Origin of the sequence: Streptomyces sp. NPDC090021 (genome assembly GCF_044748225.1) — a bacterium.
Classification (GTDB): domain Bacteria; phylum Actinomycetota; class Actinomycetes; order Streptomycetales; family Streptomycetaceae; genus Streptomyces.
In genome coordinates this window covers 119,163-176,833 of the sequence record NZ_JBIVFO010000012.1, presented here as the reverse complement: position 1 = coordinate 176,833, position 57,671 = coordinate 119,163, and the positions used below count along the sequence as shown (strand labels likewise).

Below are 57,671 nucleotides of genomic sequence, written 5' to 3'. Positions count from 1 at the left end.
AGGGAGCCGGGGCGACGGTCCGTCAAAACCCGGTTCCCCAGAAGCTGCACGAGCCTCCAGATGGAGTACAGCCAGACTATCTGGCCGTGCTGACAGATTCGGGGCCCGCGGCGGTACGGTCGCGCACTGCGCAGACACGCCGAAGAACCGGGATCCGGCGCCTGGCTCATCCGTGTGTGAGGTCTTGAGCCCGGCCCGACCTGCTGAAATCCCCTGGCACGGCGGACCGTCCACCAGTACCTCGCACAGACGCGGAACGTGTCTTCGAGCTTCACCTTCTTCGCCTCGGATGGTGACCCATTCCGGCGTAGGCGTCACGGTCACCAGGCGCCCGACGTGCGTGAACAGGTCCCGTTCAACAGCGGAAGGCCGTTTCAGCGATCTGCTCGCAGGACGCGCGCGCCATGCACCTGCTCGGTGATGTTCGCGCAGCAGACCCCGCCACCCACGAGGACCTCGGACTTCTTGTAGATCGCCCACGGCGGCTGGGCACGCAGCCCGCGATGTTCAGGTGGGTTGCGCCCCTGCCTGGTACGGCAGGCCGTCGAGCTGGAGAAGAGGCGACGTGACTACTGTTCCGACACCGCGTCCACCGGGCAAGGTCGGCCGGGACGCTGACCGACCTCGATGTTCTCGGTCATGAAGCCACGGGCGTACGCGACGCCGCCCACCTTCTTGCCGGACTCGATGATCTCCCCGGCGTGCTGCGCCTTCCCGGCCGCCGTGGACGCTGCGACGCAGGTGTCGCCCTCGTCCTTCGGCGACAACTTCCGGAACATGAACACCCGTCGACCTTTCCGTCCGGGAGGAGGGTCGCGCAAGCGTGCTGCATTCGTCCTTGGCGAATGAACCGCCTTGGGTTCTAGCCGAGCCAGACGATGTCCAGGACGGACAGGTGCCGCAGCATGCGGTTGCCGAAGTAGACGACGGACAGCTGGCCGGCGGACGCGATGCGGACGTCCTCGCCCTCGGGGTCGGAGGCGTCCCACTGGCGGTACCCCCACGGGTCGGCCGCGGCAGCGTCGAGCAGGTCCCAGACCGTGTCTTCAGCGTGCTCGGGGAGTTCGGCGAGGACCTTCGCGGCCGGCGTCGAGAGGCGGGACCGCGTACGGCTGCAGGTTCACCGGCGCCGCCGGCCGCGGAGCTCGGCCATGTCCACGAACCCGGCGTCATCGCGACCGGAGGCCACGAACGCATCCACCGCCGGGGCAGACACGAGACGGGCCTGCCACACGTGCACGACCTCGTAGAGAGTGGTCAGGGAGAACGTCCGGCGCGACTCCTCCAAAGCCGCCGCCCACTCCGCCTCGAACGCCGGCACCCACCGCTCCGCCCGCCGATCAGCCCGCAACTGCGCGAGGAATTCGGCCGGCGCCCCCGGCGCAGGCGCATACGGGGTGGCGGGGGTGTGGTCGGGCTGGGCGCTCATCGGCTCCTCCTCGGCGGGGTGCTATCCGCCACGCTAGAACGCGGTGGCCCGGGCCGGGGAGGTTCGGACGAATGCCGCAGCCCGCCCGCCTGCTGACGTGCCGCGGGCGCAGCAGCGGGCGGAAGGAAAAGGTGAGCACTCCTCCGGCCTGGCCATTCACGTACTGGCTTGGCATACGGTGCCCTACTCGCGTAGCGGCCCTGTCACGTTCAGGTCCGCCCGCATCGTCGCACGCACCTGGAACAGCACGTCCCAACAATGGTTGATGCTGTCCTGTGCTGTGCCGATGCCGTCGCCATCCTCCGCGGTGCCACGGGACAGGCGAGAGAGTATGGCGTATGCCTGGGCCGTGCCCAGGTGGACCTGCCGCAATTCCGTCAGCACCGTATCCGGCACGATCAACTGGGCCTCAGCATAGATTTGCCGAAACTCCTTGCGTGCAGTCTCCAGCGCGCCGAATCCATCGTCCGTTTCGACCCCACCGCGTTGCAGTGCATGAACGTGATCGTTGAGGTACGCGAGATAGTTCCGGGTCGTGGCATTGAATGCCGTGTACGCAGCAGTTCGAACTGCCAGGCGCTCCTGGGCGCGCTGGTCGGCACGATCGGCAAGACGGGACCGCTCCAGCCGGTCCCACTCCTCGCGTCGGGCAGCGTCGTTGCGACGCTGTGTCAGCCAAGCCGATCCCAGCGTGCCGCCGACGCCGACCGTCGCCGCAAGCAGGCCCACCCAAGCCGCGTCCATCACATCTCCCCTCACTCCAGTGACCACCTCGCTCGGACCCGAAGGCCAACCATCATGCCCGCGCCTCCGTCACGGCACGCCGAGAAGGACCCACCCCCACGATCCACGCTCAGCCCGCCGCCACGACCATGCATGAGGGGTGCAGACCAAAGGCTGTGCAGCTACCTGTTCTGCGCGGTCAGGAGCAACATCAAGGCCTTGGAGCGGGTGGTCCCGAGCACGGCGGCCACCGTCTCGGCGGACACCCCGTCGTCCGCCAGAGCGCCCGCCGCCTCCCGCCCGACACGGGCGGTGATCCGCTCCAGCATCCCGACAGCGCGCAGCGCGGCCAGTGGTGCGTCCGCGGTCGTGGTGGTCAGCTGCTCGGTGAGCTGGACCAGGAGCTCGGCGAGGGGCTCGGGCAGCGGTTCGGCGGTGTCGCGGACGAGGGACAGGTGGGCATTCCAGTCCGCGAGCGGTCCGACCAGGTCGATGTCCGCCTCGTACAGGGGCCGGTCGCCGACCGTGTCCCAGTCCAGCGGGTACTCGGCGGCGCCTCGCCATCCGCATGCGCACCCCGCCCGGAGCGCCTCGGCCCGCGGGCGGCCGCCCTGGCCGTCGTAGGCCGACCAGTGCGTCGTGGAGGGCACGTCCGAGCCGCTCCCGACGTCGAAGTACGCCGGCCCCGGCTCGTCGCCACCGACGAGGACACCGACCGCACCCGCGTGTGCGTCCCCGAACTCCACCGTCCACCAGTCCCACTCCACCAGCACACCGCCCTCCGGCACGTTCCCGCCCGTCACCCTGCCCCTCCCGCGCCACCGCCTACACCCGGGCGGGCCCAACAGCGCACCCCGTTGGGCCCGCCCGGGCACCCGGCGGTCGCGAGCGGCTGTGGGGCACGGCGAAGGGCCGCCACCTGTCGAGGTGGCGGCCCTGGCCTACGGGGGTGTTCTACGGGGCGGGGGGTGAACTCCACGTCCGTGCCGCCGCAGCCGGCCGCGATGTCGAACAGCCGGTCCTTCTCGGCCTCGTCGACCGCGAGGCCCCAGCGGGGTTTCGTCGCGGTCCACTCGGCGCCGTACCGGCACAGCGCGTCCGGCGCCGGCGAACGGCCTCCCCCCCTCTGGCTTCGTGCCGAGGTGCCCGCGGCGAGGCGGCGCCCGCAGGCGGCTATCGGTGGATCACTGCATGGGGAGCTGTGGTCTCGCGGGGTGGGGTGGGGGTGGTTCCGCCGACGAGGAGGGCCAGGAGGACGGCGATGGCTTCGTTGCGCAGGACGCGGGCGGCCTGCTGGAGCTTGTGGGGGTCGGGGGTGGGCAGGGAGAGAGCCACGCATTCCGGCTCGGTGCCCGTCGGGATGGGGACGGCGGCGCACACGGTGCCGAGTGCGTACTCCTGCAGGTCCAGGAGCGGTTCACCCGGGGGGCGGGTGTCGAGTTCGGTGAAGAGGACCTGGGGGTTGGTGATCGTGTGGGGGGTGAAGGCCTCCATGCGGTGGCGGTCGAGGTGTTCGCGGCGATCGTCGGGGTGGAGCTGGGCGAGGAGGGCTTTGCCGACGGCGGAGGCGTGGGCGGCTTCGCGGAAGTCGACCCATTCGTGGACGGCGGGGGCGGTGGGGCTGTCGGCGTACTGGGTGATGGAGACCTCGCCGTCGGTGTAGCTGGCCACGTAGACGGCGGCGCCGACCGCGTCGCGCAGGAACGCGAGTGTCTCGCGCAGCAGGGCGCCGCCGCTGCGGCCGTTCTCGGCGAGCTTGAGGGAGGTGCCGGCGGCGTAGACGCGCGGGGCGATGGGGGTGGCGAGCTGGGTGCGGACCAGGTGTTCGATGGCGTGGGCGAGGTAGAGCTGGGGCAGTCCGGTCTCCCGGGCGATCTGTGTCCGGGACACCCCTTCGGGGTGGCGGTGGATGACCTCCAGGACGCGCAGGGCCCGCTGCGCGGATTCCAGGTGGGTGTTGACGGGCTGCTGCCGCTTGGAGCGCCTGGCCAGGCGGGCGCCGGGCTTGGCTTCCGCGGCAAGGCCTGCGGGGTCCAGGCGTGCGCAGCGGGCCAGGGCGGAGGCCAGGCGGGGGGTGGGGGTGTAGATGTCGCCGAGTTCTTCGTGGTCCTCAGGTGCGGTGGCGTCGAGGGCGTGGCGGATGGGGGTGGGGAGGTTGCGCAGGAGGGGTTCGGCGGGCGGGGTGGGGGTGATCTCGGTGGTGGAGACGGGTGGGGAGGCCCAGATGATGGAGGCGTGAAGGGTGTCCTCGACGGTATCGAGGGACGGCAGGGGCGGCAGTTCTTCGCGCGCGTCGGGGCCGGTGCCTTGGGGCTGGTTGCGCCAGTGGTGAGCGGTGGTGATCTCCGCTCGGGAGAGGTGCAGGAGGTAGAGGGCGCGGGCGGCGGTGTCGGATCCGGCGCCGGCGGCGTACTGGAACCAGAACTGGGCGGCCTCCATCCGCCCGGACAGGTGCAGGAGGCTCGCATAGAGGAGTGCGGAGGGCTGGCTGTGGGGCCAGGCTTCGGCGTCGAGGGCGATGCGGGTGAAGGAGGGGCTGTCGACCAAGGCGCGGGCCATGGTGTCCAGGGTGCGCGCGGCCCTGACGTTGGAGGCCGCGTCCAGGACGTGCTTGCGGTCGGCCGGGCTGCCGGGCCGGGCCGCGGCCGGCAGCGCCAAGGTGGCGTCCGAGGCCCTCGGGGCGGTCAGGGCGCGGCTGGTGCGGGCGGCGGCGATGCGGTGGGCGATGCGGCGGCGGGCGGCGTCCTCGTCGTAGAAGGCGTACTCGTCGGTGAAGACTTGGGTGTCCTGGAGAGCCTCGTCCAGTTCGCTGCCGGCGTCCGCATCGTTGCGGATCATGTCATTCACAGGTCTTTCTCCTCTCCGGGATTCAAGTCGATTCCGATCTTCTTTGCGAGCATGCGGCGGGCCGTATGCAGGTGGGAGCGGACCGTCCCCACAGCGATACCCATCCGCTGCGCCACCTGCGGGGTCTCCAGCCCCATCAGGTAGGTCAGCAGCACCACGTCGTAGTGCCGGTCGGGCAGCTCCGCGATCGCCTCGTACACACCCGAGCGGGACTCGATGAGCTCCAGCCTCCGGCGTGAGCCGCGGCGCAGGGCCGCGTAGCGGGCGGTGTCCACCAGGGCGACGGGGACGACTTGGCGGGCGCGGTAGCGCTCGACGTGCTCGCGCAGCTGGGCCCAGGCGAACGCCTGGAGGTTGGCTTCCTGCAGGGCGTCGGGCCACACTGCGAGGAGGAAGGTGAACACGTCCTCCACCACCACCGGGGCGGCTTCACCGCCGAGTTCCAGGTGGGCGTACTCGAGGTAGGCCACATGGTTCTGCGAGTGGAAGGCGACGAAGTCCACCGGCATGACTCCGGCGAGCTCGCTGGAGACGGCCTGTTCCCCGAAGGGGTCGTACTCGGCGTCGGTCATGAGCTCCCCCACGGCTGTTCCCCAGGCCCGTCCAGGCCGGCGGACGGGATCTCCTGCTGACGGGCCGCGGGGCCGTACACGGGGCGGCTCGCGGACAGCTCCGCCGCGCCGACCCGGACACCGGCGCCCAGCAGGCGCCGCAGACCTCTCACCACGTCGGGCGCGAACACCCGCACAGCAGTCGCGGCTATCAGCGCGAGGACGAGGGGCTCGGTGCTGTTCACGTCGAACGGAGTCCTTCCAAGCAAATGAAGTAGACAGACAGCCGTGCCACCCCCCGGGTCCGGCAGCCAGGACCCGGCCCGAAAACCGGCTCCTACTCATCAGCCAAGCGAAAACAACCCCCAAACGTTCAGGGCACTTTCGAAAACTTTCCGGAGCGGTCAAGTCCGCTTCCCTGCGCGGCCCACGCACCGGCGCACGCCCGGCGGAAACCCTCCTGGCCAGAGCACCTCCCGGCCCGGATCACGGCACGCCCGCAACCGGCAGGAGAGCGGAAAGAATCAGGGCGCAGGGCGGGCCCGGCAGGTCACAAGGAGAAGCCCGGCCACACCCCGGCACCGGCCCGCACCGCACACCCCAGGCCATCAGGACCCGCCCAGGGCATGACGCCAGACGGGGGCATCAACCGACGAAGGGCCCCCACCCCGGACGGGTGAGAGCCCTGCACGCGTGCCGCACACCGCCTACGGGGCGGGGGTGAACTCCACGTCGGTGCCGCCGCAGCCGGCCGCGATGTCCAGCAGCCGGTCCCGCTCCGCCTCGTCCACCGCCAGGCCCCAGCGGAGCTTCGTCGCAGTCCACTCCGCGCCGTACCGGCACAGCGCATCCGCCGACGGAGGCAGCCACTCGGCCGGGTCCTGATCCGCCTTGCTCCTGTTCGAGCGGGCCGTCACCGCCACCAGCGAGGCGGGCTGACCCTGGTCGTTCGCGTACGCCTCCCACCGCGCGGGCGTCCATTCCGCCGCTCCAGCTGGCGGAGAGCGCTACTCGAACCGAGCGGCATTCCGGGCGGGCCCCAGTACCTGTTCCCTCGAGCAAGAACCGGTGCAGCAGCAGCTCGGTGTGGGCGTTGCCGTCGGCAACGCCCAAGACAGCGAAGGCAGCTCGGCAGATACGGCGATCGCGCCGTGAGCGTGGAGCCAGGCCGCCACCTCGGCCTTCGTGCCGCCGTCGAGTCGGAGAAGTCGTCGCGCCGGCGGCGCCAGTGCGAGGCCCCGCAGGAGAGGCGGCGCCTGGCCCTGAAGGCGCTCCTCAGCCCGCAGGCTGCCGTTGGATCTCGTCGCGCGTGTCGGGGGCGGCCACGATGATCCGCGAGGTTTTGGGCTGGCCGGGGACCTGCCCGACGGCGGTCTGCCCGCGGCTCTGCCCGGGTCCTCCGGCTTGGCCCGCAGAGTACTCGATCACCATGGCGTTCTTGCCGCACAGCAGGGACGCCCAGGTGTTTGTGCCGCCTGCACCGGAGGCGCTGTTGTAGGGGCCCGCAGGGAGGGTGTTGCTGCCCTCGTCACCTCGAGGCCACTCCGATGAGAGCACGATTTTCTCCTCCTGGGCGTCGTGCGTCGATGTGGCGACGATTCCGCAGGATTCGCTTTTCACGTATGCGATAAGGCGGCCGCGCTCATACTTTACTTCGGAGAGGATCCTTACGGCTCCGCCGCTGTCGGCCAGCGGGTCATCCGCGATCGAGATTGATTCCAGATCTGACAGCGGTACACGCCGGGAATCGCTCGAAGGGGAGTCAGCTCGGGAGTCTGCCCCGTCGCAGGCCGTGAGCAGTAACAGGAATGCAGCCCCAACGACTAGAGTTTTCGCAATTCGAGCCATCGGGGCTGCACCTCACTCATGTAGTAATGCCAGGAATTTCTTTACGACGTCCACTGATTGAAGCAGACGCCTACGGGCTTGTACGCCCAGACCCTCTTACCCGTGGGCAGGCCGCCGCCCACGCCGTGGTGGGCGTCACCCTCGAACACGTCGTAGAGGGGGAAGGCCTGCACGGTCCCCCACTTGCCTGCCGGCACCTCGTAGCGCGTCTCGTTCTTGACTCCGAAGCTGCTGGTGACGCTCCAGCCCATGCCGGCCGAGATGTACTTCAGGTCGACGTTGATCTCCTTGGTGACAGTGGCGGCGACGCTCTTGTCGACCGAGAGAACCAGGGTGGTCTTGCCCTGACCGCTCGTCTGCTGGATCAGCTCGGTCCCGCAGGACTGGGCGATCCAGTGCGCGTTCTTGATCGTGTAGTAGTCCGACGTACCTGCCGGCCCCGGGGTGACAGGAGATACGGACTCGACCGACATCGTGCCGCCGTCGGCGGGAGCCGCGTTCCTCTTCACCACCGTGTTCGGGCCCGGCGTGAAGAACTTGCCGTCCGCCGAGACAGCGCTGGCGGGAACTCCTAACGGGGCCCCACTGGCGGCGTAGGAGACTCCCGACCCCAGCGTCGCAGCCAGCGTGCCGGCCATCGCCACACCGGCGATGAGCGTGCCGATTTGGCGCCGATTCGACCCGTCAACCGAATACTTCATGACGTTCCCCCTGTATCGGGACTGAAGAATGCAGATCCTGGACTGGTCAGTTCCACGACCCGCATTCGATGACCCACAGATCTTGTTCATCGCGTCACACAGCCGTCAACGAAGACCAATTGACTGTGCCTCAGGTCACACAGAAACCTCATAGGCACCTCAATTCACAGGTCGAATCCAAGCCAGAATGTCCACTTCTTGACGAAACATAATGACCGTTTCAAAATTCGGAACCTTGATAAGTTCACAGGGTGGCGCAAATTCACCCAGAGAGATTTCCGGCCCCTTGCCGCCTCCGGGCCCGCGCAGCGTCAGGTCAGGCCGGCGGAGGCGTTGTCGTCCCAGCCGTCGTCGCGCTGCATGTAGCCGAGCAGGGAGCGGGAGTGGCGGGCCCAGCCGCCCTGGTCGGCGATGGCGATGGCGTCCTTACCCTTCTGGCGTCCGGTGGAGGCGAGTCCGATGCGCAGCGAGTGGCCGGTCCAGGAGATCGGAACGCCGGCGCGGGCGGAGATGCGCTTGACGGCGCGGGTGACGGAGTCGGGGACTAGGCCGCCGGTGATGTGGCCGTGCCGGTCGATGCCGACGAAGGCCGGGGTGGAGGGGTCGGTCCAGCGCGGTCCGTGCTCGGCGACCAGGCGTTCGCGGTAGTCGGAGTAGGTGCGGACCGGGCAGATCTCCGGGTCCGTCGCGTAGCCGATCTTGGCGTTGCGGACAGAGTGTTTGGTCTTGCCGGTGAGAACGGCGACGACCAGGCCGCGCGGGTGCAGGGTGACGTCGCCGCTCTGGAGGCCGGCGGGGTCCTGGGCGCGGGAGGCGTAGTGGAAGCCGGTGAGGACGAGGGCCTTGTCCCGGTCGCCGGTGAGAGTGTCGGGGCAGGAGCGGGCGACGGCGTACAACCCGTCGATGTCGGCGCCGACCGCTTGGCCACGGCCTCGCCGCTGGCCGGCCTGCAGGAGTTTGACCTCCAGCCCGGCCAGCGCCTTGCGGGCCGCGGCCTGATCGTCGCCGCTCACGGCGCAGCCGCGCTGGCGCAGGCCGATGACGACGGCGGCGAGATGGGTGTCGGCCGAGGCAGGTGCGTAGCCGGCCCCGTTCTGCCGGCCCTCGCGCAGCATCCAGGCCACGAAGGCCACCAGCGCGCCGCGGGACCCCTCCCGCTCGGGCAGGGCGGCCTCGGCGCAGAACCGGGTCCATACCCGCCACGACTTCGCGTACGTGTCCACGGTGTTCTCCGGGACGATAGCCGCGGCGATCGCGTCGGCGAGGTCCTCGGCCTTGGCCAGCCGCCGGGCGGCGTCGACGCCGTGGCGCCGTGCCCACTGCTCGATGAGCAGCAGGCGATCGGCGGCCGGTAGCAGCTCGTCGGCCCCGCCGCCTGGGGCAGCCGTTGGCTCCCCCGTCACTGATCAGGCCGGATGTCGTCAGCGATCCGGACGGCTGCGTTGGGGTCGCGCCGGCCCCCCTCCTCGTCCGCGGGCATGGAACCGCGAACCCGGCTGGTCGCCGCGTGCAGTGCGGCCCGGGCTTCGGCCACGTCGGCCGTGGCCTCCTCCAGACGGTCCATGGCCTCGTCCAGCGCCGATTGGGCCTGGGCCATTTCGATGAACGCTGCCATGCGTTCCGGGTCGGACACCAAGGACCTGAGTAGGCGGATGTTCTGTGCGCCGGGGGTGCCTGTCGGCGTCTGCTTGGCCTCGAAGACCCACACCTTGCCGTCCTGGACCACGGTCAGGTCGGTATTCGGGGCACCCACCGGATGGCTGGGCGGGGGTGGAGGAGCTACAACACGCCCTTCGGCCACGGCCGCCCGATGCCACAGATCCATGAACTTCTGCCGCGCCTCGGGGTTCAGTTCGACCGTCTCGACGAGTCGCTCGACGGTTTCCCTGGTCGGAAGACGATGCCCGCTGAGCGCGTGAGAGAGCGTCGACTTACCGAGGCCGGACAGCTGCGCCACCCGCTCGAGCGACAATGGGTGGGACCCGAGCAGCTGCCTGAGTGCATAGATCAGTTCGGCGCGGGCCGCGGGCGTGTCGGCGGGAACGGGTTTCTGCGGCCGTCCGGCCATCTGTTGCCTCCTTGAGCTGGATGTTCGCATTGTCTCTCCATTGTCTCTACACTTAGAGACAATGAGGCGTCCTCAGACGTGCCGTCACCCTGCCGCCATGCCTGGGGAGTTCCGATGCTCATCGCCGCCGGGTCCGCCGACACCGCCTGGGTCCTGTTCGCGCTCACCGCCTGCCTGCTCGTGGCGTTCGTGACGTACCACGTCTCCCGCTCCGCCCCGGTCTCGATGGCGTCCGGGCCAGCCTTCTTGGCCGCGGGCGCGGCGGGCGGGCTCGCGGTGCCGATCGCCTTCCAAATCCTGGAGAAGCTGCACCTGCTCGCCTGAACCGGGCACGGCCGCCGGCCGGACGAGGAACACCAGGGCGTCGGACCGCAGAGTCCGGCGCCCTTCGCCGTGTCCTCGCATGCGCGCCAACCTCCTTGCCGGTGTCCGGGTTTGTCGCGTCGGATAAGGAGAGCTTATCCGATGCGACCCCTGCTCCGGCACCCATACAGGCGCTCCCGTCGGCCACGCTGCCCGAAGGATGGCCGGAAGTGCTGTGTTTCCAACCGCTTCTGATGATGCATAAAGAATGCATCGGACTGCTGCACAAGATGTGCAGCGCTTGACGCGAGATGAGGAATCAGGTTGATGCACATCCATCCGCTCGCCAACGGCGTGCGCACCGACCACCCGGTGCCCGGACTGCCGTTCGTCGACGACTCGCACATCCCGCTCGACGAGGGGCCCGCGGCCATCGAAGCCGTCGGCCGCAACAAGGCCGACGGCATGTGGGGCCGCTACGACACCAACCGGCAGAACGGGTCCTGGTATGCCTTCACCACCGACCCGCTCGACCACTCCCTGGGCTGGTCGGTGCGCTACCACCCCGAACACGGCCGGACCGTGCTGCTGATGCGCGACGGCGACACCTCTCCCCTGCACAGCACCTGGAGCGGCGACCAGCTGCTCTTCCGGGCCGGCGGCTACTGGTGGGACGGCACCACCTGGTACCGGCCCGGACAGGTCTGGGACCCCGTCACCCAGGACTACGAGCGCCGCCGGGCCCGGGCCGCCGTCACGGTCAGCGCCTCCGATATGCTCGACGGCCGCGCCGAACCCGCCCGCGCCCACATCGCCAAGATCCGCACCTTCGAGCCCAAGGAGCCGGCGCCGGAGAACTGGGGCGACCACCTCGCCCTGTGGGCGCAGCTGCACCAGGAACGAGAGGGCGCGCTGCCGCTGGACTGGTGCGTGGTCGACCTCGCCAGCCCCGAACTGACCGGCGCCCAGCTGCTGGGCGTCCCGGAGATGGCGGAGCTCGGCGGCATCACCGCCTCCACCCTGCGGGCCTACATCTCGCGCGGCAACAGCGAGGTGCCGCAGCCGCAGGCGACGGTCGGCGGGCGCGACCAGTGGGCGCGGGCGGTGGCCGACGACTGGGTGGAGGCGCGCCAACGCTCCTACGAGGGCGTGCGCAGCGTCATGTCGGCCGGTGACCGCGACGAGCTCTCCCGCGGCGCCGCCGAGGTCCGCGACCACTTCGCCGCCGACTTCCACGGCACCCTGTGGGAGCGGCCGGACGTCCGCAAGCGCTGGATCCTGCGCGCCCGCAACGAGGACGCCGTCCGCGAAGTCTCGGACGCGCTGGCCTGGACCGTCGCCGCCAGCCTGGGCCGCATCCTGCCCACGGACCTCCTGGGCCACACGGTGGTGGACGCGGTGCTCCACAGCTTCGCCGACGCCGTCGAGATGGACAGCAACGGCGACAACCGCACGGAGAGCTCACCCGGCGAAGCGAAGCTCTGGATGCTCTACGTCTCGCGGCCGGTCGCGGAGATGCTCGACTGGTTCATCCGCCACCACCCCGAGTCCGCCCACCACTACATCGGCGACATCATGCGCGAGGCCCACCGGAAGTGGGAGATCCCCGCCGAGGAGACCATCCGCACCCTCCGCACGGCCGTCTCCATGGACGGCAAGATGAGCGACGAGGACCGCAAGACCTTCTTCGGGCTCCTCACCCCGCCGGCGACGACCGCCTGAGCCGTCCCGCACGTACAGCGAGCCCGGAGCTACCTTCAATAGCTCCGGGCCCCGCCCGCGACTGTAGCAACGACCCGGCACCCCTTGACTCCCAGCCGTTACCTCGCGGTCTCTGGCTACACAATCCTGGGCGCGTAAGGAACGTATAGCCAAGAATCAACGGACCCCTCAAGTCCATCTTCCGGAATCTGCATAAACCTTGAACTGTCAATGAAGTCCATCAAGTTATCAGATTCCGTCGACCGAGCCAGGCCAGACACTAGGCACACGGACGTGGAATCAACTTCCCCCTCGCGAAGTCCAGGCCGTATACGCTGCGCCCATTCCGCCAGTCGACTAGCGGTTACAAAAGAGTCGTCATCTTCGGCGATCACATCTCGTACCGTATGAATTCCAGCATCCATGCGCACGATCATGGAATTTCGCCGCCCAAGAACCGCAAGTCGCCTTGTCATTTGAGGCAGAAGACACCCGACCAAAAAAGTGGCTGGCCGCTCCGCAAACACCCCGACAAAAACCCCATCTTGCGCCCACTTCCCCACCTCCAAGGTCGGTTCTGCCCACCCCGGCGGAGGCCCCTCCTTGACCCCTTCCAAGAAGGACGACATCTCGGAAGCTACCCCCCTGCATCGATCGACGTCAGGATCATCGCTCGAGAATCTGGCAATGAGGAGGCACTTAGGCGTCGCCGCGGGAGGCGTCTTCCGCACCCATATCCTCATCGGCGATTGGGAATCCGCGTGGCTGACGAAGCTGGCCCAGCCACTCGTGGCATCACGCACAGGGTCCACCACCCCCGGGAAAGCGGCATCACTCACGAGAGGCACAACACCGACAGGATCCCCATTCACCACATCCGGGAAAGCGGGATCATCCCTTTGTGCCTGAATTTCATCGAAAAGCCTGCCCGTGAAATTCCCACCTCGAACCTGACAGAACCCGACATGCATGAAAATCCTGAGCTGCGGACGAATTTTCGAATTCCCTCCAAGAATCCGCTCTCGCCGAATCGCGGCGTCACAATTCTCTATCAGCATCCGAACGAGAGGCGCCACGCTTTCGCCATCGGCGCGAAACACAAGAAGTGTCTCGCCACCGACACCGCCCCGCCTCCAGGGTGCACCCCAGCCTCGTAGATTGCTTAGAATCGAAGTTACGACGCCATCGAGACTCCGCTCGGACGAAAGAGGTGACCGAGCGTCTACCCACTCGATTATGCACGCAAGCACTTCGACAGCATTCGAGAAATTTACATCGGACCCCGAGACACCTATTCCGCCCTCGGCGAGTGTTACGTCGGATTGAGCAAGGTTGCCTGCGGGTATCCCCGGGTTTCGCTCTCTCGCCGCCTTCTCCCGCAGATCCATCCACCATTTGATGTCCCTCAGGGGGGCGTCGGTCTTGCGCCGACGCACTCGGAGGTTGAGAAACTGGATCAAGAGGCGAAAGGGAAGGTCGGCTTCGGGGACTGATGTACCAGTGAGCCACCCGCTCAGCTTGGACCTACCCAGCTTCACTGGGCGGGGCTGCTGCTTCCTACCGTGTTCCTCGATCTGCGCCAGCGAGGCCATGGCCAAGTCCTTGAGGGCGCTTAGCTCTTCGGCCAGCTGCCTCCGCGCTGATGTGGCCCCCATGGGTCTCCTCGTTCAGTCTGAACCCTCTGTGAACAGCAATTTCACCAGGTGTGACCTGGACTGACGCACTGTTCAGTGGAACAGGCCCTCGCTGAACGCGACTCCTACCGGGCTTCCTTGCTCCTGCTGGCTCACAACCACGTAAAGGAGAAGGACATGAAGATCTACCCGACTCAGAGGCCACGACCGCGGATGAGCAGCGCTCGTCAGGACTTCGAGCGTCCGGCACGGGTCTGCGCATCGCACCTTCCTGGCAGGCCCCGCCGGAGGTTGCGGTCCGTGGCCCGCACCGCCGGGAGCGGAATCGTCCGCGGAGCGGCGACCACTCTGGGAACCTTCGCGATGGGGTGGGTGCTCTGGTGGATGCAGCAGCGCTGACGACACCGCAGTGCAGCGGCTCGGCGCGATCCTCGCCTTCGTCCTCACTCGGCACCTCGGTGCGACCGAGCTCGTCGCGATCGGCTCGGCCGGCGCCGCCTTCCTCGGCGTCTCCGGCACGGTGAAGTACATCAAGGAGAAGCTCGGCCTCCTGTAACCGCTCCTCCGCAGGCCATCAGCTCCCCGGCCTGCGGAGGCGGCCCGGAGGAACGGCCGGACCAGAGCGTGGCGGTCATCCCTTCGGTGGATCCCCGTACGTGGCCGGGCGACGCAGGGCAGCCTGGACGTCGCGGTTCGGCTGACGGGCGGCCGACCGGACTGCCGGGAGCAGGTGATCGTGGTGGACAGGGTCCTCAACACGCTGAAGGCCGCGCACGAGGGGTCGGTGGGGGTGCTGCTCGATGACGGCACCGAGCCCGGCCCCGTCTACTACGACGTGGGCAGCGGCGCGCACATGCCGTCGACGAAGGAGTGGCACGCCTACGACGGCCGGTTCAGCCGGCCCCGCGCCGCCGCCCTGCGGGGCAGCTGCACGTGCGGGTGGCGGGGGATGGCCGAGTACCCGCTCGACTGGACCGCCCTGCCCGCGGACCGGCCGCTGTACGAGGCGGACATCGACCTCTCCGGGCCGATCGCGGACTACGAAGCGCACCTGTCGGTAATCCGGGACGCCGCCGTCCCACTCCCCGCAGAACTCACCGGGATCCTGACCGAGCTCGTCGGCCGGCTCGACGGCCTCGCCGCCGAGGAACCGCTGGTGGCATTGAAGGCGCTCGCGGACCTGCGGCACGTCATCGCCGAGGTCGGCCAGGACGCCGCCTACGAGATCGCCGCCCAGCAGGTACCGATCGAGGAGATCGCGACCGGGCTCGGCACCAGCGAGACCGCGGCCCGCACCTACCTCAACAGCTACCACCGCTCCTGAGCCCTGGCCACCACCGGCAACCTGGGTCATCGGCCGCGACACCGTCCCCGCCGCACCGAGGATGCGCTGGTCTATGCGGGCAGGGCCAGGCGGGAACCGAGGCGGAAACGCATTTCGCCGGCCGCGTAGCGGATCTCCTCGGACTGCGTGTCCTCTTCCAGCACCCCGAGGATCACCATCATCGCCCGGGCCTCGTCCCGGCTGATCAGCTTCAGGCGCGGCTCGGTCACCCAGTCAAGGAGCACATCCAGCATCTCGTCCATGCAGACACCAACGCCCGGCTACGTTCCGGAGTCACCCGGCCGGGAGCCGGGACTCGGTTTCCTGGCGGGTGTCACCCCGGCGAGGACGCTCGTGTGACGGGGCCGACGGGGCGGCTGGCCCGGTGCATGTCTGGCCCTTCGGTGGTGAGGTGTCAGCCGCTGCTGTTCTTGCAGCGGGCCGACGGGCTCGGCGCGGGGGTCGGCGTCGGGGTGGCGGCCGGGCTCGGCGTCGGCGACGCCTGCGGTGTCGGGGATGTGTCCGGTGTCGGTGACGTACCAGGCGTTGAGGGGGTGGATGGCGTGGGGAAACTGCGGCGCACCGTGTAACCCGGGGGAAAGGTGATGAGGACGGCCGGTTCGGCGGCGAACGCCACGGGCCGGACGTTCCCGTGGTCGTGGAACGAGACGGGGTCGGCGTGCAGCTCGGCGGCCTGGGTACCGCCGTCCCGGCAGCCGCCGGGTGTGCCGGTGAAGGAGTCGCCCACCAGAACCGTGGCCACCGCCACGACGGCAACCCCCAGCCCCGCGGCCGCGGGGCGTAACCCGGACACCCTGCCCAGGCCCGCCGGCAAGCCGACACGTACGGCCCTGCTCCCGGTTCGTTGGGTTTCCGTTCTGTCCGGCACCGGGGCGGCCGTCGTCTTCCGGGCCCGGTCGAGGAGTTCGCCGGCCTCGCGGCGGGCTCGTGCGCGAATGTCGTCCGCGTCGGTGTGCGCGTTCGTACGGATCCGTTCGGCTTCCGCGTGCGCGGCCCCGTGCGCAGGGCCTCGGCGTCGCTTACGGCGTCGTCGTGCACTTGGCGGGCCGTGGCCCGGACCCGTTTGTTCGCGGTCTGGGCCCGGCGCTGGAGCAGCTTGGCGTCCTGCCAGTGCCCGCGCCACTCCCCCACGAGGGCGGCCTCGGCCCGGAACTTCGCGGCGGCCGGCTTGTCCAGGCCGCTGGGAGTGGTGACGACCCGGAGGTATTCCAGGAGAGCCTCGAGGGTTGGCAGGCGCTTGCCGGAGAGCATCTCGTTCAGGCCGGTCGTGGTCAGGCGCGGCCGCACCGACGCGGCGGCGACCGTGCTGTAGGAGGGAGAGCCGCCAGATATGTGGACCAGGTTCAGCTTCTCGGCGAAGGCCTCCAGCGCGGCCTCGTAGGCGTCGATCGCCTCACAGTCCTGCGGCTCGACGCCGGGTGCTTCGGCTGCCATCAAACCCCCCTGCTTGTGCGGAAAAGCCACGCTAGAGGGCGGTGAGGCCGTACGTATGCGGATTGCGCCGAACGCTCCCGGCCACTCCGCGCCGTCCGGAACCAGCCCGCTTCCCGACGGCCGAAGCGGAGGATCATCCGGGTCCGGGCGGGCCCGTACGGATCACTCGGAACCAGGGCCGCGGGGCGCTCTCCTGGAGTCATGACCAACACCGGAACCACCCCGCAGACACCCAACCCCGACCCCGATCCCGCCCAGCCCCCGGCCACCCGCGACCCGGCTGCCGGGGAGCGGCGCGTCCCCGACGCCGTGGTCCTGGTCGCGCTCCTCGCCACCTGCGCCGGCATCTACCTCACCGTCGGCGACGCCGGCTTCGCCGGCGTCATCAGCGCCGTCGCCGCCCTCTACGGCACCTGGCGCGCCCGCCGATGAACCCGCCCAACAACCTCGGCACAGTCCTGAGGTCAGAAGCCGACGGCAACGCGCTCACCGACCGCGACAGCAGCACGCCGACACCCCGCCCGCACGGCAGCCAGATCCGCCCGTACATCCGACCCCCGCCGCTCGCCGGCCGCTGCGGACGCCCGAGCGGCTGCCGCCCGCAGTTCGGCCCGGGCGGCCGCACCGTCACCGGGGAGCACCGTGACCTCGGCGGCCTCCGCGACCGCAGCGAGCAGGCGTGCCAGTTCGGCCGGGCCGGACGCCGTCTGGTGGATGTGAACGCCGAGCAGCCGGGGCGCCCACCCTGCAAGGGCACCCCGGATCTGCTCACACAACCCGTCGATCCCCGCGTGCGGGCCGTCAGGCGCGATACCGGCGCTCATCTCCCCATGGTCACCGCCACCACCGACAACACCCCTCGGCCCGGGCTCGACCGCCTACGGGGCGGGGGTGAACTCGACGGCGGTGCCGCCGCAGCCGGCTGCGATGTCCAGCAGCCGGTCCCGCTCCATCTCGTCGACCGCGAGGCCCCAGCGGAGTTTCGTCGCGGTCCACTCGGCGCCGTACCGACACAGCGCATCCGCGGACGGCGGCAGCCACTCCGCCGGGTCCTGGTCCGCCTTGCTCCTGTTCGAGCGGGCCGTCACCGCCACCAGCGAGGCGGGCTGACCCTGGTCGTTCGCGTACGCCTCACGCCGCGCGGGCGTCCATTCCGCCGCCCCCGAATCCCACGCTTCGGCCAGCGGGACCATGTGGTCGATGTCGAGTGCGCCGGCCGGGGTGACCTCGCGGTCGTCGTAGTACGACCACCACACGCCCCCGGTCAGGGTGCAGCCCGGCCCGATCTCCGGATACACGACCGCCTCGGCCAGGAGCACCTCGGCACGGGTGTTGCAGCCGTCGGCCGGAACATCGCCCGCGTTCCAGTGCCGGAAGGAGGTCCGCTGGTAGCCGGTCCGGTCCTCCACCGCGAGCGGGAGCGCGGACACCGCGACCCCGATCGGCAGCACCTGCGGCACGACGGCCGAAGCCGGGGCCGCGGGTTCTGCGGCCGCGTGCACGGCCGGGGGCAGAGACAGGGTCAGGGCAAGGGCGGCGGCCGCCACGGCGAACTGCTTCATGATCATCATGGGCTGTTTCTACTGGCCCGCCTGCCATCAGCAATAGTCCCTGCAAGCCGGGTTCACCCGCTCGAGCCAGCCGGTTCACCGGCGAAACGCCACTGCACTCTGCGGATGTGCACCGCAACAGGTCTGGCCGAAGGGCACCTTGACGCTGTCCGCACCCAGCGAAATCGTCGTGCAAAAGTCCGCAACTGGCTCGACAGGGGAGATCGTCATGACGCTACGGTTCATCGGGATAGACCCCAACACCACCGGAGGCGGTTCGCCCACGGTGTGGGTGGACGCGGAGAAGCAGGAGATCGTCATCCAGGGCTGGAAGCTGGGCGAGGCGCAGACCGCCGAGGTTGCAAGCACTGTCTGGGTAGAGGGACACGATGCCGGTATCCCCGCTCACGAGACCGTCGTCCGTGTCCCGGTCCGGATGGTGCCGTTGCTGAGGGAGGCGTGTGATGTCGCAGAACGTTCCGGACTTCGCTGAGCTGCTGCGAGGGGCCGAGCGCACGGCCGTCCACCTGGAGATGCGCGATCTCTACAGTGTGGGTGACGAGGCCGCGACGTTCGAGCACTTCCTGCGGACCGGGGAAGCCGACCTCGATCCGGTGTCCAGGCAGTGGATCGCCTGGACTCCCATCGCCCGCGAGGCGGTCGGCCGCGGCGTCGAGCTGCGGCGGGCCCGGATCGTCTCCGAGCCGGTGACGGACTACATCCGATACGAGCACGCCATGACGGCCGTCAATGTCGCTGTGGGTGAGAAGGTCCGGTGGCTTCCCCGCCGTCTCGCATCCGATATCGCATTGCCGGGCAACGACCTGTGGCTGATCGACGACCGCTTGGTTCTCTTCCACTGGTTCACCGGTGACGGCGACTGGGCCGGCCACCAGTTCAACGAGGATCCGGATGTCGTCAAGATGGTCTCGGCGGCGTTCGAGACGGTGTGGGAGCGAGCCATCCCGCATGATCAGTACACCGTCTGACGCCGGGCAGACAGCTCATGCCGTCTTCACCGTCGTCCAGCGCCCAGGCGGCACGTGAGGCTCTCGCCGTACGCCTGACGCATCTTCGCAAGGACGCCGGTCTCACTGGGCGGGAGCTGTCCGCCCGGTGTGGATGGCACCCCGCCAAGACAACCCGTATCCAGAAGGGCGAGGCTCCCCCCTCGGACTCGGATATCAGGGCCTGGTGTGTGGCCTGTGGCGCCGAGGAGCAGGCGGGCGACCTGATCGCCGCGTCCCGCGCGGTCGAGTCCATGTACCTCGAGTGGCGCCGGCTCCATCGCAACGGGATGCGCAGGGCTCAGGAGAGCTGGACGACCCGGCACGAGCAGACTGCCCTGTGTCGCTCTTACGTCTCCAACGCCGTGCCTGGCTTCCTGCAGACCCCCGCCTATGCCACAGCTCTGATGCAGTCGATCACCGATTTCCAGGGCACCCCTAATGACATCGCCGTGGCTGTCGCTGCTCGCGTTGCACGCAGCCGGTTCCTGTACGAGGGCGGACACCGCTTCGTCGTCCTCATTGAGGAGTGGGTGCTGCGTGCCCGTATCGGCGGTGCGGAAGCGATGAGGGGGCAGCTGCGGCACCTGCTGACGGTGATGCCGCTGCCGTCGGTCTCTCTCGGCGTAATCCCCTTTTCCGCCGAGCGCATCATCTGGCCGTTGGAGGGCTTCTACGTCTTTGACGACCGGCATGCCGCAGTGGAGACGCTGACGGCCGAGATCAACGTCACCCAGCCCCGTGAAGTCGCCGACTACCTGAAGGCGTTCACCGGCCTGTCGAAGATGGCCGTTCACGGCGACCACGCCCGCACCCTGATCAACGCGGCGGTCGACGCACTGGGGTAGGCGAGCGCAATATCGCGCAACTTTGTTGAGCCCGGCTATCCCCCGTTCCTAGGTTGATACCGCACCTCGGGCCACGAAGCCCGAGCAGTGCTCCCCCTTACGCAGCGGGCCGCAGTCCCTCGTCCCCACGTCGCACCTGCGGCCCGCTGCTGCCGTCGGAGAGGAGCAACGGCATGAGCACCTTCGAAGTGCGCTGCAACGCCCCTGCTGCATACGAGCGCGCCTGCACGCTGCCGGAGCCGCAGCCCGGGCACCCGAGCTTGTCCATTCGGATGAGGGGGGCCGCCGACGAGTGGGGGCGGTTCATGCGCCGCGGCGAAATCAGCATCCGGCAGGAGGCCGAAGAGTGACCCCCGTACCGCGCTCCGCCTCTCGCCGGGGTCTCCCCGGCTGGCTCTACGAGGGCGCCCGCGTTTTCGACCCCGGCCGTGACTGCGAGGCCATTGTGCAGTTCATCGGACCGTTCGAAGACCCCCAGACCCGTCGTGTCATGCCTTGCGCCGTGTTCCTCCGGCCCGAGGGCGGTGGCGTGGAGTGGATCGTCGCCCCCGAAGTGCCACGCCAGGCAGATGCCCGCTGACCTTCAAGGAGACCGAAGTGCTGAACCACCGCTTAGCCGTTCGGAACTACCTCGAAGGCCCCGCCCTGACGCCGGCCGACCTGACCATGGTGCTGCTGATGCGGGAGGACGCCGACGACGCCCCGCGTCCCATGCCGACGTTCGTCGTGAGCGAGATCGCCGGCGTCGTCGCCGCGCTGGACGACGTGGGCGTGCGGAGCGTGAAGATCTTCGCCGGATCCCGGATGCGCGATGCCCGTGCTTCCCAGAGCGCTTCTCCGACGGGGCTCATGGCCCGCTCTATTCGCGCCGCGAAGAAGGCCCGGCCGGACATGGCGGTCATGACCGAGACGTGCGTGTGCCCGCACAACGACTCCGGGGAGTGCTGGCTCGCGGATACACGGGGCCGGATGGACCTGTCGGAGACCATGGAGGTCCTGGCCGACCAGGCCGTCGTGCAGGCGGAGGCCGGAGCGGACATCGTGGGCCCCGCGGCGATGATCCCCGGCTCCGTCCGGGCGGTACGGGAGGCGCTGAACGCGGGCGGCTTCGCAGACGTGGCGATCATGCCGCACCTCATCTTCGAGTCGTCCCTGTACGAGGGCTACCGGGCGACGATGGGGGCGGTCCCGCGTTCAGGAACCCGCGCTTTCCAGATCAGCCCCCGCCGGCCGGAGCAGGCCGTGCACGCCGCCCGGGGGATGGTGGACGAGGGTGCGGACATGATCCTCACCGAACCGGCGCTGCACACAGTCGACACCCTGCTGCACCTCAAAGACAAGGTGCCGGTGCCGGTGGTCCCGTTCTCCGTGTCGGGCGAGTACCTGCGGCTGACCGATCCGGCCCCCGACGGCGGCCGGGAGGTGAAGGGCCTCATGGAGGCGTACACGGTCCTCAAGCGGTCCGGCGCCGACCGGATCATCACCTATGGCGCCTTGGACATCGCCCGCGTCCTCAAGGCTTCCTGATCTCCGCGAGGATGCCCGCCGCGCCCTGCTCGAGTAGTTCGGCGGCCAGGCACGCCCCGAGCTTCTCAGGGTCGTCCGCCGGCCCCGCTCCGGCCGCAGTCACCTGCTGGGAACCATCAAGCGAGGTGACTGCCGCCGACAGGTGCAGCAGTCCGCCCTCATCCATCCGGCCCCACGCCCCGACCGGGACGGAGCATCCGCCGTGCAGCTCGGCCAGAAGGGCGCGTTCGGCCCGCACGCACGCGTCCACCTGTACGTCGCCGGTTCCGGCGAGGAGCCGGGCGGCCTCGGAGTCGGTGCGGACCTGGATGCCGAGGGCGCCCTGCCCGGGCGAAGGGGGGAAGACGGCGGGGTCGAATACCTCGTGGACCTCGGGCATCATGCCGAGCCGGCTCAGGCCGGCCGCCGCCAGAACCACGGCGTCCAGGCGGTCCCTGCCCTTGACCCGGGCCAGGCGCCCGGGGACGTTGCCGCGGATCGGCAGGACCTCCAGGTCTGGCCGCAGCGCGAGGAGCTGCGCGACCCGGCGCGGTGCCCCGGTACCGACACGGGCCCCCCGGGGTAGTCCCGCCAGCGTCGCGCCGCACAGTACGTCCCGTACGTCCTCGCGGGGGCCGGGTGTGGTGAGCAGCATCGTGCCCTCATGGACGGTGGTTGGGAGGTCTTTGAGCGAGTGCACGATGACGTCCACCCGGCCCGTCACCAGGGCGGCCTCCTGGTTGGTGGAGAAAGCCGAGCCGCCGGCCGTCTTCGCGACCTCGGCGAGGGTCGGTGTGATCCGGTCCTGGTCCCCGCCTTCCAGGATGACCTCCCGCTTGAACCGCACGTCCGGGAACAGCGCCGCAAGGGGTGTCAGCCACTCCGTGACCTGCGTCCTCGCCAGCTTGCTCGCTCTCGAACCGATCGTCACGACAGTACTCATCGGATCAACTCCTCTCGTCTTTAGGCGGGTTGGCACGGGATCCTACTTGCACCAGAACAATGCAGATTCCGACAAATTGTCACTATGGAAGGGCCGGATGATGTCCCGTCTCCGAATCGGCGCCCGCGCCTCGGTCATGTCCCTCACCCAGACCGCTCCCCTGCTGTCCGCCCTCGCCCCGACGAAGACCGTCCTGGTCCCGTTCTACGACGCTGGCGGAGATCGTGAAGGCGGTGCGCGGACCGCCCTCGCATCCGACGGAGTGTTCACGGACGAGATCGAGAAGGCATTGTTGGCCGGTGACGTCGACATCGCGGTGCACTGCCTGAAAGACACCCCGACCCACGACACCCCGGGCCTGGTTCTCGGCGGCTTCCGGCCGCGGGGAGACCTCCGCGACGCCCTCGTGCACCGCGACCCCGGCATGACCCTCGAAACGCTCCCCGAGGGCGCCCGCATCGGCACCGCTTCCGTCCGACGCAGGGCCTACCTCCGCCGCCTGCGGCCGGACCTGGAGATCACGCCCCTTCGCGGCCCCGTAGACGAAAGGCTTGCCGCCCTGGACGCGGGGAAGATCGACGGCCTGATCGTCGCCTCCTCCGGCATGGACCGCCTCGGCCTCGCCCACCGCATCAGCCACCGCATCCCGCCAGAGCTGGTCTGCCCTCCCCTCGGAGCCGCCGCCGTCGTCCTGCAGTGCCGCGAGGACGACGAGATCCCGCTGAACATCGCCACCAGCCTCAGCGACCCCACGGCCGAGAGGCTGGCCGCCGCCGAGCGCACCGTGCTGCGCGAGATGGGCGGCTTCTGCAACGCCCCGCTGGCCGGCTACGCCACCACCGACGGAGAACGGATCACCGTCCGCGCCGCCGCCTTCACCCCCGACGGCAACGTCCTGATCGAAGCCCACCACACCGGCTCCCACGCCGAGGAAACCGCCATGACCGTCTGCCAGCGCCTGACCCGCCACGGCGCCCGCAGCCTCGGCAAAGCCGCCGCCTGACCCGCCAGCCTGACTTCATGGCCGTCCGGCAGCGCAAACGGCACCCTGAAATCTAGGCTCTACGCCAGCTGCCTCGACCACCACCCCGGGAGCCCACCCGTGCCCGTCCGACCCCCGATCCTGGTCGTGGTCAGCGGCCCTCCGGCAACCGGCAAGACCACCCTTGCCCGAGAACTCGCCCGGCATCTGGGCTGCCCCGCGATCCTGCGTGACGAGATCAAGCAGGGTCTGGCCATGAACCATCCCGGTCACGACCCCGACGGCGACGACCCACTCAACATCCCGGCCCTGGAGGCGTTCTTCGCGACGATCACCGTCCTCCTGCGGGCCGGCACCACCGTCGTCGCCGAAGCCGCCTTCCAGGACCGCCTCTGGCGCCCCGGGCTGGAGCCACTCGCCGGTGTCGCCGACCTACGGATCATCCGGTGCACCACCCCCGCGTCCACCATCGCCCGACGCATCACTGACCGCGCCCGCATCGACAGCCACCGGGGCGCCCACGGAGACAAGGCCCTGCTCGCCGACATGGAGGCTGGTGTGTACGACCCCGATCAGTTCGTCCCCATCAGCCTGAACGCCCCGAACCTGCTGGTTGACACCTCCGACGGCTACACGCCCGGCATGCCGGAGATCCAGAAATTCTGCTGCGGCAGGCACACGAAGGGGGTGCAGGAAGAGGCGTGAACTCCACGCTGCCGTCCGGATTCATGGAGAGGTCCGACCCGCCGGTCGCCCAACAGGTCTCCAGTCGTAGGGAGTCAGCTCCGGAGATAGTACGGATGGGACCGGGCCCCATTCCTTGCCGCGGTCGCTCCGTAAGTCGGTAACGAATGACCGGGGCACGAGGGCAGGAGGGGTGCATGAGTTCGGGGGTCGCGAATTAGAAACCGGCTTGGTGCCCTGTCGTTGTAAGGAGCGGGACGCACACCACCCCGGGAGCTCTATCCGTTCCCCCCGGGGCTCTCCGGGGCGGGCCCGGGCCCTGCCCCCTGTCTGCGTTCCGCGTTGGCGTCAGGTGGTCAGGGCCGTCCACCGAAGCGCCTTGGCGGGTCGGCCGGGCCGCACCAACACTTCCGGCACAACCCATCTGCTTGTCGGCTTCATATCCGCGTAGCGCATCAGCTTCAAGCCCCGGCTCATGGAGAAGTGCTCCGCATGCCGGCCCAGCGCGCACAGAGCCTGACCCAGGCGCACCAGGGCGTCCAGTTCCAGCGCCCAGACATCGGTCACGTACATGGTCCGCGTCAGTACCCGCAGGACGGCCTCGGCCTCTGCCTCGGCAGGCCGCCTCTGATCGATCAGTACCCCTGCGCGGACGGTGCGGGCCCGCAGCTGCAGCAGCCGGTCCTCGCCAGTCAGGTGTTCCAGCTCGGCGATCAGGCTTTCGAGCTCAGCGAGCACCGACGCTCCACGGCCGTGATCGACCGCTGCCAAAGCGGCGTAGTACCTGCCCTCCCAGCGGGTCCACAGCCGCCCGTCGCGCCGCCACACACTCTCACGAGTCCTGACGACAGCCCGCGCCGGCGCCTCCTCGTACGACCCCACCATAAACAGACGGTACGCATCCTCGAGAGCAGCCAGGTGCCACGGCGCCGCGGCACCCATCGCCCACGCCATCCACGAGGACACACCCCACACCCGACTCCGCACCCTCATGAACAGCGAGAATACGGTCCCGCCAGGACCGGTTGCCGCCGGGTGGCGGCGCCTCGGGACGGCCGAACGCGGGGCGCGGTCAGTTGAAGTCATGCCGGGGCCGGTAGGTCCCCGGCATCCCCGTGACCGCCACCCGTCCGGTCCCGAACTGTTCGACGATCCGGTCCCTTCATTCGACTTCACCGCCGCTGTGGGCGAGGAGTCCGACACGGACCGGATGACCGCCCGCCGCCACCTGCAGCTTTCACCGCGGCAACGGGCTGCCAAGTGTCTCCGTCACCCGGTCCGCTGCCAGCCGCGCCCCACCGGCGCGCAAGGGCCCTGAGGGGGTATCCCTCGCTACGCCGTCTCTAACCACCCGTCATGGGCTCGACACTTCAAACGTATGAACTTGTGGCCATTCGGGCAACCAGTCCGTTTCGATATTTCCAGAGAAAACACCGAGCAGCCATTCATCCACACGGAGGTCGGTTTCGTACCAGTCCCCCCAGTTTCGCCGGAAGGCGCTAACGGCCCATTCTCCACCCCCCCTGGGCGTCAAGAAGAGCTTGTCTCCTTCAATCGTGTGCCCCCAGTGCAACATCCCGCCCTCACTCGGAAGGACTGGATGCTTTATTTTCCTAGACTCCCCCCGGGCCACATAATCGCTCATCCATTCAGACTTTTCTGCGATCTTTAGTGGGCCGTAGACGTACAGGAAGCCGTCAATCAGCGCATCACCGTAGCACGCCGAAATTTCCTTGTACTCATCGGGAAAGCACACACCCCAAGCCTCCTCGATGGCATGAAAGTCGCGACCTCCCAGCCATGGAGACGGACCGAGGATGCTCCTCAATTCCTGAAAGACTCTCGCCACCCTAATCACCAACATTCATAATCGGCGGCAGCCGTGTTTTTGAAATTGCAACGGACTTCGACCGTACCCCAGGAGAGGAAGTTTATCTCCGTTGGCACAGGGGACCCTGAATCCCCATAGACGGGCGTGACTTGCACGTATTGACGCCCGCCCCCCTTGATCGATTCGACAACGACATCTTCCGCATGGTCATACATCCTCTGATTTGCCGTTTGATACAGGGGAACAAAATTCCTCGTATCCTTATTAGATCCCCCCATGGCAAATCCGATCAAATGACCGCGCGCACGATTGTCGTCAGGCAGGTCGGTGAGCCCGGGCAGCTTGAAGCCCAACCCCGGTCTCGGCGGCGGAGTGTAGTCCTTATTCGACAAGTCTGCGTAGGCACCGGTGGCCACACAGGTCCCAGCGTGGCGCTTGCGCGGCAGGTACACATGATTCAGCGTCGCATTGAAGCCAGGCCCTGTGTCACACGCATCGTCATCGCTTCCGGCGGCGCCGTCCCCGCCGCCAGGAACGGGCCCATATCCCTCAAGCGGCAACTCGGCCTGATCGGGGGCAAAGTCCTGGCCCGTCACCATGTTGAGGATGTTGACGGCTCCGATGAGCATGTCCCAGCCGTCCTTGGGGTTCCATCCGCCGCCCTTCCGGGGGTCCCAGTTGAAGCGGGGGAGGTGTTCGGGGGCCGGGCGGTTGGGGTTCTGGCGGGGCATCGGGGGGCGCGGGGGCTGGGTGCTGACCCTGGGGGCAGTCGTTCCGCGACCCCGGGGTCCACGAGGAGCCCTCGGTGAATTGGGCGAGTCGGTTCGGGGGCTCCTGTCGGTGCGCCCCTTGCGCATCTGCTCCATCTCCCAGCGCAGGTCGCTGTTCGAGGAATAGCTGTAGGTGGACGTGGTGGTGTGCGAGCTCGAGCTCGATTCGGACCAGTTCCGGGACCACTGGTCCACAGCCACGATGGTGACGCCCGCTGTCGCGGTGATTGCAGTTCCTGCGATAACGGCCTCCCAGATCGCGGCGCCGCCGATGAGCACGAGGGGGAAAAAGTGTCCGCTCGGGTCGGTACCGTTCAGCGGTCCGCCGAAGCCGTAGGAGTAGCGGTTCGCGCGCAGGCCTGACAGCGTGGGGTCCAACTGCAGGGTGTCGCGGCTGGTGAAGCTGCCGATGCCGGGCTGGTACCAGCGGGAGGCCATGTTGACCTCGCCCGTGGAGGCGTCCGTCCAGCCCGACTGGAAGCCGAGGGAGGGACTCGTACCCGAGGATGCCGACACGTTGCCGAAGGCGTCGTAGGCGCGGGAGGAGGAGACTGTGGTGCCGTCCGGGGTAAGGCCGGCGATCAGGTCGGTGTGGCGGTCGGTGACCGCCAGTTGGGCGCTGGCCTGTGTGCCGGTGACGGCTGAGGCCAGCAGGGTGCCACCCGGGGTTCGGGTGTAGGTGGATGTGGCGTCCTTGACCAGGTTGTTGGAGCCGCCGTCGTAGTTGAAGGCGGAGCTGTTGTGCGTCATGACCCGGTCGAGGGAGTCGTAGGTGAAGGTGCTGGTGCCGTTGGTGATGGTGCGTTCGAAGGCGTCGGAGTTGATCTGGCGGCTGGTCCCGCCTTCGGTGACCGTTTTCTCGGTTCCGCGGGCGCTGTAGGCGATGGTCTGGCCGCCCCAGGTTTCCAGGCGGTTGCGGGAGTCGTAGGTCCCTGTGGTGTTCCCCTTCTGGGTCAGGTTCCCGGCCTTGTCCCACTCGTATGGGGTGGTCGTGCTCCCTGCGGTGGTGGAGGTCATCCGGCCGGCCAGGTCATAGGTGTAGGACTGGGCTCCGGCACCGGCTGTGCCTGTGGCCGTCTTTTTCACCAGGCGGTCGTCGAGGTCGTACTCGTATGCCGTGCCCTGGACCTCGGTCCCGCCGGTCGTGCGGGTGACCGCGTCCTTGGCCAGGCGGCCCAGACCGTCGTAGGTGTACGAGCGCTTCGCACTGACTGTGTACTGGTCCCCTGTTCCGGGGCGGGCGAACTCGTCGGCGAGCGGACGTCCGGCCGCGTCGTAGGCGCTGCGGAGACGGGTTCCGGTCAGCGGGTCTGTGGTGGTGTCGAGGCGGCCGGCTCCGTCGTAGGTGAAGGCCGTCGCACCCGCCGCGTCGGTGCGGGAGGTCATCATGCCGTCCGCGTCGTAGGTGTAGGACGAGGCGCCGCCCGGACCGGAGGTGGAGAGAAGCTGGCCGCGGTCGTTGTAGGTGTAGGTGTTCCCGGCGAGGATTCCGTCGCCGCCGACGCCGGTCATGCGGCCGGCCAGGTCGTAGGACAGGGTGCGCGGCCGGGTGGCTACGGCGGTCCCGGTGCCGGTCTCGCTGGTGAGGCGGCCGAGGGCGTCATAGCTCTTGGTCCGCTTGACGTTGCCCGGCAGCAGTTCGGTCGTGAGCTGACCGGCTGCGTCGTAGATGTTGGTCCAGGTGCGGACGTCGGGGTTCCAGTGTGCGGTGGTGGCCGGCTCGATGGTCGATTCCGGTAGGCCCCAGGTGTTGAAGGTGTAGTGGGTGGTCTTTCCGCGGCCGTCGGTGAGGCGCGTGCGGTGGCCCGCCGCGTCGTAGCCGAAGGTCGTCGTGATCGAGTCGGAGGCTGTGACCGGTTCGGTCTGTATGGTCATGCGGCCGAGGGCGTCGTAGGTGTAGGTGCGGCGGGTGCCGGTGGCCGATACCGATGCGGTGGCGTTTCCGTCCGCGTCGTACTCGGCCGTCACCGACCTCAGTGGGTTTGCGCCCGTGCCGTAGTCGGTGACGGTGGTGGGACGGTTCAGGACGTCGTACGCGGTGACCGTGCGGCGGCCGGTGGCGTCCTTGGACTCGGTCTGGCGGCCGAGGCCGTCGTAGGCCGCTCGGGTGGCACCGCCGAGCGGGTCGGTGATCTTCAGCGCCTGGCCGGCCATGTTGTACTCGGCCGTGGTTCGGCGGCCGGCCGGCGTGGTAGAGGCTGTCTGGTTGCCGGCGTCGTCCCAGGTGTAGCGGGTGACGAGGTTCTGCAGGGCGGGCTTGCGTTCGATCGTGGTGGTGGTGAGGTTGCGGCCCAGTTCGTCGTAGGTCGCCTCGGTGCGTGCTCCGGTCGGGTCGGTCGTCGAGAGCGGCAGACCGGTCGGTGTCCAGGTGTGGGTGGTGACGCCGCCGCCGGACAGGTCCGTCGACGTGCCGCTGAAGGTGGTGGCGCCGGGGGCTGCCAGCCCCTGCGCGCCGGCCACGGCCGGCTCCGTCGTGCGTATCAGGTTGCCCAGTTGGTCGTAGGCGTAGTAGGTGGCGCGTCCCAGCGGGTCGGTCATGGAGGCGGGGTTGCCCCGCTTGTCGTACGTCGTACGTGCGACGGCCGTGACGGCGGTGGTCGAGCCGGGCGGCGTGTAAGAGGGCAGCGTGACCGTGACCGGGCGGCCCAGCTTGTCGGTCTCGGTACGGGTTACCAGTCCGCGTGTGTCACGCGCTCCGGTGGCTTCGCCGAAGGTGTTGTAGCCGTTGAGGGTCTTGGGGTTGACCGCGGTGGCCGTGCCGCCGTTCTCCTCGGCCAGGACCTGCGGGGCGATGGTTTCGACCAGGCGGCCGAGGACGTCGTACCGGTGGGTGGTGGTGTGGCCTCGCGGGGTGACCTTGGTCAGTGGGAGGTTGCGCTGGTCGTAGGTGGTGGACGTGACCCGGGTGTCGGTTCCGTCGGTGATGGTCTGCCTGACCGGGTTGCCTGCCACGTCGTACTGGGTGGTGGTGGTCAGCTTTCTGCCGGCGCCGTCGATGGACTGGGCGGTCTCGGTGGCGCGGTCGTCATTGTCGTAGGTGAAGTCCGCGATGCGGTTCAGGCCGTTGGGGTCGAGGACGGTACGGGTCGTCCGACCTGTGGCATCCACGGTGTGCACGCTGGTCCGGCCGCCGGGCTCTGTCCGGCGGGTGAGGTGCCCGGCGCCGTCATAGGTGTTGGCCTCCAGGATGATGTCGCGCTTGGAGCCGTCCGCCTGGGTGACGTTCAGGGCCGTAGCGGTGGCGGGGAGGCCGTCGTCGTAGTAGGTCCGGGCAGTGGTGGCGCCCATCGCGTCGGTGCTAGAGGCGAGCCGACCTGCGGGGTCGTACGCGTGGGAGACGAGGACCAGGTCGCGCGGCTGGCCCGACGGGTCGCCCGTCCAGCCCTTCAGGACCGATTCGGCCAACTGGCCGCGCGGAGTGAAGGTGTGCGTGGTGACATTGCCCTCGGGGTCGGTCTCACGGGTGACCCGGCCCAGTGCGTCGTGGCCGAACGTCGTCTCGTTGCCCGCTGCATCCGTCACGCTCTCGTTCAGACCCAGCGCGTTGTAGCGGTAGGCCGTGGTGCGGGCTGCGTCGCCGCCGGTGGTGTCCTCCGTGGCTTCGGTGAGGAGGTTGCTGTCCTCGTCGAAGGTGCGGTTGATGCGGGCGGTGTGAGTGGTGCCGGTGATCTCGTTCTTCACGCCCGGGCCGGTTTCGGAGCTGATCCGGGACAGGCCGTTGTAGGTGTAAGTGGTGGTGGCACCGCCCGGGTGGGTGGCGGAGACCTGGGTCTCGGTCACCTTCCTGCCCACACCGTCGTAGGTGTAGTTCGTGACCAGGCCGGAGGGAGCGGTGGTCTGGGCGATGTCACCGCTGGCGTAGTACGCGTACTTGGTGGTGGCACCGCCGGGTGTCTTCTGGGTGGCGACAAGGCGGGGCGGGACGGTGCCGCCTCCGACCGCCGGCTCGGTTCCGGTGGTGTAGGTGGTGAGTGTCTGGCGGCCGTCCGCGAGCTGGACGGCGAAGGGCAGTCCGCTGGAGGTGTAGCTGGTTACGGTCCTGTAGCCATTGTCGCTGGGGCCGGTGGAGCGGGCGTCCCGCGCTGCGGTGCGCTTACCGTTACGCGGGTCCAGCAGGTTGTCCTCGTTGAAGAAGTAGCTCGCGTAAGCCGTCCAGCAGGAGTCGGCGTCACGGCAGGTGGTCGTCGAGACGGTGTTGCCGCGCTTGTCGTGGCCGGTGACAGTGGAGTGGCCGTTGGGGTCCGTCACAGTGCGGAGGAAACCGCCCGTGTCGTAGGCGTACGTCGTCACCCCGCCCGCGGCATCCGTTGCGGCCACCTTCCGCTGTCCGCGTACGGCATCGTAGGTGGTGCTGGTCCTGGCACCCGTCGGGTCGGTGACGGTCACCGTCGCCCCGAGGGTGGATCCCCCTGCCCGGCTACGGGCGTTGTAGTGCCCGGCGACCTGCTCTGCGGTCAGCGGGCGCTGGTAGACGGCGACCTCGTCGATCTGCCCGGTGAAGTAGCTGATGCCGTCACCGGGTGATGAGGGCCAGTGCTTGGTGAAGCCGGCACCGATGAAGGTGTGCTGCTCCGACTGGTAGCTGTGCGGGGCACCGGTCCTTGACGCAATCTGCGTGCCGTCGAGGTAGAGGCTCTGGGTGCCGCCGTTGGCATTGAGGACGACGTGGTGCCACTGGCCGTCCGTCACCGGCTCGGGCGAGGTGTTCAGAGCGGCTACGCCGGGAGAGAAGTACTCGCCGCGGAGTCTGCCGTCGGCGCCGACGTACAGAGCCGGTGTGTAGGTACCAGTGCCCGCCGTGGGGTCGGACAGCTTCTTCTGCGTCGAACTGAACAGGACACCGGGCTTGGTGGTGTTGAACCACAGTTCGATGGACATGCCCGGGGCCGCGCGGTGGGCAGAAGGCAGTTCGGCGTATCCGTCGCCGTTGAATTGCAGGGCTGAGCCGTCCCCTACCCCGAAGACTCCGTTCGTGCCGGGGGTGGCCTTGGTGGAGGTTCCGGTTCCCCCGGTGACCGCGACCTTGTTCGCGATCTGGGTGCCGCTCGTCTCGTCCAGGCGCCAGAATCCGGCCGGTGCGTCGGCCAGAACCGCACCGCGGTAGCGGTCTCCGTCACCGGTGACCAGGCGGGTGCGGGCCTTGTAGTGGTCGGCGACGGTCTGGGCGTTGAGTTCCTTGGTGTAGAAGGCGGCTTCGTCGAGCTGCCCGGAGAAGTGCTTGGTGCCGTCGGGCTGGCCGTCCCAGGTGGAACTGGAGTAGCCGGCGCCGAGGTAGGCGTGAGCGAGGGTTTCGGGCGTGACCGCCCCGGCAAGGGATCCGACCTTGGCCCCGTCGAGGTACAGGGTCTGGCCGGTGGGGCCGCCGGTGATGACGACGTGGTGCCAGGCGTTGTCTGTCACCGCGCGGGCGCTGGTGATCGGCGAGTCGTACGAGCCGTGCCACAGGTGGCCGCGCAGTTTGCCCTCGCCGTCGATAAGAAGGCTCGGGTTCCAGTTCTGGGGCTGTATGCCGAGCTCGGTGTTCTGCAGGCCGAGCAGGACGCTGTTCGACTTGTCGGTGCGGAACCACAGCTCCACGGACAGGGACGTCGCCCCGGTGAGCGATTCACCTGGCACAGAGATCGCGCCGCGCTTGCCGTCGAGGGTGATCGAGCCGTCGTCACCGTCCATGAAGGCTCCGACGCCGCCGAGGGTGACACCGTCGCGGTAGGAACCGTCACCACCGCTGGATATGTCGTTTGCCGCCATGGCCCCGCTGGTGTCGCCCAGGCGCCAGTAGTTGACGGCCCCGCTCGCCCGCACGGCGTCGGCGTACGCCTGCGAGCCGGCGGTGTAGGTGGGGGCGGAGATCTGCCAGGTGCCGCCGGTGATCTCCTTGACCTGGGTGACGCGCTCGGTGTTGCCGTCGTAGACGACCTCCGCTCCGGTCCGGCCTGACGGCAGTGTGCTCTTGGTCAGCTTCGCTGTTCCGGTGCGGGCCTCGTAGTGGGACCGGATGGTGCCGGCGTCAAGGGCCCGGTGGTAGATGGCGACCTCGTCCATGAGGCCGGAGTAGTGGCGCACACCCCAAACGTTGGTCCCGTCCCACTCCACGGAGGACTGGCCGGCACCGAGATACGCGAAGGTCTTGTTCGCGTGGTCGACAGGGCCGGTCCGGGTGCCGACCGGCTGGCCGTCCAGGTAGAGCGTCTGGCTGGTGCCAGTGCTGGTGAGGACCGCATGGTGCCAGGCGTTGTCGGTGACCGGTCCTGCCGAGGACAACGGATCGTGCCAGCCGTCGGACTGTTCGAAGGCGCCCCTGAGCTTGCCCTGGGAGTCGATGGCCAGCACCGGGCTGTAGCGGTAGGTCGGCTCGCCGAGACGGTTGTTCTGGAAGCCGACCAGCACACCACCGGACGTAGTGGTCTTGAACCATGCCTCGACGGTGAGCAGCTTGGAGGGCGCCAATGCGGCCTCGGGAAGTTCGATGTAGGAGTTGGTGCCGTTAAAGGAGGAGGCCTTGTTGTTGGTGGCCGTCAGCGCACCGGTGGCGCTGAAGCCGACGTCCCTGTAGCGGCCGGCGTTGAGGCCGGTGCGGGAGACTGCCTCGCTGGTCGCGGTCTCACCCTCGGACTCGTTCAGTCGCCAGTAGCCGATCGGAGCGGCGTCGAGCACCAGGCTCCGGTACTGGGAGCCGGGCGTATAGGCGTACGTCGTGCAAGCGGTGGCCGAGGTCGGCGGACAGACCTTCACCAAGCGGCCCGCCGTGTAGGAGTAGGTCCAGCTCAATGCGGGGGCCCCGGGGCTGACCGAGTCGGTGGACACCGCGCTGACGTGGTTGCCGCTCCAGGCGAAGGACAGGGAACGGCCCGAGAGGGAATCGGTGGCCTTGGTGACCTTGCCGTTGGTGTAGGTCAGTTGCTGTTCACGGCCATAGCCGTCCTTGATCTTCGTCAGCAGGCCGGTCGTGTCGAAGGAGTAGAGGGCGCCGCTCGCGTCACGCAGCGTCCAGCCCCCGCCGTCCACCGCAGCGAGGACGCCCATTGAACCGGAAGGCGCGCTGAAGGAACCGTCGGAGTTGCGCCCGAAGCGGACCTGGCTGCCGTCGGCGAGGGTGATCACGACGCTGCTATCGGGCTCGGGCTTGGCCCGCATGTCCCAGCGGGTGGCCCAGCCTGCGCCGAAGGCATTGTCGGTCCTGGGGTCCTGCGAGTTATAGGTGCGTACGACGGCAAGCTCCGGTCCCACGACCGACACCGACGCATCAGTGGCCGCTGTGACGTAGTTACCGGCCCGTTCCCCGAACCCGCGCCCGCTGTCTGCGCCGCCGAGGTGCGAGGTGATCACGGGCTGTGGCACCTGGGTGGTCAGCAGCGAGGGCCCCGGGCGTGCCGAGGTGCCTTGTCCGTCGTGGGCGTAGGCGTACCAGGCGTACGTCTTGGACCAGCTCAGCCATTCGGCCGGCACCGTCCAGCTCTGTGCGGACGCAAGCTCGGACTGACGGCAGTTCCTTCGCGTTTCCCGGCCCTCCACCTCGCAGACCTCGAACCGGTAGGTCAGAGCGCTGGGGAAGAGATCCTGGTCGGCTGCGGCGGCCCACAGTGTCGGTGTGAGGGTGTCGCTGACCGTGCCACTGGGAGGGTTGGCGCCGGTCAGGTGGGGTGGGATGTTGACCGCATGGACCTTGACGGCGGCCGACGGCACCCCCTGTGCGGCGAAGGAGCTGACACCGTATTCGTCCATGGTCCAGGCGATGGTGTATGTCCCCGGCGACAGCGGGGCGATCCTGGCGTCGAGGGTTGCTGAACCGCCCGGCTGGACGTCGTGGGGCATGTCCGTCCAGCGGATCTTGCTCCAGTAGTCGCCGCCGACTTTGTTACCTGCTGCGTCGTAGAGGTCGTACCTCAGTTTGAAGCTGCTGTTCTTGGCCCAGGTCTGCTGGCCCTTGTTGGTGACCTTGACCTTGAAGGTGCCCTCGGTCGTCGCCGTCATCGGGGTGGCGAACCCGCCGAGCTCGTAGGTGGCGCCGTACTTGGTCCAGATGACGTCGAGGCTCGGCTTGCCGGTGGTGGTGTCGTCGGAGTCGAAGTGCTTCCATGCTCTGGAGTCCGTGGTGGATGCCTTGACGGCGAGGCCGTAGTTCGGCTTGCGTCCGTGGGTCCAGTCATCCACCAGTTGGCGGCCTTCCGCGCCGAGCGGGATGGATTCCCAGGCAGGGCCGCACGACCACGTATTTGTCCCAAGCGGACGCCAGCCATGCGCGAACGACTTGGATGCCAGCGCCGGGCCGGTGGCAGGCCCCGGCCAGCTCGACGTCGTGCTCTCCGACCAGTTCGAGGTGATGGGATGCACAGTCACCGGGCGTGCGTCGCAGGAGTACGACCAGGAGTTGTAGAGCGCCAGGTTCGCCTCGACGATCCATGCATTGCTCAGGCTGCTCTGAACGTTGTCGAAGCGGAGGAAGGAAGCCGCCTTGTTGCCGCCGCCGCTGTGGGTACCGACTTTGAGGTCCGGGCTGTTAGCGAAGTTGGTGTTGTGCTTGGCGTCCACGTACGTGGACGAGGTCGCACGCGCGGACATCGGCGGGTCGACCTTGACAGGGAAGACGCGTTCCGGGGCCGTGAGCCACTTCTCGTCCAGGGTGACCACCAGCACTTGACGGCCGGCATCCTCGGCAAGCCCGTAGGTGACGCCATTCGAGATGGCGCCCTCGTTGGATCGCTCGCCCAGGTTGGAGTCTTCCATCCATCCGGACGGCATCCAGCCTTGCTGCTTGCCCTGGGCGTCGACGAACGCGATGCCGCCGTGTCCGTCCAGCCGGGCCGTCAGACCCGCCAGGGCGAGAGGGAACCGCCACTGGGTAGGAGCATTGCGATCTTTGAGGACCAGGATTTCCTTTACCGAGTCGCCGCCGGCCACCAACGTGACGTCCGCGGACGGCCGCACCTCGGGATAAGTGATAGTGCTGCCCTCGACAACGCCCTGCGCGTGCCGGGCACCCTCGATTCCGTAGCCCACGGAGAAGGTTTCGTTGACGCCCATGCGCACCAACGGGCTGCCGTCTGCGTACTCCGAGAAGTAGATGAGGTCATCGGTGGAACGTGCCTCCCAGCCTGAGCCGGAAGCGGTCATCGCCTTGACCCCTGCGGAACGCGCGAGCGAGGAATCGATATGGCGCCAACTTCCATCGGATGAGAGGAAGTTGACCGGCTCGTCGAAAAAGCGCGTGGTGTTCGTGCCGTCGGGGTTGTGGTACGTCCTGGCGCGCTCGGCGCGCTCACCGGGCAGCTCGACGCTGCGCTTCGAGTCGAAGCCGGCTGGCGCCGCGACCGCCGGAGCAGTTGCCGGACTGGTTCTCGGCATCTCGGGAGCCGGCCGTCCGTCCAGGTCAGGGCGGCTGACCCCACCGGCGGGCGGGAGCTCGTCCGGAGCCGCCTGCACGCCGCCCCGACCATCGTTCGCCACGGCGTCGGTCGCCCCGCTGGGAGCATCGTGTCCCAGCCCACGTGCCGATCCCCATGCCTGTTTGGGACGTTCGCCCGGCGCGGGAACCCTCTTGTCGGCCACCCATCGGACTGCGGCCGTCGCCGCCTGCTCAGTACCGGCCAAGATCGCCATGACGAAAGCCACAGCGAGAACAAGCGAACGCGCAACACGCACGGAGATCCCCCACAAGAAACCTACAAGTGGGGCTATTCCTAGAGCCCTTCACAGACTCTCCGCAATGTCCACACCGAGCGGCAAGGCTGGACCCCCTGAAGTCGTGGCTGAAAAATGCCCCTAAGTCATTACGGCCGATCCACAGCCGGCGGGATGCGCGTGAGAATGATCACTCCGGCTGCGGCGAACCGCCGACGCCCAGGGCGGCCCTCGTAAGCTCCTCAAGTGGACAACCACCCCCAGGGGTTGCCTACTGGCACTCATGTGTTCACCTGGAGCGGATCTGGTCAAGGATGTCAATCCCCTCGTTTCGTGGAGACCTCCTATATGCGGCCAGCCCCATGGTGAGGCCGGCCCAGTACTCGCGTTCTCTTGAAGTCGCACACGCTCTCGGTCTGCGACGACACCTTGTGGGGCGTCAACCGTCGCCGCAAGGGCAGCAGCCCCACCTGGGCTGAGCTGCGAACAATCCGCGCGGCCCGCCCGGACGGCGCTCCGATCTACGTGATCATGGAGTCGCCCACAAGAACTGGCGGATCAGGGGATGGGCGAAGAAGAACAAGGTCGAGCTGTGCCTCACCCCGACCAACGCCTCGTGGGCGAACGCGATCGAGGCGCAGTTCGGACTTCTCTTGGGCCAGACAGCTCCTGTCCGGATGTGCTCTCGGAGCCCTCCTGGCCATCGCGAGGCCTGGTCCAGGTGACGGCCACCGGGTCCGCTGGCCCGGAACGACTTCCTCGGAGAAAGGACGACTGCATGAAGCGCGCGGCCCCGAGGACGTCAGGGACGATCCGTGAATGACGAGGCTGTCTTCATACGACACGCACGGACCCGCCAGTACGTGTACAACTCTCGCAATCCCGTGGGCCGCGCCCTCATCGTCATCGCGCCGATCGTCGCGACCGGTGTCCTCTACTCGCTCTACAGCAGTTGGCACTGGAGCGAGGGCGAACTTCGCACGGCTGTCTACCAAGCCGCCGGCACCCTGAACGCCAAACCCCATTACGCAAGCCGCGCCACGTCCCAGGAGGACCTGGTTCGCAACGCCGTCCTGGACACCGGCACAGGTCCGGGCCATGGGCTGAGCGTCCAAGGCAATGGTGTCGCCGGCTACAGGATCTCCACGGAAAACACCGGAACGGTGTTCTGCATGCGCCTGATCTTGACGCCGGTAGCCTCCGGCGCACCCTTTCCGGCCGCCCTCGAGCGCCACCATGTCATCGCGACCGTCACCGAGGGCTCCTGCTGAAAGCCATGGCATCAGCACTGCCCCGAAACCCAGGAGGATCATTGACTGGGGAACCCGTCTTCGTACGAAGCAACTGGGGGACCAGCCGGTATGTGTACAACCACCGCAACCCGGTGGGCCTCGCGCTCATAGTCATCACGCCGTTCATCGCCATCGGCGCCATGATCGGCTTCTGGAACAGCTCCCGGTGGAGCGAGAGCGAACTGCGCACGGCTGTCTACCGGGGCGCCGCGAATCTCAACGGAAGCACGCAGTACGTCAGCCCCGACATGCAACTCGGAACCCTGATCAGGGACGCGGTCGAGGACAGCGGCACGGGGCCCGGGCTCGGCCTCGACGTGTCCCGTGCCGTCATGGCGGGCGACACGCACCGGTACACCGTCTCGACCGACGACACCGACAAGGAGTACTGCATACGCATCACCATGACGCGGGTGGACCCGGACAGCCGCTTCCCGTTCCTCCGCCAGGACCACCACATCACCGCCGCGGCGAGCGACGGCTCCTGCTGAAGGGTGGGCAGCCGGGCGCCCTGCGTCCCGGGCCTGCCGGGCGGTGCGCCCCCTCAACCCGTGGAGCACCCCACCCTCTGAACTCGTGGTCGTCCAAATCACGCAGCGAGATCAGCCTGACCGAGGACAGCCGCCCGCTGCTGAGCTATTGGGCCACAGGTGGGGCAGGACGAAGTCATACCAAGCCATCGAGTGGGCGTTGCTGGCGACGCTGCCCCTTGGCCAGCTGCCGCACCCATTGCGGCCGCGGGGCAGAACCCGCGCCAGCACGGCCCGCCGCCCCGCTGCAACTGCGGATCCTCGTACCGCCCCGCGCTGTCGGTTTCGGCGCCGCCTGTGGCACGCCGACTTCAAACTGGCTGCGTCATTGGGAGCGTGGCGTCGGCGTACTCGCCCAGGAAGGTGCCGACCGCGAGCGCAACGGCCCCAGCCAGAAGGGCGAGTCCGAAGAGCAGGACGCCCAGGCCGAACACCGTGTCCCAGAACTTGCGGCCCCAGGAGTGGCAGACGGCGGCGGTGGCCGGCTTCGTCGGGTGGTAGGCGATGGGCACGGTGGCGGCGCTGCCCTTCACGTACATGCGGTGGCTCGTCCCGCTCGTGTCCGTGTAGGTGTAGTTGCCGGACCTGCCGAGCAGGTCGCTGGTGTCCGAGACCCGGACCGCTTCCACGGTGATGCTGTACCGGGGCAGGTACCACGCCTGGTACGGCAGCCACAGCCCGCCAGCACCGACGGCGGTGATACCGGTGCCGAAGGAGGAACCGGCGCGGGCTTGGTTCTACTGCCTCGCCAACAGACTTGGTGAACAAAGCCCCCTCAGCAATCCCATCACGGCCGGTGTGTGCCGACGGCCCGTGCCCGTCACCCGTTCCTACCTCAGCGTCGGTTCTGCGTGCACCGCTCGACCTCGAGCGCCCGGAAACTCATCGCCCAGTTCTTCGTCAACCCTTACATGTCGTCTCCCGGTACGCCGCTCCGGCCTTCCTGACCTCGGAGGTCTGCACATTCCCGGCGGCCCCTCCCTTCGCGGCGAGGGCCTCTAAGGCATCGCTGGAATCCTCCACCGCGGCCCAGAAGCGCAGGGCACGCTCGGTGGGATGGCGTACGAGGTCGCGCTCCGGGCCGTGCGCCGCCGCGAGGGATGACGGCGGCCTTCCACTGAGTATCTGGGCGGTACGGTCCCGGGGAACGCCTCCAGGGCCGCACCCTGTCAGTGCTGCCGGGGCCAGGGAGGGGGATGGCCTTCCAGCCCTGGTCCAGGATCGAGTTGTTCTCCAGGAACTCGTGCCTTGTGAACCACTGCGCCGTCATTTTGGGCCAGGACAGAGTCGGCGGCGAGGCGTTGACGCGCCTGGTGGAGGTGGACCCGGACTGTGCTGGGGCTGATGCGCATCTGCTGAGCGATGCGAGCTGTGGGGGTGCCAAGTGCCCAAAGCCAGGTGACCTGCCGCATGCGGCAGGGTAGCCGGTTGAGTGCGTCGGTCAGGGCACTGTTGCGGAAGCTCTCGATGACGATGTCTTCGGGGCTTCGTTCGATTTCGTTGCTGTCCAGGATCTCGCCTGTCGTCACCTCTCGCCTGAACCGTGGCGAGCGGAAGTGGTCGGCCACAAGGTTGCGAGCGATGGCAACCAGCCAGGCGCCAAAGTCGCGGCCTTGCCAAGTGAACGTATTCAGGCGCCGGAATGCATGAACGAATACGTCGCTACACAGGTCTTCAGCGAGCGATGGGACGCCGACCCGGTAGTAGACGTACCGGTACACCGTTTCGCCGTAGGCAGAGTAGAGCTGCGCGAAGGCCTCGCCGTCGCCGGCCTTGGCATCTTCCACGCACCGCACCATGCTTCGGCTTCCATACGCCGGTCCCCCGCCCGGGGGGTGGGGGACCGGTGATGCCGATTTTGGCATTACCCCTCGATCGCTGGGGCGCCGAGGCGGTACAGAACGATCCACAATGTGGCTCCGGCCTGGACGAGAGCCGCGGTGCTGGCCGCAACCGCCGGGGTCGGCACGGCGATGGACACTGCCGTCGCCAACAGGATGATGACCACGAGCACGATCGCTTGGACGTAACGTGGGATCGGCGTGCCGGACGGGTGCAGAGAATGTCGCATGGCGTGAACTCCCTTGTCTGAGAGGGCCTTTCACCGCGCTCCGGCCAAGGACTCCGGCGGAAAGCCCCGCGAGGCTGACACCTCACAGTGTGGGACTGGTCACACCGTTCGGCCAAGGTCCTTGTGCAGTGGACAAGTTCACATGTCCTGGACTAAACACCTCAGCTGGAATCATCGTTAGACAGTTCGCCAGCGCCCACAGGTGGTGTGGCGTTGGCATTCAGACGGGTGCGGATCTTTTCCGTGTCTGGGAGAGGCCCGCCGTCCTGCTCCGGCCAAGAGACTCAGGCGGCGGGCCTTCGCACGCGGTGAAGCGCTTGGGTAGCGCAGTCCGGGCAGGTGCGGCGGCTGTGCTTCAGCGCGTGACGGGAAGGCCAGCGCTCATCGAGCCAACCAGGGCCGAGTACTCAGGCCGTACGGGCCACCCGCGGTGCATCTCCAGATGGATGGGGAACGGGGCAGGGTCGGGGGGAGCTCTGTGCGGGCTGCTTCCTGGGCTGCGATGTCGGTGGTCTCGTCGCCGAACAGGGCGGCGAGCGGGGAGGTGAAGACTGGTTGCACCTGGCACCGTGTCACTCGGGGTTTCCGTTGGGGTGATCATGTACCCATGCCAGTCCGCCGAGGTCGAGACAGCCTCTGGCCCGGGTCACCGCGACGTAGGCCAAGCGGGCCTCTGTCTCGTCGATGGGGCCGGGTACGGGGCGGCCTTGCGCGTCGGATTCCTCACCGTCCTTGGGTGGCCTGAAGTCGTTGCCGATCTGGACCGTTGGCCATTCACGGCCTTTGGCCTTGTGGGCTGTGGAGACGGTGACCTGCGCGTGCTGTTCGTCGACGAGTTGGCTGACTGCGGTCAGGAGGGCGTCGGGGGTGTGGGTGTCGATCAGGTCGACGAAGGGTTGGAGGTCGGCGCCGGCCGGGTCGTACGCGGCGTAGTCCTGAAGTTCTCCCCATGAGGGGAAGAGGAAGAGTTCAGGGTGGCTGGTGGGACGGCCGTTCTTCAGGTCGCGGGCGGCGAGCGCGAGGCTGCGCAGGCTTTCCCCGCCGCCGGTGAGGGCGACGCGGCGGCCGGCCTGGAGGTGGGTGAGAACCTGGGTCATGGCGCCGATGTTGGTGCGGCACAGGACGGCGTCGGGGGTCTCGACGGTGTCGAGTCGGGTGGGGATGGTGTCCGTGCCCTGGAGGCGGATGGGTGCTCCGGCGAGGGCGAGCCATCGGTTGGCTTCGCGGGCGAGGTGCGGGCCGAAGCGGAAGGATTGCGTCAGGGCGAGGGGGGTGCCGTCGAAGCGGGTCATGACGTCGGTGGCGCCGCGCCAGCCGTAGATGGCCTGGGCTGAGTCTCCGACCATGACGAGTTGGGCGTGTCCGCGCTGGGCGGTGAAGACCTGCTCGACGACGGGGTTGGTGTCCTGCGCCTCGTCCAGGAGGAGGAAGTCGGCGTCGATCTTCGGCTCGGAGAGGGCCCACATCTTCAGGTAGTGGTCGTGTTCGAAGCGGACGACGCCCTGTTCCGGGCGCTGCAGGTCCTTCCAGGCCTTGTGGGCGAACGGGAGTACGGCGGCGGCGAGTTGTTGGTGGTGGTCGGCGTTGTCCAGGCCGCGCAGGTGTGGGATGTGCCGGCTGGTGATGGCGGGGTCTGCTGAGTGGCAAAACTTGGTGAGGGTCTTCAGGACGGTGTGGGAGAGGACTTTGACTGAGAGGTCGTTGTCTCCGACGCGAACGGGTTTGGTGATGCCGAGGGCTTGTCCGGTCTTCCAGCTGGGCTGGCGTGCGCTGCCCAGGCGGGATCGGTAGCGGTGGCCGACCGCGGCGTAGGCGAGGGAGTGTGCGGTCTTGCATGTGACGCGGGCGGGGAAGCGGCTGGCGGCGTCCAGTGCGATGGCTTTGTTGAAGGCGAGGTAGCGGCCGCGGCGTCTGGTTCCTGTGGCGAGCAGGGCCAGGGTGGTCGTCTTGCCTGTGCCCGCCCCAGCTTGGAGTGCGATGTGGTCGCCGGCGCGGAAGCGGTCGGCGGCGTGGGTCTGTTCGTCCGTGGGGTTGAGCACGTGGTCGCTCCGTCGCGTGGGCAGGGGCGGTTGGTGGGCTGCTGCAGCGCGGTGAGCCGCTGGGATCAGTGCGACGTCGACACAGACTGACGGGGATCCTCACGGCACGTCGGGGTCTTCTCCGCTGGGTGTGGTGCCGCGGCCTCAGGGTGACGTTCACCCTCGTCGGCGGTGCCGGGCGCGGCCGGCGGGCAGCCGGGTGGCGATGTGCTGGCGGTGAAGCAGGGGGTCGAAGATCTCCCAGCCCTCCGGCACCATGTCTGCGACCTCGGGGATCAGGGCGTGGGTGGGGCAGTGCTGGGCACGCCAGCGTTGCTGTTCGGCGTGGGCTAGGTGTCCGAGGTCGTAGACGGCGATCTCGACTGCGGGCAGTACCGGCAGGAGGGTGGCGAGCCTCCAGGTGCCGTGCGACTTCCGGAGTGCGAGGACGCGGTTCAGGCAGCGGGTGTGCCTGCGGGTCTGGGCAACGCATCGGATCTCCGCAATGGGCTGTGTGGCGAGGTAGCGGCTGCCGAGAAGGTCCACGACGGGCCTGGCAGGCTGGCACAGCGGCAGGGTCCGAAATCCGGCAGAGGGTTCTCGGCCGGGTGGGGTGAAGGTGCCGGCATCGAGGCGACGGCGGGTCTCCAGGGCAAGGTGCTGGCGCAGCCTGGCGAGGTGCAGTGTCAGTGGCCTGGGGGTGTCGAGTGCCGGGCAGAGGGTGCGGTGGGTGATGCGGCACCAGGGGCTTCCGTCACCCGCCGGGTAGGCGATCCCGCCGCCAATGTGCCAGCGGTGGACTTCGGGGACGGCTGCGGTGGGCAGTTCGTGCGGATGGAGACAGATGGGCTGGTGTTCGATGCTCCAGTACCAGTGGACGTGGTTGCCGCAGTGGCCACACGGGCCGCCTTGCGCCGTGCGGAGCAGGTGGGTGGGGCTGTCCGTGGCACGGCGCAGTGCGTGGTGGCGCTGCCAGAGTGAGCTGCTGTCCCGGAGGCGACCCGATGGGGTGTGGGTGGAGCGCATGGCCGCGAAGATTCCACCCGACACGCTGCGCTTGTAGGTTCCGCACCGGTACTGTCGCCCGACCGGCCCAACCGCGGTGGGTGTGCGTTCGGGCATCGATCACCCGTTTCGCCTGCATCACCGGTTCGGGTGGTCTGTAGGTAGGAGAATTCGAGGCTTACTGGTCCTCGCCGCCGGGCGGTGTGTGGCCGTCGCAGAGTGCTGCGAAGAGGCCGCCGAGGGGGACGTCGAAGACGTGGCCGAGGGTGTGCCAGGTGGGCAGGGAGCCGGTGGTGCGGCCCTGCTCGATTTCGATGAGGGTGCGCCTGGACAAGCCAGTCCGGCTGGCCAGTTCGTCGTAGGTCCAGCCGCGCTCACCCCTAAGGCGCGCGAGCTTCATGCGGAGCGCGTCGAGGTTCGGTTCGGGCGGCAAGATCGTCACCCCACCATCGGACGGTGCAGACCCCTGCCCTGTCAGTGCAGACCTCTGCCCTATTTCCGCAGGTGACACCAGCCTCGCGCAGGGCAGATGTCTGCACTACGGTGCGGCCGTCGCCCGACTCCCCGGTGGCGGCCCGTCTACGGCTCAACCTGACGGTCAAGAAGGAAGGCCGGCCAATGAGGCTCTGGATGCCCCACGTGGCAGTGCGGCGCACGTGGACCGTGGAACTGCGGCCGCAGCCCCACGGCCCTCAACTCGCCTGCCCCCAGTGCGGTCCGACGACCTCACGAGTACGTGGTGCAACAGCCCGCTCGGCCGCACTGGCTCACCTGGCCGGGCACGCCAGGACGGATGCACTGCCGCAGCATCTGCGGACCTGCCAGTGCCACGAACGGGGCTGCCGATGGCACCCCCGCCACCGCGGCTGCGGAGGTCCGGTCGTCCTCGTCCTGACCCGCGAGCGCGGCGGGCGCCTGTGGCGGCTGGCCGATGTCTGCACCAACTGCGCCGCCGCCACCCACGACGCAGCTGTTGTCCCCGAGACGCCAGCCTGCCCCCCGCCCGTTCGGAGCAGACGGCGCCGGCTCCCCTCACCCTCAGGGATCGGCTGCCAGGAGCGGATCCGCGACATGCTCTCGTACCTCGCGGCCGCTCTCCCGCCGTCCGTAAGCCCGCAGGCCCGCCTCCTTGCTTTGCAGTGCGCGCTGCGCGCGGATCGGTACGGGAGCGTGCGGATGCCGACTGGTCTCCTACGCGGCATGGTCCTGAACGGAGGGGAAGCCGGCGCCTGGGAAGAGCTGGAACAGCACCTGTGGCTTCGCCACACGCTGGTGCCCTCCGGAGGCCACCAGGCACAGCTGCTGGACGCGACGGTCCTCACTCAGGCGCCGGGCCGTGCCCTGCGGGCACAGGCAGCCGATCTGGCGCTGCGCGCTGCCCACTCCCCCGCTACCCGCGCACAGCCAGCAGCGGTGCAGCTGACAGCTGTGGCACTTACTGCCAATGCTTCTCCCAGCAGTACCTGCGGAAGCGCTGAGCTTGCAGACTTCGCCCGACTCTGCGCCCTGTCAGAGCAGCGTCTATTGGAGAGCATGAAGAACCTCGATAGCGCCGGTGCACTGTCCGTCTGGTCGTTGCGCTCTTCCACGGCGACACTGCACTGGCGTACAGCCACGACAGCCGCCCTGAAACACTAGAGGCGTAAACATCACTGTGACCGCACGCGGCTGAACGTCATGCTTCCTGACGCACCGGCTCCGCCGGCTCTCACGGGAAGGCACCTTTCAAGAGCCCATCGGCCTGACTTCAGAGGTGTTCTGGTCCTGCCGTGCACGGTTACCCAGTCGTCCTTCACCTCAGTTTCAACCGGTCCGGCCACACTTAGCTGGGCTGGGCGCTGCACGCGGTCAATGACTGTCCGCCTCCGGTTTGAGCAGTTCCGCCATGGTCTTCTGCACGGTTCCGCTGGGAGCATGGGCCAAGCCGTAGCGCTCCTTCATCTGCCGCACTTCGGTCGGGGTCGGCTCGGCCTTCTGGGCATTCTTCGGCCCGATCAGGGCCTTGAGTTCCGGCCCGTAGGCGGATTCGAGCGAAGGCTCGTTCAGAACCCACCAGAGCGTGACATAGTGCGGAGCCCTGGTGTTCTCCAGGAGGGCGTTGCTGTGGACGATGCCTGATCGGAAGCGGATGGTGTGGACGGCGCCCTTCTTGGCGACCCATGACGGTGCCACGTGCTCAGAGCAGCACTTGTACTTCTTGTTCCAGGAACTGCGACCGGATGCGATGTAGTTTTCGGTGATCTTCACCCGGTCCCTTCGCACGAAGGTGACGTTCGCGGTGGCACCCAGCATCTCGAATCCTGATCCGGCCGGGAACTGGATGATCTTCTCAGTCGTAACCTCCGCGCCGGGCTCCAGCACGTACACCGGACCGGACCTGCTGATGAACTGTCCCTGCGCAAGGAGTTCATAACCCTTCTCCTTGACGCTCGTGTACCGCATGAAGTCCCGCTGCCCACTGCCGAAGTCCTGGAACCAATCCGAGGGCTTCCGCGGGGCCGGAACGAACGAAGTTCCTCTCCCACTCACCTGGTACAGGGAGCCCAGGACGTACACGCCCACCTGTCCCGTGTTGTGAGTCCGCAGGCGCACCGGCACGCTGACACCCCCGGCGGTCACGGTAGCTTTCCCGAACTCAACCGAGTTCGTGAGCATGGCCTTCGAGGTGTAAGGCTGGTAGATCTGCGTGTACGTGAAGTTGGCGACGGCGAGGACGCCTGTGATGATCACACCCACCGCGATGCCCTGGGCGTGGGGGATATGGCTCCACACCTTCAGGCGGTGAAGCTCCCACAGAGCCCAGAGCGACCACGGCAGAAGCAGCGCCCAGACCCAGAGGTAGTGCGTATAGCTCCAGCCGTCCAGCTGAAGGATAAGAAGAACCACGTTCGCCAGCAGGGACACCAGAACACCCACTAGGACAACGACGACGGAGATCTTCGCCGTACTCGACTTCCGGAAGATGTTCAGAGCGACGACAGCCGCAACTTCCAGTAGCGCTCCCGCAAGGAACACCACGCCGTTGAGTCTTCCCGCATACGTCAGGGCGTTCGAAACATCTGCCAGCCCGAACGCGCCCAGTTCGATCGCGGTCGCACAGAGGCCCGAGGCCAGCAGAAGCCACCGTGCGTTACCTTCCCACACTCCCATGCACACAGAGTGATGGATCAGGCGCGGGTACGCCGCCCATCATCCGGCGTCTTTCGGGTGATTCGCAAGGAATCGATACTGCAACCGCCGCCTCTATGGGCAAATCCGGCCTCACCTCCACTACTCTCCGTTGAACATTCGACCAGTCGGCACCTGTGCCCGATGGACGAGATCCTCCAGCCGTACGGCTGGAGCGTGTGGGCGCTCATGGCCGGGCGGCACAGCTACACGCATTACTGATTCGGGGCCACTGCCCACGAAGAGTGGAACGACGCGAGGCTCGCCGTGCCGGGGTGCACGCTCTCGCTTCGGCTTGCACGGGTGGCCACGCTGATCGGCAGGAAGTTCCACGTCTCCTGCAGCGTCTCGGGTGCCACGCGGCTACACCGGCTCGGGTTCTCCCCACAGGTGCCCGAACGGCTGGTCGCCGAACGCGACGAACAGGCCGTCACTGAATGGAAGAAGGCGACCTGGGCGGAGGTAAAGGGGCCCGGGCGGCCTGCGGGGGCTACGTCTGCTTCGAGAACGAAGCAGGCTTCACCCGTCTACCGCCCCGGGGACGGACCTGGGGCCGGCGTGGCCGCACCCCGGTCGTGACGGTGAGCGGGCGCCGCTCGGGACGGCTGTCCGTAGCCGGGCTGATCGCGATGCGGCCAGGATCCCGGACCCGGCTGTGTCACCGCCTGCGGACCCACCCGCAGGCAAAGGCAAGCGGCGCAGTATGAGCGAGCGAGACTTCATCGCGCTGATCGACGGCATCCATCAGCTGGTCAAAGCGCCGATCGTTCTGGTCTGGGACCGGCTCAACACCCACGTCTCCCGCAGGATGCGAGACCTCGTCGCCGAGCGAGCATGACTGACGGTGTTCCTACTGCCGGCCTACTCGCCCGACCTGAACCCGGTCGAGGGCGTCTGGGCGCACGTCAAACGCAGCCTGGCCAACCTTGCCGTCATGGCCTCGACCGCCTGGAGGTCCTCGTCCGCAATCGCCTCAAACGCCTTCAGTACCGGCCCGACACCCTCGACGGCTTCATAGCAGGCACCGGCCTCGCCCTCGACGATCCAGCATCACCCTGACAAGCCGCAGTCAGTAGCAGCGAGAACGGCTCTTTCGGGGTTCAGGCCGTATTGGGTGTCGGCCTGTGGGCACGGTAGACGGTAAGGCGTCCATGGACGTTGCCGTGTCGCTCGCTGGTGAAGGCATGCGTGCGACCGCCGGCACTGACGGTGTAGGTGTGTGGAAGTGCCAGGGCATTCGTCTCGCTCGCCCTCACTGCGTCGGCGGGAGCGTCAAAGAGGTACAGGGATGTGCTCGTGCTGTCGGTGGCGAGGTGAGCACCAACAACCGGGTTGAGGGCGATGTTCTCGATGTCCCGAGCGTCGGTGAGCGGGGTGCGGAAGGTCGCGCGCAGGCGGCGCAGCGCTGCCGGTGTGATGGTGCTGCGGGTGGGTTCCGCGCCAGCTTGGAGGCCAGTGTGACGGCCGAGTGGCGTCTGGGAAATCAGGAGGGCCAGCAGGATGGGGACAGCCTTGTGGGTCAGGGCGGCGGTGGCGGCCTTGAGGCGGTGGGCGTTTGCCAGGGGCAGGGAGAGGGCGAGGCTGCCGATCTCGTTGCCGGTGCTGGCTGCGACGGCTCCACAGACCACTTTGTTGGCGTATTCGCGGATGTCGTAGACGGGCTGGCCGGGGGCCAGGCGTTCGAGGGTGTCGATGAGGTGGCGGCGGTTGGTGATGGTGCGTCGTGTGAGCCGGGCGGTGCGGTGGCGGGAAAGGTGGTCGGCACGCAGGTCGGGGGGTAGTTGGGTGAGCAGGCATTTGCCGACTGCGCTGGCGTGGGCGGCGGCTTTGAAGTCGACCCACTCGTGGACTGCGGGGGCGAGCGGCCCGTCGGCCATTTGAAGGATCTTGACTTCGCCGTCGACGTAGCGGGAGAAGTAGACGGCGGCGCCGAGGATGTCGCAGGCCAGGGACAGTGTGTGCCTGAGCTGGAGGTCGACGCCGCCGGGGGCTGCGAGGCGGTCGAGTGCGGGCCCGGGGGTGTAGACGCCTTCGGCGACCTCGACGGCGAAGTCTTCCTCGCACAGCATGGCGAGGATGGGGGTGAGACGGGCGGTGGCGATGCCGGTCTTTTGGGCGATCGTGGGGGCCTCGGCGCCGACGGCGTGGCGGTCGATGACTTCCACGACGGTGTAGGCGACGCGCGCCTGGAGCAGCGTGTCGCGGTGTGAGCCGGATTCGGCGCCTTGTCCTGCTGCGGTTCCTGCGTGGGGGCGTCCCGGGGCGAGTTTGGACCAGTCCGTCGGCACGGGTGCGGGGACGGTGATTTGCGCTGGGCGGGAGCGCGGGCGGGGTACTGAGCCGGTGTTGGTGGGACCGAGGGTGAGCATCACGGTGCCGGACAGGGGTACCTCGGCTGTGCCGCGCAGGTCGGCGTCCTGTTGGAGCTGGGACATCACGCGTTGGGGTACGGCGAAGCGTTCGGTGAAGCCGGGCAGGGTGAAGTGGTGGTCGGGGCCTGGTGTGCGGGCCGGTGTGCTGCTGCGGGATGTGGTGCGGGGCGGGCGTACGGTCGGGTACAGAGTCGTGTAGAGGTCCCGGAAGGCGCGCAGGTGGCTGTTGCCCTGGGTGGTGAGCTGGGCGGCGGTGATGTCGCCGAAGGGTTCCTGGCGCACCAGGAAGCGGGGCAGAAGCTGTGTGGTGTCGTGGGTGGCCAGGAGGGTGAGTGGCACCCAGGTGCCGGATGGGCCGGCGCTGAGGTCGGTCAGGTCGACTAACGCCTGCCAGACGTCGGAGGGTTGTCCGATGCGGTGGAAGGATTCGAGGCAGGCGGCCACCTGTGTCATCTCCTTGTTGTAGCGGTGCCTGTGCTGGGCAAGGGCGCCGCGAGCTCGGTGCTGGCGGGCGGGGTCGGTGTCGTACTTGGCGACGACGTGCTCGCGCCGGATGAGTACAGCCCGTTGACGGAGTTCGCCCAGGAGGTGGCCGAGGATGGGCTGAATGCGGTGTGGCGTGCGGCTGTAGAGGCTGGCCAGGGCTGCTACAAGGGGGTCCTGGGCGGGTGGTTGGTGCCATGCTCCGTCCTGGAGGACGTAGGTTTCAGCGAGGCTTCTCACCAGCTCTGCGGCTTGGTCCTTGCGGTCGGTGACTGCGGGGATGTTGTCCAGGGCTCGGTCGAGGGCGGAGTAGGAGACTCCGAGAAGGTCGGACAGGTCGTCGAGGAAGGTATGGCGTTGGGCCGGCACGATGCCCTGCTGCTCGAATTTGCGGTAGGCCTTGGCGGAGACTCCGAGGGTTTGGGTGACGGTGGCCGCGGTGAGGGCGGCCGCACGGCGTAGGTCGGCGACCGCCCAGTGGTCCCTGTTCCATGTACGCATGAGGCAGGTGGGTGGGACGTCGAAGACTGCCGCGAGTTCTGCTACCCGCTTGGGGTCGGGGACGGTACGGCCGTTCTCGTAGGCCACGATCTGTGCCTTCGAGATGCCGACTCGTCGTGCCAGTTCGGTAGCGGTCAGGCCTGGTTTGCCGGTGGCGGTGGGAAAGCCCCATCGCAGTCGCTGCAGGGCCACAGGATCAAAGTCACTGAGTCCGCGCGCCACCTTCGCCCCCATTTTTTCGTGCAGGGTCATTTCAGCGACCCTGCCACTGCCTTCCGCCGGGTGAACCGATCCCCCACCGAACCGTCACCACCTGCGACGATGTAAAATTAGAGGCCATGTCACTGGTCGCGAGAGCCAAAATGCGCGAACTTGGTGACTGCCGAGACCTTTGTGATAGGCGGCGGAAGAGGCTCTGGCCATCGATCGCCCGCAGAACACAGAGGGTGCCCTGCACCCCCTTTTCGGTGCGAAGCCTTCGGGGGCGCAGGGCTGGCGGTGGAGCTACGGCTCTAGTGGGTCCCCCTGTTGCTGCAGGGGGACCTGCCGTCTATAGGACGTCATCGAACAGGCGGCGCAGCAGGGCCGCGAGGCCCTGGAGCGTCAGCCAGACGAATGCGGCCTTGACGTACTTCCAGATCCGCTTCTGCCACCCGCCTTCATCAGACGGGTTGTCAGTCACTCCACTCCACCTCCTCTCCCGGGCCGGTATCGATCGACCCGCCGTCCGGCGTCGACCGAACTACCGTGACCATGAGAAGGAGGCGCTTCGAATGCTACTGGCTCGCGGGGAGGTCACCTCTCTGCTCCGCAACCTCACATTCGTCAACTCCGTTACAGAATTAGACCCTGATGAGGGACCATGCGCGGAGGCCGGGTCCAGGGAACCCCGCTGACGTGCAGCAATGAAGCAACGGTGCTACAGGGCGCATGGGCCCGCACTAACGAGCCCCAGTCGAAGCGCCGGTAGCAAAACCAGGGCGCACGCACACAAACCGAAAATGGCATATGCCGAATAGGGCGTTTCGGATCACCCTTCGAACGCTCATGCTTTATGTGATGCGAAGCCGTGGCCAGCGAAGAGGGCTTGTCGCGGACTCGGCTCGATCGAGACTGCCGTTAGGCGCTGGGCGTCGAAACACCACCGCGGGCGGTCGGCTGGGCAGATCGCATGTCACCGGACAGGAAGAGTCGTTCCAGCACTGTGAGCTTTGAGGCCGGCTGCCCCGACCATGACTTGCAGCTCAGCGAGGCTTCTGTCGTGCGCGGAGGGGATGGCGCGAGTCAGTGTCGGTTCACGCACGGCACGGGCGAGGCCGCTGCAGGCGAGTGATGGCCGTCAGGCGTAGCGCGTCACTGTCCAGTGCGTCTGGAGACAGGTAGCAGGTTGACGCCCGGCGCCCGCCTGGTCTTCGGCCTCGGCAGGTTCGTCCCACCGCGGCCGTGCGCTCTGCGAGTTCAAGCGGGCAGCCCGATCTGCAGAGGTCGCTTCCGTGCTGTTGCGCACAGTGCCTGCTGGCGGGGTGTCAGTTTCGGCTGACAGGCTTCCACTTTCTGCCGTCGTTGGTCGCGTGGTAGAGGTGAGGGAGCGGGAGATGACCGCTACCGAGGTCACCACTTCGTCAGCGCTGGTACCGAGAGGGAGCCGGCAGGGTGGTGCAGGTTGCGGGCTGACTTGATCGTGGCCGCGGGTAGGAGTCACCGAGTCCATCGGAAGTCGAGGGCTTCGAGTGCGTGACGTTGTTCCTGGGTGAGACGCCATAGGTTGCGGCGTTTGTCAGCGATCCAGGGGGCCAGGCGGAGTCCGGTGTCAGGGCAGAGGTAGTCGTAGGCGACATCAAGGTGCTGGTGGCTGCGCCAGAAGGCGCGCGCGGCGCGCAGTCCTGTGGCGAAGGCCCACGCTGCGCGGCCGCGGGGGCGCCGCAGGAGCAGGGCCAGGGGGTGGCGAACTGGTAGTGCGCCCAGAAGTTCGTGCTGGTTGCGGTCGAGTGTGGGGAGGGCATCGATCTGGCTGTCGAGCCAGCGAGTGAGGGGGGTCTCTTCGGTGTCGGGGCGCAGAGCGGGGAAGGGAAGTTTGCCGGCGCGGGCGGCTGCCAGGGCCTGGGCGTAGGTGTGGTGCCAGTGTTTGGGCCAGTGGGTGTTCCACCAGGGGTAGATCTCGTTGAGGGCGCGCTGGTAGCCGTAGGGCAGGGTGCGCTTGTTTGCTTCTAGGCGGCGCTGTGCGATCCACCGGCCGAGGCGGATCCCGCCGAAGGTTTCTTCGGGGTGCGGGGCGAGGTGGCCGTGGCGGGCTTTGTAGTCGCGGGCGATCTGCAGCTTGTGTTCGATGCTGTGCGGAGGGTGGGGCCAGATCATGCCGAGGGTGTCGAGTTTGTTGATGCGTTCGGGCAGGAGCATGTGGTTGATGTGCAGGGAGCGCTGGCGTCCGATCCACCAGCCGAGGTAGAAGTGGTCGGGGCCGAGGTAGCGGCTGGGTACGTTGAGGTGTCCGTAGGCATCGAAGAAGCGCTGGGCGCTTTCGAATCCGATCTGCCATACCCGGTTGGGTGCTCCGGTGGCCTGGAGGTCGAGCAGGGGGATGATCTCGTCAGCGCGTTCGGGGCTGGCGGCGACGCCCCGGTCATCCTGGGATGCTTCGGAGGTGGCCCATTCGACTCGGTGGATTACATGCTCGTCGTAGGTGCTCAGGGCGATGAGAACCTCATAGAGGAGGCGGTAGGGGGTTCCTTTGACGCCTTCCTCGAGCTCTTGTCCTGGTTCCATGAAGACGGGGACGATGATGGTGGAGATCTTGTCGTTGCCGGGGCTCTGGCGTAGTGCGCGGCCGACGGCCTGGGTGATGTCGAGTGAGCTCTGCTTGGAGTCGGCGAAGAGGATCGAGTCGATGCTGGGAACGTCGATGCCCTCACCCAGGCAGCGGCAGTTAGTCAGGACGGCTCTTTGAGGGTCGGGGCTGTTCATCTCGACGGAGGCGAAGTTCTCCAGGGACTGTCGGCGGACAGCGGGGGCCTGTCTGGCGTTGACGGTGCCGACCACGAGAGGGGCCCGTGTCTCAGGGGGCATGAGGGCTGCTGACTCGTGGAGGGTTTCGGCGAAGGTGCTGGCGGATGCGATGAGGCGGTGGAAGGTCAGGGTCCGCCGTAGGTCGTAGAGCCTATGGGCGCGCAGCAGGGCGATCTGGGCGGCTGCTACACGTAGTCCTTCGGCGCCTGAGGATGCGATGGAGGCATGTCTGAGGAGGCGGTGCAGTTCGGAGTCGCTGATCTCGATGGCGACGATGCGGTAGTCCGCGAGCAGGCCCTGGTCGATCGCTTCGGCGAGGGAGATGCGGTAGACGATGGGGCCGTAGAGGCTGTGGTCGTCCATGGAGGCCACTTCACAGGTCAGGGATGCCTGTGAGCCGGCTTCCTCGTCGAAGATGCGCGGGGTGGCGGTCATGTAGAGGCGGTGGCGGCCGGGTAGGGCGTCGTTGTTGTGGATGATGCCCCAGGCTTTGTGTCGGTTGCCCGCGGTGCGGTGGGCCTCGTCGGCGATGACGATGCCCCAGCGCGGCAGGAGGTGGTCGCGGTGGGCTCGGGCCAGATGGTTCAGTGACTGGTAAGTGCAGAAGACGTTCACCGGGCCGTCGCTGCAAGCAGCACGGCGGGCGAGTTCGCCCGGGTCGCGAATCATTGTGAGGACGCCGCGCAGCGAGCGGACGTGTGTTTCGTCGCGCCCGCAGTAGCCCAGGTAGATCCCCTGGCGGCCTTCGCTCTGCCAGACGGCGGCCGTCTGCTCAAGAAGGTCCAGGGTCGGCATCACAATCAGCGCGTTACCTCGAGGCGCGGTCTCCTGGGCGGCGTTGAGGGCGACGAGAGTTTTACCCGTTCCGGTGGCCATGATGACGCTCACGCGGGGAGCGCCGGCGGTGAACTCGTGGATGCAGGCGTCAACGGCGAGTGCCTGGTGGCCGCGTAGCGGTGTCCTCAGGGCGTTGCTCGTCAGCGTGGTCACGATGCCCTCCCGGCAGCGGATCGTCACGTTGCGGATCAAGATTCGGGTCCGCGCTGTGGAGGGTGTACGGGCGTTGCCGCCGGGTTCACCCGAAAGAGCTAAGGGTTCTTGACCGGGCTGTACGGCGACTGGCGACGATAGCGGTCAGGGGTGCAAAGCAGTTCGGAGACAAGGGGAATTGGCGTGGTGCTGCAGATGCCCGGGTGGCCCTATGGACCGCGTCAGCCTCTCCCGCTGCGGGCCCGGCCTCTGCCCGGTGAGTCGACGGGGTCGTTCGTGAACCGGCTGGCGCACGCTAATGGCCTCGGGCTCGCGGATTTCCTTCAGCGCGTGGGCCAGGCCACGGGGTCATCGTCCAGCGATGCGGCGCGCGTGGCCAAGTACCCGCGGTACACCGAGATGTACGTGAACGGGCCGGGTCTTGAGTATCTGGCCGTGCTGGCCGGCGAACCGGCGGCCGTGTTGCGGCGGTCGCTGCCCAGCCTGGCACCTCGTCACTTGCTGCCTGGTGACACGGACGCGGTGTGGAAGTGGCCCTGGAAGCCGTCGGAGGGGTGCCTAGTGCACTACTGCACGGAGTGCGCGGAAGCCCGCGGGGTCAGGGAGCCGGCCTGGTGGCTGATCCCGGACAGCTGGCGTCCGTGTGCCCGGCACAGGCAGTGGTGCAACGACTCGCGGACAGAGCCTCTGGACGGGCTGTCGTTGAAGGAGCTTCCCGAGGTCGTCGACGCGCATCTGAAGCGCTGCCGGATATATAAGCAGTTCGGCAGGTCGGGTGAGGAGCTGTTCGCGGACGCCTTCCAGGTGGCGGTGGACTGGTGGCAGTCGATGCCGAGGGTGCTGCGCTGGGTCCACCGGGCGTGGGCGTGCGGGCTGGAGGACCGCAGTGCCCGGGTGATGCCGCTGGTGATCTACCCGGAAACGGCACAACTCGCTGAGTTGATGGTCGAGTTCGAGCAGTCTGACGTCCGGCATACCGGCGCCGCTTCCTTGTGGCTCGGCAGGGCCGAGGCACTGATGGAGTCGTGGGAGCTGGATGTCCAGGCGGGCAGGGTCCCGTTGCTGGACTGGTTGCATCGCCACCGGGCACCAGCGAACCCGGAAACACAGCCGGCCTCCGGACACCGGCGGACACGGCTGCCTCTTGCACCGGGACACCGTCGGCTCGCCTCGCCGACCGGGCCGTTGGAACAACGCTCGTGCCTGTCGTGACCCTCTCCTCGGCCGCCGGTCCAAGGCGCTCCCCGGCTCCGTGCAGTGCCGGTACCCGCGTGGGCGGGCCGTCACGTACTGGGACAGCGTGCGTGCTCAGACAGCCGGGACAGTGCTCGAAGGGCAGCGCGTCATGCGGAGCAGACACGGTCGGTCGAGATGGGGGCGATATTGCGGAACGTACGTGCCTGGCACCTTGACCAGTGGGGTGAGCTGACCGTCTCGACGGCTGCCGGCCTGGGGGGTGTGGCCCTTGAGGAGAGGCAGCCGCCGACGGATCCGGTGGCGTATCACGGGCGGCAGGGAAAGATCACGGCGTGGCCGTCGTCCGCACGATCGAAGGTGGTGTGCGGGTCTTGGCGCCGGCTGCGGGTGGCGGTGGAACTGGACTTCGACCCGGACGTTGGCCGCTTCAGCGGGGAGCCGGTGGAGCTGCACTGGCAGTCGGGACGTGCCAAGTACCGGTGGCGTCCGGACTTCGTCGCAAGGATGCGGGACGGTTCCAGGTGTGCCGTGGTCGTGCAGCCGCCGCGCGGGATCGGGCCGCAGTGGCGAGAGCGCCTGGCGGCGCTCGACGAGGTCGCACGGGCCGCGGGCTGGCAGGTTCAGGTGCGGTCCGTCCTGCGGGGTACGCGGATGGAGAACCTGATGTGGCTCGCGGACTACCGGTTCGCCGACCGGGTGGACCTGGAGCAGGAGCAGGCCGTCCTTGATGCTTTTCGGCGCAGACGGCCACTGTTCGAGGGCACCCGTGCGTGCGGGGTCCCGGAACTGGCTGCTGTCGATCTTGCGTATGGGCTGTTGTGGCAGCGGCGGCTGCTGTTCGACTGGGACCAGCCGTTGCCTGAAGGTCCGCTGGTGTGGACGGCGGAGGTGACGGCATGACTCAGCGCAAGCTGTGGGGCTGGTTCGACAGCGACCGGGTGCGTCTGGGCGACCGGGTGCGCTGGCGGGGACGGGAGTTCCGCGTGATCGCCTTCGCCGGCCTTGGGGTCACTCTGCAGCCGCTGACGGAGCCTGCCGCCCTGGTGGAGACCTTGTACGGGGAGATGGCCGGGTCGGCGGACTTCGCCGTGCTGGACGAAGCGGGAGACGCTGTCGAACGATCCAGGCTGCCTCCGCTGGGAAGGGTGCTGCTGGCTGTCGGGAAAGAGGAGCGCAAGCAGGCGCTGATGTGGCACCGGCACATGAAGGAGGTCGACACCGGGATCCGGCCCGGCCGTCGTGTCCCGCGGGCGGGATACGACCCGGCGACCACCACGATGGAGCAGCGGCTCAGACGTAAGGCGGCCGAGCTCGACGAGCTGGACATCAGCGTCAGCTGGCGCACGCTGGACGACAAACGGCGCCGGTGGAAGCAGGCGGATGAGAACCCTCTGGTCCTCATCGCCGACGGGCGTAAAAGCCGGGCACCCTCGCCGGGCGGGAGAACCGACCCGCGCCTGCTGGAGATCATGCAGGAAGTGACCGCGATCTTGGCCCGCCAGTCAGGCGGCCGGATCGGGCGGGCATTCGACCTGGTCGAGGAACGCGTCGAAGCCCGGTATGCGAAAGAGCTTGCCGATCCCCAGGAGGCGAAGCGTCTGCGGGTGCCCCGTTCCACGTTCTACAAGCGGATGCACGAGCTCGGACTGTCGGCCGTCCTCCTCGGCACGACCCGGCAGCGGGCCTCCCAGGCGAGCAAGCCCAAGAAGCCCTACACCCCGTCGTACGCGGTGCGGCCCGGGCAGATCATGCAGATCGACACCACCCCGCTACGGATCAAGGTCCTGGGTGACGACGCGGAGGTCGTGTCTGCGGAGATGACGATCCTGATCGATGTCGCGACCCGGAGCATCGTCGCGCTGATGATCGTGCCCTGCACAACGGGCGAGGGAACACCCGGGCAGCGGGTCGGAGGCAGGGCGACACGAACGTTTGACCTGGTCCTCCTGCTCGCCCAGGCATACGCGCCCATGCCGACGCTGCCCGGCTGGGATCCGCTGACCGCGGCCAGTGCCTCGGCGCTGCCGTTCATCAAGCTGCGTGAGGCGGACCCCCGCTTCACCGAGGCCGCCGCGGCCCGCCCGGTGATCCACCCCAGGACGATCATCATCGACCAGGGCAGTACGTATCTGAGCCAGCACTTCGAGGACGTGTGCAGCTTCCTCGGCATCACCCTCCTCTACGCCCGCAAGGAGCAGCCCGACGACAAGCCGATCATCGAGCGGGTCTTCTCCTCGTTCGCCGACTCCTTCAGCCAGCACGCCGCCGGCTGGACCGGCCGCATTCACGCGGTACGCGGGCGGGGCATCGAGCGCCAGCCGCTGTGGACCATCAACGAGGTGCAGCACATGGCGCACGAGTGGGTGGCCCTGGAACACCAGCAGTTGCCGCACGAGGGGCTGCAGCACCCGGAGCTGCCGGGCCTGACGCTGTCTCCGAACGAGATGTACGCGGCGCTGGTTCCCGGCGCCGGCTACCGGCCCAGGCCTCTGTCCCCGGCGGACAACCGTCAGCTACTGCTGCCGGCCTGGGTCACGGTCAACGACAAGGGCTTCGACATCGAAAACCGCACCTACCAGAACGAGGCGGGTGAGCTGCGGCTCGTGGCCGGGCTGCACTCCGGGCTGGCCAGCCCGGGCAAGGGCGGACGGTGGGAAGCACGCTTCAACCCATACCGCCCCGATGTCGCCTGGCTGTACGACCACCGCGGCCCGGGAC

At 68.1% G+C, this 57,671-nt stretch carries 48 protein-coding genes and 3 pseudogenes (1 of these 51 only partly in view); 21 read left to right on the top strand and 30 right to left on the bottom strand.

What is annotated here, in order from left to right:
* Positions 1-569: 569 nt before the first annotated feature.
* The 12 genes and pseudogenes from ACIPXC_RS12390 to ACIPXC_RS12335 form a co-directional block, all read right to left on the bottom strand.
* A complete protein-coding gene (locus ACIPXC_RS12390) occupies positions 570-779 on the bottom strand; it encodes a hypothetical protein (RefSeq protein ID WP_401616147.1) in 210 nt (69 codons plus the stop codon).
* A gap of 341 nt (positions 780-1,120) precedes the next feature.
* Complete coding sequence (locus ACIPXC_RS12385) at positions 1,121-1,429, bottom strand: DUF6247 family protein (protein WP_401616145.1); 309 nt, start codon at positions 1,427-1,429, stop codon at positions 1,121-1,123.
* A gap of 183 nt (positions 1,430-1,612) precedes the next feature.
* Positions 1,613-2,173, bottom strand: a complete 561-nt coding sequence (locus tag ACIPXC_RS12380) for a hypothetical protein (RefSeq protein WP_401616143.1) — start codon at positions 2,171-2,173, stop codon at positions 1,613-1,615.
* Between the two features lie 161 nt (positions 2,174-2,334).
* Positions 2,335-2,955: a hypothetical protein gene (locus tag ACIPXC_RS12375; RefSeq protein WP_401616141.1), complete on the bottom strand. Its 621-nt coding sequence runs from the start codon at positions 2,953-2,955 to the stop codon at positions 2,335-2,337.
* A 370-nt stretch (positions 2,956-3,325) separates the two neighbouring features.
* Complete coding sequence (locus tag ACIPXC_RS12370; protein ID WP_401616177.1) at positions 3,326-4,990, bottom strand: IclR family transcriptional regulator; 1,665 nt, start codon at positions 4,988-4,990, stop codon at positions 3,326-3,328.
* A gap of 5 nt (positions 4,991-4,995) precedes the next feature.
* Positions 4,996-5,571: a sigma-70 family RNA polymerase sigma factor gene (locus tag ACIPXC_RS12365; RefSeq protein ID WP_401616139.1), complete on the bottom strand. Its 576-nt coding sequence runs from the start codon at positions 5,569-5,571 to the stop codon at positions 4,996-4,998.
* Positions 5,568-5,795 (bottom strand): hypothetical protein, encoded by a 228-nt coding sequence (locus tag ACIPXC_RS12360; protein ID WP_076046435.1) that lies wholly within the window; start codon positions 5,793-5,795, stop codon positions 5,568-5,570. The genes ACIPXC_RS12365 and ACIPXC_RS12360 overlap by 4 nt, the downstream gene beginning before the upstream one ends.
* A 462-nt stretch (positions 5,796-6,257) precedes the next feature.
* Positions 6,258-6,545: pseudogene (locus tag ACIPXC_RS12355) on the bottom strand (HNH endonuclease); the annotation flags it as partial.
* Between the two features lie 280 nt (positions 6,546-6,825).
* On the bottom strand, positions 6,826-7,398 hold the full coding sequence (locus ACIPXC_RS12350) for a hypothetical protein (RefSeq protein WP_401616137.1): 573 nt from the start codon (positions 7,396-7,398) through the stop codon (positions 6,826-6,828).
* A gap of 41 nt (positions 7,399-7,439) precedes the next feature.
* On the bottom strand, positions 7,440-8,099 hold the full coding sequence (locus ACIPXC_RS12345; RefSeq protein WP_401616136.1) for a hypothetical protein: 660 nt from the start codon (positions 8,097-8,099) through the stop codon (positions 7,440-7,442).
* Positions 8,100-8,410: 311 nt separating this feature from the next.
* The gene (locus ACIPXC_RS12340; RefSeq protein ID WP_401616134.1) at positions 8,411-9,502 is read right to left on the bottom strand and encodes an integrase; all 1,092 of its coding nucleotides are present in this window, start codon (positions 9,500-9,502) and stop codon (positions 8,411-8,413) included.
* Positions 9,499-10,167: a helix-turn-helix domain-containing protein gene (locus tag ACIPXC_RS12335; RefSeq protein WP_401616132.1), complete on the bottom strand. Its 669-nt coding sequence runs from the start codon at positions 10,165-10,167 to the stop codon at positions 9,499-9,501. Before ACIPXC_RS12335 ends, ACIPXC_RS12340 begins: the two co-directional genes overlap by 4 nt.
* Before the next feature lie 114 nt (positions 10,168-10,281).
* On the opposite strand from ACIPXC_RS12335, the gene ACIPXC_RS12330 reads away from it, so the two are divergent.
* The 5 genes from ACIPXC_RS12330 (at position 10,282) to ACIPXC_RS12310 (ending at position 15,129) form a co-directional block, all read left to right on the top strand.
* Complete coding sequence (locus ACIPXC_RS12330) at positions 10,282-10,491, top strand: hypothetical protein (protein ID WP_401616130.1); 210 nt, start codon at positions 10,282-10,284, stop codon at positions 10,489-10,491.
* Between the two features lie 306 nt (positions 10,492-10,797).
* On the top strand, positions 10,798-12,192 hold the full coding sequence (locus ACIPXC_RS12325) for a hypothetical protein (protein ID WP_401616129.1): 1,395 nt from the start codon (positions 10,798-10,800) through the stop codon (positions 12,190-12,192).
* Positions 12,193-12,932: 740 nt separating this feature from the next.
* Positions 12,933-13,328 carry a hypothetical protein gene (locus tag ACIPXC_RS12320; RefSeq protein ID WP_401616127.1) on the top strand — a complete coding sequence of 132 codons (396 nt, stop codon included), beginning with the start codon at positions 12,933-12,935 and terminating at the stop codon, positions 13,326-13,328.
* An 886-nt stretch (positions 13,329-14,214) separates the two neighbouring features.
* A complete protein-coding gene (locus ACIPXC_RS12315; RefSeq protein WP_401616125.1) occupies positions 14,215-14,361 on the top strand; it encodes a hypothetical protein in 147 nt (48 codons plus the stop codon).
* 180 nt (positions 14,362-14,541) lie between these two features.
* Positions 14,542-15,129 (top strand): hypothetical protein, encoded by a 588-nt coding sequence (locus ACIPXC_RS12310; protein WP_401616124.1) that lies wholly within the window; start codon positions 14,542-14,544, stop codon positions 15,127-15,129.
* 71 nt (positions 15,130-15,200) lie between these two features.
* Here the strand turns inward: ACIPXC_RS12310 and ACIPXC_RS12305 are convergent, their stop codons facing one another.
* Both ACIPXC_RS12305 and ACIPXC_RS12300 read right to left on the bottom strand, forming a co-directional pair.
* Positions 15,201-15,392, bottom strand: coding sequence for a hypothetical protein (locus ACIPXC_RS12305; RefSeq protein ID WP_401616122.1), 192 nt, complete (start codon positions 15,390-15,392; stop codon positions 15,201-15,203).
* Between the two features lie 152 nt (positions 15,393-15,544).
* Entirely contained in the window at positions 15,545-15,892 is a 348-nt protein-coding gene (locus ACIPXC_RS12300) for a hypothetical protein (RefSeq protein ID WP_401616120.1), read from the bottom strand.
* 893 nt (positions 15,893-16,785) lie between these two features.
* On the opposite strand from ACIPXC_RS12300, the gene ACIPXC_RS12295 reads away from it, so the two are divergent.
* Complete coding sequence (locus ACIPXC_RS12295; protein WP_401616118.1) at positions 16,786-17,016, top strand: hypothetical protein; 231 nt, start codon at positions 16,786-16,788, stop codon at positions 17,014-17,016.
* A gap of 32 nt (positions 17,017-17,048) precedes the next feature.
* Here ACIPXC_RS12295 and ACIPXC_RS12290 read toward each other — a convergent pair whose 3' ends face one another.
* Together ACIPXC_RS12290 and ACIPXC_RS12285 are read right to left on the bottom strand one after the other, a co-directional pair.
* A complete protein-coding gene (locus ACIPXC_RS12290; RefSeq protein WP_401616116.1) occupies positions 17,049-17,408 on the bottom strand; it encodes a hypothetical protein in 360 nt (119 codons plus the stop codon).
* Positions 17,409-17,462: 54 nt separating this feature from the next.
* The gene (locus ACIPXC_RS12285; RefSeq protein WP_401616176.1) at positions 17,463-18,152 is read right to left on the bottom strand and encodes an HNH endonuclease family protein; all 690 of its coding nucleotides are present in this window, start codon (positions 18,150-18,152) and stop codon (positions 17,463-17,465) included.
* A 142-nt stretch (positions 18,153-18,294) separates the two neighbouring features.
* On the opposite strand from ACIPXC_RS12285, the gene ACIPXC_RS12280 reads away from it, so the two are divergent.
* From ACIPXC_RS12280 to ACIPXC_RS12260, 5 genes are all read left to right on the top strand, one after another.
* Positions 18,295-18,627: a hypothetical protein gene (locus tag ACIPXC_RS12280; protein WP_401616114.1), complete on the top strand. Its 333-nt coding sequence runs from the start codon at positions 18,295-18,297 to the stop codon at positions 18,625-18,627.
* A complete protein-coding gene (locus ACIPXC_RS12275) occupies positions 18,599-19,123 on the top strand; it encodes a DUF6879 family protein (protein WP_401616112.1) in 525 nt (174 codons plus the stop codon). The genes ACIPXC_RS12280 and ACIPXC_RS12275 overlap by 29 nt, the downstream gene beginning before the upstream one ends.
* A 17-nt stretch (positions 19,124-19,140) precedes the next feature.
* The gene (locus ACIPXC_RS12270; RefSeq protein ID WP_401616110.1) at positions 19,141-19,989 is read left to right on the top strand and encodes a helix-turn-helix domain-containing protein; all 849 of its coding nucleotides are present in this window, start codon (positions 19,141-19,143) and stop codon (positions 19,987-19,989) included.
* 173 nt (positions 19,990-20,162) lie between these two features.
* Positions 20,163-20,339 carry a hypothetical protein gene (locus ACIPXC_RS12265; RefSeq protein WP_401616108.1) on the top strand — a complete coding sequence of 59 codons (177 nt, stop codon included), beginning with the start codon at positions 20,163-20,165 and terminating at the stop codon, positions 20,337-20,339.
* Positions 20,340-20,586: 247 nt separating this feature from the next.
* Positions 20,587-21,516, top strand: coding sequence for a hypothetical protein (locus tag ACIPXC_RS12260; RefSeq protein WP_401616106.1), 930 nt, complete (start codon positions 20,587-20,589; stop codon positions 21,514-21,516).
* On the opposite strand, the gene hemC (ACIPXC_RS12255) is transcribed toward ACIPXC_RS12260, so the two are convergent.
* A complete protein-coding gene (gene hemC, locus ACIPXC_RS12255; RefSeq protein ID WP_401616104.1) occupies positions 21,503-22,438 on the bottom strand; it encodes a hydroxymethylbilane synthase in 936 nt (311 codons plus the stop codon). The two genes, ACIPXC_RS12260 and hemC (ACIPXC_RS12255), sit on opposite strands and share 14 nt — an antisense overlap.
* 100 nt (positions 22,439-22,538) lie before the next feature.
* Between hemC (ACIPXC_RS12255) and hemC (ACIPXC_RS12250) the strand changes: the two genes are divergently transcribed.
* Positions 22,539-23,441 carry a hydroxymethylbilane synthase gene (gene hemC, locus ACIPXC_RS12250; RefSeq protein WP_401616102.1) on the top strand — a complete coding sequence of 301 codons (903 nt, stop codon included), beginning with the start codon at positions 22,539-22,541 and terminating at the stop codon, positions 23,439-23,441.
* Positions 23,442-23,540: 99 nt separating this feature from the next.
* The gene (locus ACIPXC_RS12245) at positions 23,541-24,125 is read left to right on the top strand and encodes an AAA family ATPase (RefSeq protein ID WP_401616100.1); all 585 of its coding nucleotides are present in this window, start codon (positions 23,541-23,543) and stop codon (positions 24,123-24,125) included.
* 327 nt (positions 24,126-24,452) lie between these two features.
* Here ACIPXC_RS12245 and ACIPXC_RS12240 read toward each other — a convergent pair whose 3' ends face one another.
* From ACIPXC_RS12240 to ACIPXC_RS12230, 3 genes are all read right to left on the bottom strand, one after another.
* On the bottom strand, positions 24,453-25,058 hold the full coding sequence (locus ACIPXC_RS12240) for a hypothetical protein (RefSeq protein WP_401616098.1): 606 nt from the start codon (positions 25,056-25,058) through the stop codon (positions 24,453-24,455).
* A 400-nt stretch (positions 25,059-25,458) separates the two neighbouring features.
* Positions 25,459-25,860, bottom strand: a complete 402-nt coding sequence (locus tag ACIPXC_RS12235; RefSeq protein WP_401616096.1) for a hypothetical protein — start codon at positions 25,858-25,860, stop codon at positions 25,459-25,461.
* Between the two features lie 98 nt (positions 25,861-25,958).
* Positions 25,959-36,047 carry a LamG-like jellyroll fold domain-containing protein gene (locus ACIPXC_RS12230; RefSeq protein ID WP_401616094.1) on the bottom strand — a complete coding sequence of 3,363 codons (10,089 nt, stop codon included), beginning with the start codon at positions 36,045-36,047 and terminating at the stop codon, positions 25,959-25,961.
* Between the two features lie 687 nt (positions 36,048-36,734).
* Between ACIPXC_RS12230 and ACIPXC_RS12225 the strand changes: the two are divergent.
* From ACIPXC_RS12225 to ACIPXC_RS12215, 3 genes and pseudogenes are all read left to right on the top strand, one after another.
* A pseudogene (locus tag ACIPXC_RS12225) lies at positions 36,735-37,048 on the top strand (hypothetical protein); the annotation flags it as partial.
* 90 nt (positions 37,049-37,138) lie between these two features.
* Positions 37,139-37,594, top strand: a complete 456-nt coding sequence (locus tag ACIPXC_RS12220) for a hypothetical protein (RefSeq protein ID WP_401616092.1) — start codon at positions 37,139-37,141, stop codon at positions 37,592-37,594.
* 41 nt (positions 37,595-37,635) lie between these two features.
* Positions 37,636-38,106, top strand: a complete 471-nt coding sequence (locus ACIPXC_RS12215) for a hypothetical protein (RefSeq protein ID WP_401616090.1) — start codon at positions 37,636-37,638, stop codon at positions 38,104-38,106.
* Between the two features lie 350 nt (positions 38,107-38,456).
* On the opposite strand, the gene ACIPXC_RS12210 is transcribed toward ACIPXC_RS12215, so the two are convergent.
* From ACIPXC_RS12210 to ACIPXC_RS12180, 7 genes are all read right to left on the bottom strand, one after another.
* Positions 38,457-38,774: a hypothetical protein gene (locus ACIPXC_RS12210; protein WP_401616088.1), complete on the bottom strand. Its 318-nt coding sequence runs from the start codon at positions 38,772-38,774 to the stop codon at positions 38,457-38,459.
* Between the two features lie 540 nt (positions 38,775-39,314).
* Positions 39,315-39,932, bottom strand: coding sequence for a sigma-70 family RNA polymerase sigma factor (locus tag ACIPXC_RS12205; RefSeq protein ID WP_401616086.1), 618 nt, complete (start codon positions 39,930-39,932; stop codon positions 39,315-39,317).
* Between the two features lie 77 nt (positions 39,933-40,009).
* The gene (locus ACIPXC_RS12200; RefSeq protein ID WP_401616084.1) at positions 40,010-40,216 is read right to left on the bottom strand and encodes a hypothetical protein; all 207 of its coding nucleotides are present in this window, start codon (positions 40,214-40,216) and stop codon (positions 40,010-40,012) included.
* 572 nt (positions 40,217-40,788) lie between these two features.
* On the bottom strand, positions 40,789-42,255 hold the full coding sequence (locus ACIPXC_RS12195) for a UvrD-helicase domain-containing protein (RefSeq protein ID WP_401616083.1): 1,467 nt from the start codon (positions 42,253-42,255) through the stop codon (positions 40,789-40,791).
* Between the two features lie 156 nt (positions 42,256-42,411).
* The gene (locus ACIPXC_RS12190; protein ID WP_401616081.1) at positions 42,412-43,284 is read right to left on the bottom strand and encodes a DUF6083 domain-containing protein; all 873 of its coding nucleotides are present in this window, start codon (positions 43,282-43,284) and stop codon (positions 42,412-42,414) included.
* Positions 43,285-43,417: 133 nt separating this feature from the next.
* Positions 43,418-43,681 carry a helix-turn-helix transcriptional regulator gene (locus ACIPXC_RS12185; protein ID WP_401616079.1) on the bottom strand — a complete coding sequence of 88 codons (264 nt, stop codon included), beginning with the start codon at positions 43,679-43,681 and terminating at the stop codon, positions 43,418-43,420.
* A gap of 1,406 nt (positions 43,682-45,087) precedes the next feature.
* Positions 45,088-46,389, bottom strand: coding sequence for a hypothetical protein (locus ACIPXC_RS12180; protein ID WP_401616077.1), 1,302 nt, complete (start codon positions 46,387-46,389; stop codon positions 45,088-45,090).
* 285 nt (positions 46,390-46,674) lie between these two features.
* Here ACIPXC_RS12180 and ACIPXC_RS12175 point away from each other — a divergent pair, with 285 nt between their 5' ends.
* Together ACIPXC_RS12175 and ACIPXC_RS12170 are read left to right on the top strand one after the other, a co-directional pair.
* The gene (locus tag ACIPXC_RS12175) at positions 46,675-46,986 is read left to right on the top strand and encodes a winged helix-turn-helix domain-containing protein (RefSeq protein WP_401616076.1); all 312 of its coding nucleotides are present in this window, start codon (positions 46,675-46,677) and stop codon (positions 46,984-46,986) included.
* Positions 46,983-47,466, top strand: a pseudogene (locus ACIPXC_RS12170) (transposase). Before ACIPXC_RS12175 ends, ACIPXC_RS12170 begins: the two are co-directional and overlap by 4 nt.
* Before the next feature lie 41 nt (positions 47,467-47,507).
* Here the strand turns inward: ACIPXC_RS12170 and ACIPXC_RS12165 are convergent.
* From ACIPXC_RS12165 to ACIPXC_RS12155, 3 genes are all read right to left on the bottom strand, one after another.
* Positions 47,508-49,955, bottom strand: coding sequence for a helix-turn-helix domain-containing protein (locus ACIPXC_RS12165; RefSeq protein WP_401616074.1), 2,448 nt, complete (start codon positions 49,953-49,955; stop codon positions 47,508-47,510).
* 358 nt (positions 49,956-50,313) lie between these two features.
* Complete coding sequence (locus ACIPXC_RS12160) at positions 50,314-50,445, bottom strand: hypothetical protein (protein ID WP_278193396.1); 132 nt, start codon at positions 50,443-50,445, stop codon at positions 50,314-50,316.
* A 1,016-nt stretch (positions 50,446-51,461) separates the two neighbouring features.
* A complete protein-coding gene (locus tag ACIPXC_RS12155; RefSeq protein ID WP_401616072.1) occupies positions 51,462-53,756 on the bottom strand; it encodes a Helicase associated domain protein in 2,295 nt (764 codons plus the stop codon).
* A 183-nt stretch (positions 53,757-53,939) separates the two neighbouring features.
* On the opposite strand from ACIPXC_RS12155, the gene ACIPXC_RS12150 reads away from it, so the two are divergent.
* From ACIPXC_RS12150 to ACIPXC_RS12140, 3 genes are all read left to right on the top strand, one after another.
* A complete protein-coding gene (locus tag ACIPXC_RS12150; protein WP_401616070.1) occupies positions 53,940-54,968 on the top strand; it encodes a TniQ family protein in 1,029 nt (342 codons plus the stop codon).
* Positions 54,969-55,127: 159 nt separating this feature from the next.
* Positions 55,128-55,853, top strand: a complete 726-nt coding sequence (locus ACIPXC_RS12145) for a TnsA-like heteromeric transposase endonuclease subunit (protein ID WP_401616068.1) — start codon at positions 55,128-55,130, stop codon at positions 55,851-55,853.
* A protein-coding gene (locus ACIPXC_RS12140) for a transposase (RefSeq protein ID WP_401616066.1) crosses the window boundary here: on the top strand, positions 55,850-57,671 show its 5' portion. Its footprint extends 485 nt past the window's final position; the window shows 1,822 of its 2,307 coding nt (coding positions 1-1,822); the start codon lies at positions 55,850-55,852; the stop codon falls past the right edge of the window. Before ACIPXC_RS12145 ends, ACIPXC_RS12140 begins: the two co-directional genes overlap by 4 nt.

Coding starts and splice junctions, on each gene's coding strand:
- ACIPXC_RS12390 (WP_401616147.1), bottom strand. CDS start 779: ATGTTCCGGAAGTTGTCGCCGAAGGACGAGGGCGACACCTGCGTCGCA.
- ACIPXC_RS12385 (WP_401616145.1), bottom strand. CDS start 1,429: ATGAGCGCCCAGCCCGACCACACCCCCGCCACCCCGTATGCGCCTGCG.
- ACIPXC_RS12380 (WP_401616143.1), bottom strand. CDS start 2,173: ATGGACGCGGCTTGGGTGGGCCTGCTTGCGGCGACGGTCGGCGTCGGC.
- ACIPXC_RS12370 (WP_401616177.1), bottom strand. CDS start 4,990: ATGATCCGCAACGATGCGGACGCCGGCAGCGAACTGGACGAGGCTCTC.
- ACIPXC_RS12365 (WP_401616139.1), bottom strand. CDS start 5,571: ATGACCGACGCCGAGTACGACCCCTTCGGGGAACAGGCCGTCTCCAGC.
- ACIPXC_RS12350 (WP_401616137.1), bottom strand. CDS start 7,398: ATGGCTCGAATTGCGAAAACTCTAGTCGTTGGGGCTGCATTCCTGTTA.
- ACIPXC_RS12345 (WP_401616136.1), bottom strand. CDS start 8,099: ATGAAGTATTCGGTTGACGGGTCGAATCGGCGCCAAATCGGCACGCTC.
- ACIPXC_RS12335 (WP_401616132.1), bottom strand. CDS start 10,167: ATGGCCGGACGGCCGCAGAAACCCGTTCCCGCCGACACGCCCGCGGCC.
- ACIPXC_RS12330 (WP_401616130.1), top strand. CDS start 10,282: ATGCTCATCGCCGCCGGGTCCGCCGACACCGCCTGGGTCCTGTTCGCG.
- ACIPXC_RS12325 (WP_401616129.1), top strand. CDS start 10,798: ATGCACATCCATCCGCTCGCCAACGGCGTGCGCACCGACCACCCGGTG.
- ACIPXC_RS12305 (WP_401616122.1), bottom strand. CDS start 15,392: ATGGACGAGATGCTGGATGTGCTCCTTGACTGGGTGACCGAGCCGCGC.
- ACIPXC_RS12295 (WP_401616118.1), top strand. CDS start 16,786: ATGACCAACACCGGAACCACCCCGCAGACACCCAACCCCGACCCCGAT.
- ACIPXC_RS12290 (WP_401616116.1), bottom strand. CDS start 17,408: ATGAGCGCCGGTATCGCGCCTGACGGCCCGCACGCGGGGATCGACGGG.
- ACIPXC_RS12285 (WP_401616176.1), bottom strand. CDS start 18,152: ATGATCATGAAGCAGTTCGCCGTGGCGGCCGCCGCCCTTGCCCTGACC.
- ACIPXC_RS12275 (WP_401616112.1), top strand. CDS start 18,599: ATGTCGCAGAACGTTCCGGACTTCGCTGAGCTGCTGCGAGGGGCCGAG.
- ACIPXC_RS12270 (WP_401616110.1), top strand. CDS start 19,141: ATGCCGTCTTCACCGTCGTCCAGCGCCCAGGCGGCACGTGAGGCTCTC.
- ACIPXC_RS12265 (WP_401616108.1), top strand. CDS start 20,163: ATGAGCACCTTCGAAGTGCGCTGCAACGCCCCTGCTGCATACGAGCGC.
- hemC (WP_401616104.1), bottom strand. CDS start 22,438: ATGAGTACTGTCGTGACGATCGGTTCGAGAGCGAGCAAGCTGGCGAGG.
- hemC (WP_401616102.1), top strand. CDS start 22,539: ATGTCCCGTCTCCGAATCGGCGCCCGCGCCTCGGTCATGTCCCTCACC.
- ACIPXC_RS12240 (WP_401616098.1), bottom strand. CDS start 25,058: ATGGCGTGGGCGATGGGTGCCGCGGCGCCGTGGCACCTGGCTGCTCTC.
- ACIPXC_RS12230 (WP_401616094.1), bottom strand. CDS start 36,047: ATGCCGAGAACCAGTCCGGCAACTGCTCCGGCGGTCGCGGCGCCAGCC.
- ACIPXC_RS12200 (WP_401616084.1), bottom strand. CDS start 40,216: ATGCGACATTCTCTGCACCCGTCCGGCACGCCGATCCCACGTTACGTC.
- ACIPXC_RS12180 (WP_401616077.1), bottom strand. CDS start 46,389: ATGGGAGTGTGGGAAGGTAACGCACGGTGGCTTCTGCTGGCCTCGGGC.
- ACIPXC_RS12145 (WP_401616068.1), top strand. CDS start 55,128: ATGGGGGCGATATTGCGGAACGTACGTGCCTGGCACCTTGACCAGTGG.